Source organism: Paenibacillus glycanilyticus NBRC 16618 (assembly GCF_004000805.1).
GTDB lineage: Bacteria > Bacillota > Bacilli > Paenibacillales > Paenibacillaceae > Pristimantibacillus > Pristimantibacillus glycanilyticus.
Genome location: NZ_BILY01000006.1, coordinates 171,565 through 229,235 on the forward strand (window position 1 = coordinate 171,565; position 57,671 = coordinate 229,235).

Here is a 57,671-nt window from a genome sequence, read left to right on the forward strand (position 1 = left end):
TCATTGGGCGGTTTTTGTTCGTATCAAGCCGTCATTTAAAACATCGGTATAAGGTATCTCGCAATGAAATACAGCACCCCGAAAGTAATGATTACATAAGCAAGGTATTTGATAAAGGTTGCTGCCACACGGCTCGGGTCATGCCTTTTCTCGATATGGCGTTCTTCATAATCATGTTGTTGAACGGACATTCGAATCACCGCCTCAATTTTTTGTAACTTCTATTATGTGTTTACCCTAGGCGGCAGGAGATTAAACAAGTGATAAAAGTTAACAAGTACGATATACCCCGTCCGAACGTTCGACACATCCTTCCATTATGATTAGCTAAATAAAATACCATGCAGAAATGGGGAAGAAATGTGAAGAACCGGATTTGGATTGTTTTGAGCGTTACGCTGCTGCTTTCCGCATGCAGTAACAATGAAGGTACGAAAGGCAGGGCGACGGATGCTCCTGCAAGTCCAACATCCGCACAGCAGCCGACTGGCAGCAAGACGGACACGGACCCTGTCAAGCTAACGTTTGCCACTTATTTCCTAAGCGATCAGATGAAAACCGCAGTCAAGAAATACGAATCGCTTCATCCGAACGTCGAGGTCGAGCTCCGAACGACGCTCCCCTACGGCAAGGATTTGGACGAAGTAACGGCTCTGCAGGAGAAATACATCACCACGATGAACACGGAGATTCTGGCCGGCAAGGGTCCGGATCTCATGGAGCTCGATATCCTGCCGCAGGAGTCGTATACCGGCAAGAAGCTGCTTCTGGATCTGGACGAGCTCATCGAATCGACGCCCTCGTTCAACAAGGAAAACTACTTCATGAATATATTGGACAACGCCAAGCTTGATGGCGGGCTGTACGGCATACCGCTATACTTTTCGCTGGACGCCCTGCAGGGGGATGCGGCTGCTATTGGCAAGACAGGCGTGGCAATTGACGACAGCAACTGGTCCTGGGAGGACTTTATCGCAACGGCCAAGCAATTGAAGCAAAAGGGGAACGCGGACGCCGTGTTCTACAGTTCGCAATCTTACATGTTAAGCGAGCTGACAACCGAGAATTTCGCGCAAATGGTCAAGCTGCAGAAGGGGAAGAAAAGCTTCGACGCGGCTTTATTCATCAGCTACATGAACCAGATCAAACAGATGAATGAAGAAGGCATTCTCTTTGACATCATCAAGGATGGGGGAGGGAGAGAATCCTTTTCAAAAGGCGATCTGCATACTTACTTCTACGATACCCGCATTGAGTCATTCGAAAATTATGTATATAACGCGTCGATAGAGGGGGTGCCAACTCTCTACACGAAACCTCATCCGCACGAGAATGGCCCGGGCGGCTATTTCACAACGCTTGGGACGGTAGGCATTAACGCGAATTCCGCTCATCAGCAAGCAGCTTGGGATTTGCTTCAATTCCTGATGGAAGACGAAGCCGCGTCAGCTTCCTCTTCGACGGTTATTCGAGGCTTCCCGATTAATCAGAAGGCCTATGATTTGCAGGCGCAAAAGCTGGCGCAAGCAGGCAAGCTAACAACGGAAGGGAAAGAAGAGATTACCGTTAGCAAAGATAGGCTGAACTCGCTGAAGAGTGCGCTTTCTGGCGCCGTTCATTGGAACTACGCCCCATCAAACTTGGACTTGGAACAGATGATTTACAAAGAATCGGAGTTTTTCTTCAGCGGCCAGAAATCGGCTGAGTCAGTTGCGAAGCTTGTGCAGAATAAAGTGAATTTAATGCTTAACGAGTAGCAATTCAAATGGCTGTGTAATTCGGTGAGGAGAGCCTGCAATAGGAGACAGCCGGTCTTATGATAAGACCGGCTGTCCCTCAGCCTCACCCTCTGCCGCTGAACCGTTTGATCGCTTCCTCGGTTACCGGCGCGAAGAGGTTAATCAGGTTGCCGTCGGGATCGCGGAACAGCGCGGCACGGTTGCCCCACGGCATCGTGGTTGGTTCCGTTACCCATTGGCCGACGAACGGCTTCAGGCGCTCGTATTCGGCATCAACGTCGTCGACGCGAAGCTCGATAATGACCGAGCGATTATTGGCGGCTACTGCGGAACCGGCGCCGAACAGCTGCACCGTCTGCGAATGTCCGATCGCCAGCGTAAAAGGCGGCGTAACGAATTCCGCAAAGACGGGCGCGGGACGTTCGGCCGAAACGCCCATGACTCTTTCATAAAACTCGACTAGACGATCCAAGTCGTCGGTAATGATGCGTATGGAAGCAAAATTCATGTTTGATCATCCTTTCTGATTTCGAGTATAAAAAAACGCTACTGACAACTGTATGTCAGTAGCGTTTTTTTCTTAATTACAAGAGCGTATTCAAGCAGACAGCTCCGATTTCGCGCACGCGAATCTTGAATAGCTCCGTGCCCGTCGTGCGTGCGATAAGTTCGCGGTATTCGTCTACCGCCGCATGCGGCAGAACGGCTAGAATAACGCCTGCGAAGCCGCCGCCGTGCACACGGCAGGCACCGTCTCCCAACTGCTCGATGAAACGCTCAGTAATGGCGAGCGTAATTGCTATGCCTTGCTCGCGGGACACCGATTCCTGGTAAATGTTCTGCAGCCATTTCCAAGAGGAATTGCCCGAGGCGGTAATATGCTTCAGCACGTTTTGCCACTCGCCTGACTTAATGGCCTCTACTTGCTTCCCGACACGGTCGTTTTCATCCAGGAAATGCAGCGCCCGCAGCACTGCCCGATCCCCGGCGGTTTCGCGGAGCTCCGCTAGACGTCCGTAGATCATCTCTGCCGTCAAATCGCGGCATACCTCTACGCCGAAGGCTTGCGCCACCGCCCGCATTTCGTTCGGAATGGAAGCATAGTCCTTGGTCAGGTCGGCATGGTTACCGCCGGTGCCGACGATGACAAGACTGTAGCCTGCTGCTTCAAAGGTACCCGGAATTCGCTCGATCCGAGGCTGTGCCGGCTCTTTAAAGTCGATGGTAATCATACCGCCGTACGAGCAGGCCATCTGGTCAAGCATCCCCGACGGCTTGTTCCAATACAGATTCTCGGCATGCTTGCCGATCCGCGACATCATAACCGCGTCGAGCTCTCCGTTGTTATACAGCGTGCTTAGAATCTGGCAGACCAGAACCTCGAAAGAGGCGGAGGAGCTGAGTCCCGACGCCGGAAGAACGTTACTGCTGACGCTGGCATTAAATCCTCCGATTCGGTACCCGTGCTGCCGGAAACCGTGTGCGATACCGCGGATTAAAGCAGCTGTCCCGCCTTCGCCTTCCTGAGGTTCCAGATTATCCAGATGGATAACGGAAATGCCCGGATAACCTTCGGATATAACGGAAATGACCCCGGTATCCACGGCTGCCGCTGCCGCGATCGTATCTAACTGAATACTAGCCGCCAGCACCTTTCCATGGTTATGGTCCGTATGATTGCCGCCTATCTCTGTACGGCCCGGCGCACTGAAGTACTTCAAGGACTCCGTGATGCCGAATTGCGTGCCGTATCCTTCCATGCATTTCCGGTATCTGTCGATCTGCTGCTCCCGCTCTTCGCTGCCGTACATCTGCTCCAGCAGCTGCTTTGCCTGAGCCGAATAAAAAAGCTGTTCGAATTGTTCGTTCATCTTGAAAGTTCCTCCTGGTCCTGACGGTTTGAATAGAAGCTATCATGTCCATTGTATCGGATTGCAGCGTTTACAGAAAGGCGGAACATGGACGCGAAGGATTAAACCGACAACAGCTAAATAACGATTACCCCCTGAAACCACGCATTTGCGCGGTTTTTTTGTTAGGCATGTGCCCGATTATTAGTGACAAGGTATTTTGTTTATAAAAGTACCTTGACAGTCACAGTAGTATGCCTTATTATGCAGATATGGAGGTGATTACATGAGCGAGAACAAAATCACATCCGACCTGCTGAGAGGACATACGGATACGATGGTTTTAAGGCTCTTGTCCGAAGCTGACCGTTACGGTTACGAGATTGTGAAGCTGATTGCCGAACGTTCGGAAGGCGAGTATGAACTAAAGGAAGCCACCATGTACTCGAGCTTCCGGAGGCTGGAGGCCGACGGCGACATCGAGTGGTACTGGGGCGATGAATCGCAGGGCGGACGTCGCAAATATTTTAGAATTACCGAAAAGGGCAAGGAGACTTATACCCGCAACAAAAGCAATTGGGAGTATGCGAAACGCGTGTTAGAAAACCTATTATAAGGAGAGATTTGACATGACAAATCCGAAATTGAACGATTATCTGAACAGCGTGTTTACCCCATACGACGGGGTGAAAAGCGTTACCGAATTGAAGGCCGACCTGCTTTCCGATTTGCAAGAGCGCTACAACGAGCTCAAAGCGGAGGGCAAGGACGATGAAACGGCGTTTAAGACGACAATCGAGAGCATTGGCGACATCGAGCAAACGATTCTGGAGGTCGCCAACCTCTCCCGCTCGCTGGAGCGTCAAGTGATCACCAACTTTAACGGCAGCAGCCTGGCGGACAGCGACTTTGCCGGCGTTAAAGCACATAAGGGACAATTCAAAGGCAGCGCGCTGCAAGGCTCCGATTTCTCCGGTGCCGATCTGACCGGCAGCTCGTTCAAGAGCAGCGACGTACGCCAAGCGAATTTTGACGGAGCGAACCTGACGGACTGCAGCTTCATCGCGCTGGATCTGACGAATGCCAGCTTCAACAAGTCGACCCTTGTGCGCACCAACTTCAGTAAATCGGGGCTGGACGGAGTCAAATTTACGGGGGCGAAGCTGACCGACGTTACGTTAACGCTGACGGATCTTAGAAAAACGAAATTCGAAGGCTGTTTATTTGACGGGGTTGATTTCAAATACTCCGATCTGACAAAGCAATGCTTTGACGGACAGACGTTTATCGGCGTCAAGTTTGAAAAAGCGGCTTTAACCGAAGCTTCGTTCAAAGGCGCTACGTTTAAAAACGTCTCGTTCCAGCCTGGTTTTACGTTGACGAAGAAGTACTATCGCATGATCAAAACCGTTAACTTCGACGGCGCAACCATGGATAAATTAACCTTCGCGCACCTCAAAGGCATGGATGCCGATTTGTCGAAAGTGACCGTTGTTTAAATAGGCGATTTACCAAGCAAGAATGGCTTCACATACTTTTTTAAGGAGGTTACCCCATGCAAACCAAGTCTATTCAAGTAAAAGGTCTGCGGAAATCCTACAAGCATCTCGAAGTATTGAAGGGTGTGGATTTCGAGGTAGAGCAGGGCAGCATCTTCGCTCTTCTCGGATCTAACGGGGCAGGGAAGACAACGGTAGTGAAAATTCTCACCACGCTGCTCGCGCCGGACGGAGGAACCGCAGCCATTAACGGATTTGATGTCTCGTCGCAGCAGGATGAGGTGCGTCAGGCGATCAGCTTGACCGGACAGTTCGCCGCCGTGGATGAAATCCTGACCGGCCGCGAGAACTTGATTATGATCGCCAAGCTGCGATATCTCAAAAATCCCCGCCAGGTCGCGGAAGACATGTTGAAGCGTTTCGGATTAACGGAAGCTGCGGACCGCAGAGCATCCACTTACTCCGGAGGGATGCGCCGCCGGCTCGACATCGCGCTTAGCCTAGTCGGCAAACCAAAGATCATTTTTCTGGATGAGCCAACGACGGGACTTGATCCCGAAGCCCGCATCGAGGTGTGGAAGGTCGTCAAGGAGCTGGCGGACGGCGGAACGACAGTCCTGCTGACTACGCAGTATTTGGAGGAGGCGGAGCAGTTGGCCGACCGGATTGCCATTCTTCACGAAGGCCGGATTATTGCCAGCGGCACGCTATCGGATTTGAAAAAGCTGTATCCTGCGACAAAGGTAGAGTATATCGAGAAACAACCGTCGTTAGAGGAAATCTTCCTCTCGATTATCGGCAAAAAGGAGGCTATGTAAATGGAAACGGCTAAGAAGCATTTTTTCATCGACATTAGCGTTATGCTTGGGCGTTCCATGCGCCACATTTTCCGCAGTATGGATACCATCATTACGGTGACCATTACGCCAATCGCCATGATGCTGCTGTTCGTGTACGTATTTGGCGGCGCCATAAAAACCGGAACGGATAACTACGTGAATTACCTGCTTCCAGGCATCCTCTTGATGGCGATTGCCAGCGGCATAGCTTACACGGCATTCCGGTTGTTCACCGATGTCCAGAAGGGGATATTCCAGCGGTTTCACACGATGCCGATATCGCGTTCCGCCTTGCTCTGGGGGCATGTCTTAACATCGCTCGTATCCAATGCTATCTCGGTGGCTGTCATCATTCTAGTCGCGTTAATCATGGGCTTTCGCTCGTCCGCGGGAGTGCTGCCATGGCTTGCCGTAGCCGGTATCCTCGCTCTGTTTACGCTAGCTTTAACTTGGGTCGCCGCGATAGCCGGATTATCGGCAAAAACGGTTGACGGTGCCAGCGCCTTTTCCTATCCTCTCATCTTCCTGCCCTTTATCAGTTCGGCATTTGTGCCTACCGAATCGATGCCAACCGTCGTTCGCGTGTTTGCCGAAAACCAGCCAGTGACCTCCATCGTAGAATCCATCCGTGCTTTGCTTGCAGGCCAGCCTTTACACAACGACATTTGGATCGCTCTTGCCTGGTGTGTCGGAATTATGCTCGTAGCTTATGTTTTCGCAATGAGGGTGTACAAAAAGAAGGTGTAACCGTCTATACAAAAAAAGCAAAAAGGCAGGATGGGGTGAAGCACCCTGATCCTGCCTTTTATTCTTTTTTAAATAGCTTATTGGACTAAGCTCTCCAAGTCCGGCTGCAATTTATTCCGCAGAATGTACAGCATGATCGCTCCGACGAGGAACGCGACGGTATCCGCAATGACAAGCGACCAGACGACTCCGTGGAAGCCGTTCATTTGATTGGCGATATAGAGAACGGGAATTAACGTAACTCCTTGAATGATGGACATAATAAATGCGGCGGTTCCTTGCGCTGTTGCTTGGAAGATCCCCGTAAACAACGTGGTCATTCCGGTGATGAACAAGGATAAGAAGGTTACATGCAAAATGTAACTGCCCATTTCGATCAACTGCGGATCGTTCGTAAACAAACCAATCAAATGGTCGGAAATCAGATAGACGATAATGCCGAACAAGACGGCTAACGACACGATCGTTTTGATCGTAAATCCGATCGTTTCCTTCATGCGCGATTTATTCGCCGTGAAGGTAAAAGCAATAAGCGGCACGACGCCTTCGCATAAGCCCATCAGAATGAATTCGGGAAACTGCAATAAACGGGATGAAATGCCGTAAGCCGCTACGGACTGATCTCCGTACTCGACCAGATAGTGGTTAAAGATAAGCGACATGGCGCCCAGAAAAATACTCATAATAAAAACGGGAACCCCGATTTTGAATACATTGCCCATATATCTCTTTGGTAGCCTTGAACCATTTCATGGAGATCGTTAGGAATTGGCTCTTTTTCCCCATATGGAAAGCAAAAAACACACACGCAACCAAGTTCGAAACGACCGTGGCAGACGCAACGCCGATCACGTCCCAATGGAATACGAAGACGACCAAAGCATCCAGAATAATATTGACGACAACGCTTAGAATCATACCGGTCATCGACGTGATAGCCGCGCCCTCCGAGCGTACGATGTTCTCCAGCGTGAAGAATAAGACAACGATTGGCGAACCGATAAGCATAATCGTGACATAGTCCTTGGTGAATCCGAAGGATTCGGGCGTTGCCCCGAGGCCATGGACGATAGGATCGATTAACGGGAGGCCAACCGCAATCACGATAAGACCAAGCACTAAACTGCTGTAGAACGCGAAGGAAGAGACATGCTTGACATCATCATATCGTTTCTCTCCCAGCAAACGGGAGATGAAGGTGCCGCTGCCCATGCCGATCAAGTTGCCCAGCGCCATTATAATCGCGAATAAGGGCAAGGTTAACGCAAGCGCGGTTAACATGGCGGTATTGTTAAACGTACCGAGGAAGTAGGCATTCAAGATGGAGTAGATTACACTCATCGATGTGCCCAGCATCATCGGTATGGCGAAGTGAGCTACGGCTTTTGCGACCGGTGCTTTTTCAAAGTAATGGAGGTTTTGCGCATCCATCTGGATCACTTCTTTCTTTATGTTTTGTGTTTACCTAACGGTGTTAGATTGAACCTTACAGTGTTAGATGATATCATGAACGTATTAACCTGTAAAGAACAAACTTACACTGTTAGATAAAAGGACGGATACGGATGAATAAGAAGCAGAAGCAGCCTCAGATTTCGGAGGATAAGATACTGGATGCCTCATGGGAGCTTTTGGGGGAGGATGGGATCGAGAAGTTTAGCATGAGGCGGTTGGCCGACCGGCTTGGCATTCAGGCTCCTTCTCTGTACTGGTACTTCAAGAGCAAGCAGAATCTTTATCAGCGTCTGGCCAACCAGGTATCGAAAATGATTTTGGAGGAGTTCCGCTCCGAAGGGGACTGGAAGGAGCAGCTGGCAGGCCTTGCGGTTACGGTACGGATTGTGCTCCGCCGTTACCCTTGTTCGACGCAGCTTATGATGATGACGCTGCCCCACGAGCCGGACATCATCCGGTTCACCAACCGCATGCTGCTCTGCGTGGAATCGACGCCGCTTGACCAAGAGCAGAAATTACAGGCTATTCTTACGGTTATGAACTATGTTTTCTACTTCGTTCTGGACGATTACGAGCATCAGCGCAATGTCTCCGCTATTCTTAAGGAGCAGGGAGAGATGCCAAGCGGGGAGATGCTTCATCTTCTCGACTCGATGAGCGAGGCGGATGCGGGACTGTTCCGGAGGATGTTCAAAACCGGACTGTTCGAGTTAATGGGGACGGACGGAGCGTTTGAGTTCGGATTGAAGCTGATTCTGTCGGGAATTGAGCAGGTAATTAAAGAACAGGAGACGGCGCATTAAAGAGGACGGATGGACAGCCTGCCGCAGCGGCAGGCTGTTTTTCGATTGACCCCATGCAGATTTTCTTGAAAAAAGGGCGTAAGCCTGCTTGCTTTTATTCGATATTTAGAATATTATCTAAATATCGAATAGTTACTTCGGGAGGAGTGAGTAAATCTTGAATGATGCTTTCAAGGCGTTGTCCGATCCGACAAGACGGCAGATTCTTCAAATGCTGAGGGAACAGGATCTGTCCGCCGGACAAATCGCCGACCATTTTAATATTTCCAAGCCAAGCATTTCCCATCATTTGAATTTGCTGAAGCAAGCCAAGCTGGTGACCGAAGAACGACAGGGACAAAACCGGGTGTACTCGCTGAACATGACCGTTGTGCAGGAAGCAATGGGCTGGTTCCTCGGCATACTCGGAACGAAAGGGGACTGAACGTAAAATGAACGAAACAACGAATCAGACCATACGCTGGGGCAAGCAGGACTGGATTTTGCTCATCGTTAATGCCGTTATTTTCGGTATCGTGTTTTTTGTATTCAACCATCAGCTGCCGGATGTCGTTGGCAGTCACTACAATGTCAAGGGCGAGCAGGACGGCACAATGGCCAAATCTAACATGTGGCTCTTGTACGCGGGTATCGGCATCGTGCTTCCAGTGTTTCTATCGGTAGTACGAAATGTCGATCCTCGCCGTCAGAACTATGCCCGGTTCAGCGAGTACTACACGCTGATGCGGTGGACGATCAGCCTGTTTATTCACGGGGTGTTCGTGCTGATGATGCTGCAAAATCTCGATTATGATCTGCCTTTCGTCAATATCGTGTTTGGCGGCCTCGGCATTATGTGGATGATCATCGGCAACCGAATGGGGCAGCTTCGCAGCAATTTCTTTATGGGAATCCGGACGCCGTGGACGATCACGGATGAGAATAACTGGCGCAGCACGCATCGGCTGGGCGGAAGGTTATGGTTTATTGCGGGGATCCTGATGCTACTAGGAGCATGCCTGCTATCGGCCAAGTGGCTCATTGCGGTTCTAATCGTCAGCATGATACTAAGCGTCGTTATCCCGTATCTGTACTCTTATCTGTTGTATGCGGGATCGAAAAAGAAATCGTAAATAAGGGAAATTTAAAAGGCAGCTGCCGGGTGATGAATCCGATAGCTGCCTTTATTCGTTTGCTGCATTTGCTGCTTAAGAGACCCCGTACGTAATTTTCCGAACAAGTGAATCCACCTTCTCCGACATCGCTTCATCGTTAATCTGGGCAAGCACGTCTGGCTTGAATAGCTGCTGCTTCTTGATCTGGTAGTAATCCCAAATAGCGCCCCGAAGCGTGAGATTGTGTCTCATCAAATAATGCGGATCGAGCAGCTTCTGGAACATAAGCTCGTCTTGCAGGATGATAAGCATCGCATTCAAATCGTTCATATACCCTTCGGCCATGCCCCGTTCGTAGAACGCCCGAAGCCGCCCGTTGCGGTCACTGATCGATACTTCGATCGAGGCCAGCAGCTGCGGATAGATTTCGCGCAAATCCTGGAAAAAGGGCTCCGTGCCGTAGTTCGCAATAATAAGCGTCTGCGAGAAGGTGGACTGAAAGCCCTTGATATAAGCCTCGGGGCTTCCTTCCATCAGCTTTGCTTCATCGCAAACTACATACTTAATGTAAAGGTCTGTCAGCCGCTCAATGATCTCGTCGCGGGAAGGAAAATATTTATATAATGTCGCTTTGGACAGATCCATCGCCTTGGCGATGTCATCCATGCGAAGTCCCTGAAAGCCGTTTGACTTTATGGGATGCAACAGCTTGGCGACATATTTGTTTTTGGTCGTTTCATCGGTATATCTGCAGCTTTGCGTTTCACCCGTTGTATCCATAAAGGTTCCAACCTCTCTTCCTATGTAAGAGTATACACGATTATGCCGGATAATGAAATGAACGAAATAGTCAAACTAAACTAATTTTATGTAAATGAGTTTACTTTGGCTACTTTTTGCAGTATGATCATTTCTACAGTAGGCCATTTGGCCATAAGAGATAGGAGAAGAGGAACAAATGAATACATCATCCAGCCAGAATATCCGGTTCTGGCCGATTATGATTGCCATATTTTTTGGCGCCTTCCTGAGTATTCTCGGGATCAGCACCATTAATGTCGCGCTTACGATCTTTATGCAGGATTTCCACTCGGACCTAAGCACGGTGCAGTGGACCTTGACGGGCTTTATGCTTTCCTTGGGAACGATCGCGCCGTTGTCGGGTTATTTGGGGGATAAATTCGGCTACAAGAACGTCTATCTGTATGCCATGATCGGGTTTGTTATTTTCTCCTTATTGTGCGGCTTTTCCTGGAATGCCGGTTCGCTGATTGCCTTCCGGATTATCCAAGGCATCTTTACGGGGCTTGTTATGCCTGCGACCATGACCATTATTTTTCAGATCATTCCGAAGGAAAAACAACCGTTTGCCGTTAGTATCTGGGGCTTGTCCGGCATGCTTGCGCCGGCATTTGGCCCTACGCTCAGCGGCTGGCTCATTCAGCAGTTCGACTGGCGCTGGATTTTCTTCATGAACGTGCCAATCGGCATCGTGGCGATCCTGTTTATTATCGCGATGATTCCGGATGTTAGAATCGGAACGGCTAAGGTTCTGGATAAGCTTGGCCTTACAACCGTTGTGCTCAGCAGCGTAGCGCTGCTGCTTGCCCTGAGCGAAGGGCGGCAATGGGGCTGGGATTCCGCAAAGGTGCTTGGCTTGTTTGGTCTCGGAGCGGTTATGCTGGTGCTCTTTATCTGGCATGAGCTTAGAACGCAGAATCCGTTGCTTAACCTGAGAGTGTTCGGCAACTACCGCTTCTCGATTACGCTGGTAGCCAACACGATTATTACGATCAGCCTGTATTCAGGCACCCTGCTTGTTCCGTTATTCCTGCAAAACGTGCAGCAAATCACGCCGATGGACACGGGGCTTATTCTGCTGCCGTCGTCTCTTGTCATGGCGCTGGCGATGCCGATTGCCGGCAAGCTGTATCCGCGCGTCGGAGCCAAGTGGATGACGATCGGCGGGCTTGTGCTTATTATTCTCGGCAGCTATGAGATGACTCATCTGCATACGGACAGCTCGCATTTTTACGTCATTTTCTGGATGGCGGTCCGTAACCTTGGCGTATCGTTTGCCGCTGCCGCAACAAGCACGGCCGGCATGGAAGAAATTCCGCCGCAAATGGTGGGGCATGCCTCCTCGGTAACCAACTGGGTGCGTAACGTAGGCGGCTCCTTTGCAATCGCCTTGTTCACGTCGCTGCTCGCTTCCCATACCATTACGCATGTGTCCGATCTGACGCAAGCCGGCACGGAAAACGCAAAGGTCATTCCGCTGTTCGCCTTTACGCTTAGCGTAAATGACGTCTTTACGATTGCGACTTACATCGCGGTTATCGCGATTCCGTTCACCCTTATCATCCGCAAACAAGCGAAACGTTCCAAAAACGCTGCAGCCGCAGCTTAATGAAAAAGCATCATGGCCATTAAGGCTGTGATGCTTTTTTTGCATCTAAGGAATTTTCCGCGATGTATTGACAGTGTAAAATCCCCATGCTACTCTTATACCACAGTTAATCAATAGGAATTAACGAAATTAATAAAACGTCCCACCGTTCTAACGGAGGCATTCTCTTATTTTATATGAGGATGCCTCTTTTTTATTTTAGGGGAAAGTGGTGATCAAGATGAGCAGTCAAGCTGCGGCGGCAGGGAAAACGCCGGGCAAGCTGACGTTAACGGGGCTTGCGCTTGTATTTCCGGTTACGCTGCTGGTCATATGGCAGGTGCTTGGGCATTACGGCTATATTTCGGAGCTGCTGTTCCCGACTCCTTATACGATTGCGGAGGCCGGCGTTTCCTTGGCATCGTCAGGCGACCTATGGTCGAATATCCAGATTAGCGTGACGAGGGCTTTGCTTGGTTTCGCGCTTGGCGGCTCGCTGGCCTTGCTGTTTGGCCTTGCGGTTGGCTTGTTCCGACGAACGGAAAAGCTGCTTGATCCCACGATTCAGATGATCCGGATGATCCCAAGCCTTGCCGTTGTGCCGCTGTTTATTTTATGGTTCGGCATTGGCGAGGAATCTAAAGTGCTGCTGATTGCCAAAAGCGCCTTTTTCCCGCTGTACATCAATACGTTTCTCGGAATCCGCAATGTGGACAATAAGCTGTTCGAAGTGGCAAGAGTACTGGGCTTCAGCCGCTTTAAGCAGATTACAAGGCTGATCCTGCCGGCGGCTCTTCCTAATATTATCCTGGGCGCACGCTTGTCGATCGGGTTATCCTGGCTAGGCCTCGTCGTTGCGGAGCTGATTGCTTCAACCTCCGGAATTGGTTACATGATGTCGGATGCCCGGCAGTTTGCGGATACCCCGGTGGTCTTCGTAGGAATCTTTATTTTCGCCGCTCTTGGGCTGTTCACCGACACGCTGCTCGCCTTGATCGAGCGCCGGCTGCTCAGATGGAAGGACCGTTACAACGGCTAGAAGGGAGGCAAGGAAATCATGAGCAATTCACTTGACGCGATTGTTTCTCCTCAAGCGGCACCGGAAGCGGGGCTGGCCGGAGGGGAGAGAACCGCTGAAAAAGGAGCTGCAAAGCGTAAGCGGCGCTGGTCAACCAAGCTTGCGGCAGCCGTCCTGAAAGACATCGCGATAGGGGCGGCGATTCCGGCCGCGCTTCTTGCTTTGTGGCAGATCGCTGCTTCGGCCGGGTATATCTCGCCTATGTTTATGCCGTCGCCGGCTTCGATTCTTCAAGCATTTGGGACGCTGGCCACCTCGGAAAATCTTCTCCATCATCTGCTCGTCAGCATGGGGCGGGCCGGACTAGGCTTCCTGATCGGAGGGGCAGCGGGACTCCTGTTCGGCTTATTGACAGGGCTGTTCCGGAAAGCCCAATACCTGCTTGATCCAAGCATTCAAGTGTTACGGCTTGTCCCGCATCTCGCCATTGCTCCGCTTATTATCCTGTGGTTTGGCTTCGGGGAAACGTCCAAAATCGCCATTATCGTATCCGGCTCGTTTTTCCCGCTCTATATCAACACGTTCCTCGGCATCCGCAATGTGGACAATAAGCTGTTCGAAGTGTCGCGCATTCTGGGCTTCAGTCCGCTCAAGCGGCTGACCCGGCTGATCCTTCCGGCTGCGCTTCCCGATATTCTGATCGGGGTGCGGATCTCTCTTGCGGTATCCTGGATTGGGCTTGTCGTTGCGGAGCTGATTGGCTCCCGGTCCGGCATTGGCTTCCTTATCAATGAGGCCAAACAGAACTCGGAAACCTCCGTTATTTTCGTTGGCATTATTATATTCGCGGTAATCGGCAAGCTCATTGATTCCGTTATGAAGAGCGTTGAGATTCGCTGGCTGAACTGGCGCGACAGCTATAAGGGCTAATGCTTAAACGGCATTCCCGCGCTGTTGTCGCCGGAGCGGCTGTTACTCGAAAAAAAGTCGAAATATTCAATTAATTATTCGAGGGGGAAAAACGAAATGTCGATAGTAATGCCAAACGGTGCTATTCAATTGCAAGCGGATGTTCTTGTCATCGGAGGCGGGCCCGCGGGAACATGGGCGGCCATTACGGCGGCTTCGCAAGGCGCGAAGGTTATTCTGGCTGACAAAGGCTATTGCGGCTCAAGCGGAGCGACGGCACCTTCGGGCACCGGCGTCTGGTATGTGAAGCCGGAGGATCGGCTGCGCGAGGAGGCGAAAGCCAGCCGTTACGAAATGGGCGGCCGGCTTGCCGAGCACCGCTGGATGGACCGGGTGCTTGACCGGACGTACGAGAATATGAACCGGCTTGGCCATGCCGGATATCCTTTTCCGAAGGATGATGACGGCGAGCTTCACAAGCGGGGACTCCAAGGCCCCGAGTATATGCGTCTGATGCGCAAGCTGGTGAAAAAAGCGGGCGTCAAAATTTTGGATCATAGTCCCGCTCTCGAGCTGCTTGTGGACGAACACGGCGTTGGCGGCGCGTCCGGCGTGCAAACGCAAACGGGCGATGCCTGGACCGTGCATGCCGGAGCCGTTGTGATCGCAACCGGCGGCTGCGCGTTCTTAAGCAAGGCGCTTGGCTGCAACGTGCTGACCGGCGACGGTTACTTGCAAGCGGCGGAGACGGGCGCCCAGCTGTCGGGCATGGAATTCTCGAACGCTTATGCGATTAGCCCGACGTTTTCCTCGGTGACGAAAACCGCCTATTACTCCTATGCCTCCTTCTATTATGAGGACGGAACGCCGGTAGAGGGAGCGGGTTCGAAGCGCGGCCGCTCTATTATCGCCCGCAAGCTGCTGGAAGGCCAACAGGTATACGCCAAGCTGGATCTTGCTCCGGAGGAGATCAAGCCGCTGCTGCGGGTGAACCAGACGAACTTCTTCCTTCCGTTCGACCGCCGCGGAATTGATCCGTTCACCGATTTGTTCCCGGTAACGCTGAGGCTGGAAGGCACGGTCCGCGGAACTGGTGGTATCCGCATTACCGACGAGACATGCGCCACTTCGGTGCCTGGCCTCTACGCAGCGGGCGATGCGGCAACACGCGAGCTGATCTGCGGCGGTTTTACCGGCGGAGGCAGTCATAATGCGGCATGGGCGATGTCTTCGGGTTCTTTTGCCGGGGAAGGCGCCGCCGCTTATGCGAAAAAGCTTGGCGAGCATGCGGCGGGCCGCAAGCTGCAGAGTGCTTCCACTTCCGTTATTACAAGCTCGGCTGCAGCGTCTCCGAGGAAGACGGAGGAGATTGTCCGCGCCGTGCAAGAGGAAGTAGCGCCGTACGACCGCAACTTGTTCCGTACGGAGCAAGGGCTGAAGGGCTCGCTGCAGCGGCTTGACGGACTGTGGAAGGATCAGCGGAATCAGGCGGTGGAGCGTTCGGCAGGCGGGGTGAAAGCACGCGAAGCGCAGGCCATGACCGCAACCGCAAGATGGATGTACAATTCCGCGCTTGCCCGGACGGAGACCCGAGGCATGCACAAACGCGAGGATTTCCCAACGCAGGATGCCGGCCAGCATTACCGGCTCATTAGTGGCGGGCTGGATCAAGTGTGGGTGAAGCCGGAAGCCGTCCATGAAGAAGCGCGTACCGAGAAGGAGGTTATTGCACCATGATTGAGGTTGTCAGCGAGAGCCGGTGCGTATCCTGCAATCAATGCGTATCGGTATGCCCGACGAACGTATTCGACCGGGGCGATGACGGGATTCCCGTCATCGCCAGGCAGGACGAATGCCAGACCTGCTTTATGTGCGAGCTGTACTGCCCGGTTGACGCGTTGTACGTTGCGCCGGATTCGGAGCAGCTTATCGGCATTACCGAGCAGGAAGCGGAGCGGCAGGGTCTGCTTGGCGGATACCGGGAGAAGGTCGGCTGGGGCAAAGGCAGGACGCCGGTCGCATCGCATGATTATATGTACCAATTATCGAAGTTTGCAAAGTTTTAACCAACACATACTTCATTACCGAGAGGGGTCTGTTTCAAATGAGCAGAGAAAAACAAAGAGGATTACGCGGACCGGTTAGACTAGCGCTGATCGCGGTGCTGATTATGGCGACGGTATGGCTGCAGGCTTGCGGAGCCAACAATAGCTCGAATGGGAACGCCAAGGACAGCGCCAATGCCGGCGCCAGCGCGTCAACGGGAACGGAGACGGCAGCCGCCGCGGACAAGGACAGCAAAGTGCCGGCCGTTCTCAACTATGGTTACATCGGAAGCAATGATAAGAATCTTCCCGGCGGAGCGGAAGGCTGGGGCTTTTATAAAGGCATCATTCAAGCGGAATTGAAAAAATACGGCATCGAGGAAGTGAAGCTGACGGGTTTCCCGAACGGTCCTGACCAGACGGAATCGCTGATCAGCGGACGTCTTGATTTTGGCGGCTTGGGCGATACTCCGGCCATTATTGCGGCTGCTTCCGGGGCAAAGACTAGACTGATCAATCAAACGACGATTACCAATATCGGTTACCTGATTTCGGGACCAAACGGACCAAAGACGGTCGAAGAGCTGAAGGGCAAGACGATTGCGATTCAAAAGGGCTCCTACATGCACCGTTACGTTGTTGGTCTGCTGAAGCAAGCCGGCGTGACGGACTACAAGCTTGTCCATATGCTTATCCCGGACGCTCAAGCAGCGCTTGCTAAAGGCGACGTGGATGCGATGACCAACACGGGTTATACCGCGCAGAAGCTGCTTGGCCAAGGGTATACGCTGATCGACGATTCCACCAAGCATCCGGAGCTGCATGGCACGGGCGTAACGGTTGTATCGGAGAGCTACCTGAAGAAATTCCCGGATTTCCCTAAAGTGTGGAACGAAGCTCGTCAAAAAGCGCTGGAAGATTTAAAGCAACATGAAGATGAATATTACCAGTTTATTGCTGATCTGAACAAAACGACCGTAGACCTGGCGAAGAAGGTAAGCCCGATCAGCGATATTACAGTTGAGCCGTTCCCGGCGGAAGGGATTACGCGGATTACGGGGACGAAGGACTTCCTTGTAGAGGAAGGGCTGGCGAAAAAGGATTATAAGATCGAGGATTGGGAAGTGAAGTAACCGATTGATCGGATAGGAGAGGAATTGTTATATGGGAAAAGATACGCTGACCGTTCAGTCCTTTACGTTGTATTCAAGCAAGGGCATCCGTTTGCAGGGCGAAGTGAAAACCTTGGATGACGGCAAGCCGCATCCGGTTATTATCGTAAGTCATGGCTTTAGAGGGTATAAGGACTGGGCATTCTGGCCGGATGTGACGAGCCGTTTGGCTGAAGAGGGCTTCTATGCGGTCAGCTACAATTTCTCTCGTATTGCTGCCAGGGAAGACGGCTTGGAGGAAGCGTCGATTGCAGCCGCATCAACCTTCTCCCAGGAGCTTGAAGATTTGGAGACGGTGCTTCGAGCGGTATTGAACGGCGATTTGCCGCAGCCTCAAGCGGCCGACCGGACAAAGGTCGGGCTGCTTGGCCACAGCAGAGCAGGCGGAAGCAGCATCTTGACGGCCAGCGAGAAGCCGGAACAAATAGCGGCATTGGCGGTGTGGAACGGAGGACCTCCCCCATCTCGCCACCTGCCGGCCGGCGAAACGGTGAGCCTGCTGGATCTGACGGTCCAGGAGGATTGGCAGAGGAACGAAGCGCGCTTCAACATTCGCGAAGCTTTTACCGGTCTGCAGCTTCCTGCCTTGATTGTGCAGGGAGATCTGGACCGGGAGCCGCTGCTGGAGCAGCTGCGCTATTTCCAAGAAGAAGCTCCGCATCAGCAATATGTGCGGGTGCAAGGAGCCGACCATACCTTTAATACGGTACATCCGTATGGAGGCGCAAACGCACAGCTGCAAACGGCGTTGCAGGCGACGATTAACTTTTTCGCAGAGAAGCTGCTATAAGTGAGAAAGGCGCTTGAAGAAATTCAAGTGCCTCTTTTCATGGGATAAGGAGGAAGAAAGATGAGTGATTCAGCAGAGCGGCGGCTGACCGCGGATGTGCTTGTGATTGGCGGCGGTCCAGCCGGAGCTTGGGCGGCTTGGAGCGCGGCCGCTAACGGCGCCAAGGTCGTACTGGCAGACAAGGGTTTCCTTGGCAGCAGCGGTGCAACGGCTCCGGGAGGCACGAATCTGCTTTATTTGCCGCCTGACGAAGAAATGAGAAAGCGTGCCGTGGAAGAGCGAATGAAGCAGGGCGGGTATTTGGCGGAGCCGTCATGGATTCACCGGGTGCTTGACCAGGTATATACCAACATGGAGCTGATCGAGCAGTGGGGCTATCCGTTCGTTCGCGACGAGAACGGTACTCCGATGCGGGATCATCTGCACGGTCCGGAATACATGTCGATAATGCGCAAGGTTGTGAAGCGTGCCGGCGTCAAAGTGCTCGACCAGTCGCCGGCTCTCGAGCTGCTGGTTGACGAGTTTGGCGTTGGCGGCGCACGCGGCGTGTCCCGGCAGGATAATCAGACCTGGGAGGTACGCGCGAATGCCGTTGTTATCGCAACGGGCGGCTGCGCTTTTCTAAGCAATGGCCTAGGCTGCAATGTATTGACCGGCGACGGTTACTTAATGGCCGGCGAGCTTGGCGTAGAGCTGTCTGGGATGGAATTTACCCGCAAGTATGCTCCGTCCCCGGCTTTTGGCTCCAATACCCGCTCAAGACTGCTTGGATGGGCAACGTATTACGATCATACCGGTCAAGAAATCGTTGCGGGGCGGCAGGGAGATTTTCTGGCGGAGGCTCTGCTCAAGGGACCCGTGTATGCCATCATGAACAAGGCGGATACGCCGGAGAAGCAGGCCTTCTTAAGAAAATCCCATGCGATCTTCTTCCTGCCGTATGACCGCGCGGGAATTGACGTGTTTAACGAGCCTTTCCCGCTCACGCTGCGTTATGAAGGGACGGTTAGAGGCACGGGCGGCATCCGGATTGTTGGCGATGACTGCAGCACAACGGTAGGAGGATTGTTCGCAGCAGGGGATGCGGCAACTCGCGAGCGTATTACCGGTTCGGCATCCGGCGGAGGCGCCTTTAACGCTTCATGGGCGATCTGTTCGGGAACCTGGGCGGGCAAAGGCGCAGCGGCTTATGCCTTGTCTCACCGGAGCAGCGCGGCGGAACGCGAATTGAAGCCGGCCGGGCGCTACGGGCTTGGCACAGCCCCGGCTTCTTCCGTCGTGTCTTCGCAGGAGCTGATCAAGGATATTCAGAGTCAGGTTCTTCCGCTCGACATTAATTATTTCCGCACCGAACGGGGGCTGAAGCTGGCTTTGCGCCAGCTGGATGAGGTATGGAAGCGGGTGAATGATCAAGCGCCGCAAAATATGCTGGAACAGGTACGGGCCCGCGAGACCGCGGCGATGACGGCAACTGCAAGGTGGATGTATACGGCAGCGTTGTCGCGCAAGGAATCCCGAAGCGGCGGTCTGCATGTGCTGGCGGAATACCCTGGTCAAGACGACGAGCAGCAGTACCGGCTGCTCGTCTCGGGGCTCGAGGAGATTCAAGTAGGGGCGGAGAAGGTGCCTGAATCAGGCAACGACGTGTTGCCAACCGAGGCTGCGGCTGCTCCCGAGGGGGTGCAGGCGGGATGATTGAATTAGTCAGCGAGGAACGGTGTATTTCCTGCAATATCTGCGTGAAGGTATGCCCGACCAATGTATTCGATAAAGGCGAGGACGGCATCCCCGTCATTGCGCGGCAAAGCGACTGTCAGACCTGCTTTATCTGCGAAGTATATTGCCCGGCGGATGCGCTGTATGTCTCGCCCTATGCCGAGCAGACCGTGGAAGTGAACGAACAGGAGCTGGCCGAGCAAGGCGTGCTGGGCAGCTGGCGGGCCATTATCGGCTGGGGGCCGGGACGTACGAGAATTGCGGCGATTGATACAACGCCGTTTATCGACAGGATCCTGCCTCCCCGTACGGTCCGTCCGCAAGGCGTATCGGAAGTTGTTCGGGGCGGAGTCAAACGACCGGAATAAAAGGAATAGAGCAAGTTCCAGGGGAGCCTTGATGCCCTGGAACTTGTTTTTTTTGCTTGGCTGGTTAAAGTCAGGTCCTGTTTGTGTTTGCCCGGTAATGTGCTATGCTATCAACGAAAAATACTGGAATAGGACAGGAGGTTGCTAGGATGTATCATTTGCTCCTGGCTGACGACGATCCGAATATTAGAGCGCTTGTCCGTTTCGTGATGACCCGCGAAGGCTATCAGGTGTTTGAAGCGCAGGATGGGGCCGAGGCGGTGGAGGTCATGCGGCGGGAGCAGATAAACCTTGCCATTATTGATGTCATGATGCCGCGGATAGACGGATTTGAGCTATGCGAGTACATCCGGGAGCGTTATGATATCCCGATTATTATGCTGACGGCCAAGGATCAGCTGTCCGATAAAGAGCAGGGCTATCTAAGGGGAACCGATGATTACGTGACCAAGCCTTTTGAACCGGAGGAGCTGCTGTTCCGGGTTAAAGCGCTGTTCCGCCGTTATAATCAGGTATCCCATGATATCATCCGTATGAACCGCATCACGATTGACCGCAAAAATGTAGAGGTCACCGACGGCCAATCGGTACTGCTGCTGCCGATGAAGGAATTCGAGCTTCTCGCCCAGCTTGCTCAATACCCGGGACGGCTGTTTTCCCGCGAGGAGCTGATTCGACTCGTGTGGGCGGCGGATTTCGAAGGGGATGACCGGACCGTAGACGTGCATATCAAGCGGCTCCGCCAGCGCTTTGCCGATTACGCCGAAGATTTTACCATCCAGACGGTACGGGGGATCGGGTACAAGGTTGAGGTGAAGGGGAAATGAAATCTCTGTACTTCCGGGTTTTTCTGATCACCGTGGCCGTCATACTGGTCAGCAGCGTAATCGGGTTTCTGGTGTCCAACCTTTATTACCATATGAAGCTGAAGTCTTTCAACGATGAGAAGCTGGTGGGGATTGCCCTGCAGATGAAAAGCTTTATCGAGACGGAGCCTGCCGGGATGGAGCGTTATTTGCAAAACGCGGCTTCGCTTGGTTACGAGATTTACTTGACGGACGGTCAAGGAGAAAGTCATTTTTACGGCAGAAGCTTTCGCGAGCAGGATCTCGATCAACGGGCCGTTGCTCTCGTGCTCGGCGGAGAGGTTTACCACGGGGTGGCACAGTTCCCGAACAAACCGTTTATTACCGGGTTTTTCGATAACCGGCTAAGCAATACGGTAGGCGTGCTTGTGCAGTCTTCGGGGAAAAGTTATGCCTTGTTCATGCGGCCGGACGTTCTATTGCAATTTGGCGAGCTTCGCACCTTTTTTGCCCTGGTCGGCTTGTATACGGTACTCATCAGCATTCTCTTGTTCCTGATCAGTACCCGCTATTTGGTCAAGCCGATTACAAGGCTAACGGAGGCGACCAAGCGTATCGCGCAAGGCAATTACAACCTTCGTCTGCCCACGAGAAGACGCGATGAAATCGGTCAGCTTGCCGAACATTTCATGACGATGAGCAAGGAGCTCGAGCGCGTGGATCAGACCCGCCAGCAGTTCGTCTCGAATGTGTCGCATGAAATTCAATCGCCGCTTACTTCGATTCAGGGGTTTGCCGCCGTGTTAAGGGAGCAAGAGCTTCCGAGCGAGGAACGCAGGCATTACGCCGATATTATCGAAGCGGAAAGCCGCCATCTCTCTATTCTCAGCAAGCAGCTGCTGCTTCTTTCTTCGCTTGAGCAGGGCGAAGAGGCTTTGAACAAAAAGCATTTTTCCCTCTATAAACACATTCGCCAAGCCGTTCAAGTTCTGCAGTGGCAGCTGGAGGAGAAGGATTTGCTGCTTAAGCTGTCCGTTCCCGATTCGATTACGCTTTATGGCGATGAAGTGCTGCTGCAGCAGGTGTGGATGAATCTGCTTGGCAATGCCATCAACTATATTCCGCCCGGGAGAAGCATCGAGGTTTACGCGGAAAAGACATTGTCCCATATCGTTGTGTCGGTCTCGGATACAGGGGACGGCATTCCGCCCGAGCATCTTCCTTTTCTTTTTGACCGGTTTTACCGGGTTGACCGTGCACGCGAGCGGACTTCGGGGCGGACGGGCCTTGGACTAGCTATCGTGAAAAAGATCGTGCAGCTGCACGGCGGGGAAATCGAAGCCGCAAGCTCGCCCGGAGCGGGCACTAGTATTACCGTTAGACTTCCCAATTTGTAATGATTCGTTCACGCGCCGTTCATTTTCGCTTCCTACACTTGAGCTATCAAAGGGAGGGAAGCAACATGTATTTGGCTATACGGGAAATGAGGTTTTCAAAGGTCCGCTATACGCTTATCGCAACGATTATGCTGCTGGTCTCTTTTCTGGTCCTGTTTGTTACGGGACTTGCGCGGGGACTCGCTTACGACAACGCGGCATCGATAGAAAATATGGAAGCTACGCATTTTTTAATGGAGAAGGATTCCAACCACCGGTTTACCCGCTCTCAGGTTGGAGCGGAGGCTCTTGAACAGGCCAAGTCAATCGCCGGCGAGAACAACGCGCAGCCGCTTGGCGTTCGGATGACTACGGTAACCTTGGAAGAGTATAAGCTTGATGTGACGCTGCTTGCCGTGGAGCCGGAAGGCTGGCTTACGCCGCCGGCCGCCCAGGGGAGTTCTCTTGAAGAAGCCGGTGTTGGTTCCGTGCTTGTCGACAGCAAGTTAAAGGACTCGGGAGTGCGCATCGGTTCAACGCTCGTTGATCAGGCCTCCGGCATGAAATGGACGGTTGCCGGGTTTGTTGACCGGGAATCATTCAGTCATTCCCCCGCCGTATTTCTAAGCGAGCATGACTGGAGGCAGCTTCAGCAGGTGGCGGCGGCTAGGAGCGGAATGCCAACCGACACCACCTACAGTGCCATAGCGGTTAAGGCCGGCAAGCAGCAGGCCGAGCGCCTTGCCGCAGCCTTGCCGGATAACGAAATCGTGACGAAATCGGAAGCAGTCTCGGCCATCCCCGGCTATAAGGAAGAGCAGGGTTCGTTAATGATGATGATTGTGTTCCTATTTGTCATTTCGGCTTTTGTCCTGGCGGTATTCTTTTATGTCATTACGATTCAAAAGAGCAGCCAATTCGGTATTCTGAAGGCGATCGGTACACGCGCCTCTTACCTTGCCGGCAGCGTGGCTTTGCAGGTGCTGCTCTTATGCCTCGGAAGCTTGACTATCAGCGTGCTACTGGTTCAAGCGTTGGAATCGGTATTGCCTAGCGGCATGCCGTTTCAGCTTCCCGCCTCTACGCTTGCTCTTACAAGCGGAGCTTTTCTGGCCATGTCGCTGGCAGGCTCCCTGCTATCCGTATGGAAAGTGAGCCGAATAAACGCCTTGGATGCGATAGGGAGGACGGCAGCATGAGACATCGGATCGTTTTGCAAAATATAACGCATTCGTTCGAGGATGGCGGCATGCGGCGCGTCGTCCTGGATAATCTGAATGTAAGCGTTGCGGAAGGTGAGCTTGTAGCCGTGATGGGGCCGTCCGGCTCCGGGAAAAGCACGTTCCTTTCCATTGCGGGAGCGCTTCTCGAGCCAACAAGCGGCGATGTGCTGGTTGACGGGCAATCGGTCATCGGCAAAGCTCATCAGGAGCTGTCGGACATGAGGCTTCATAAGCTCGGATTTATTTTTCAAAGCGCTAATCTGATTCCTTATTTGAAAGTGGAGGAGCAGCTGTTATTTGTGGCGAAGCAGGGAGGCGTGGACAAAAAGCAGGCAACGGGCAGGGCGAGGGAGCTGCTTCAGAAGCTGGGCTTGACCCATCGCCGCAGCTCCTATCCGGAGAAGCTGTCCGGGGGAGAGCGCCAGCGCGTCGCAATCGCGAGAGCGCTCATGAATGATCCGGCCGTTCTGCTTGCGGACGAACCAACGGCAAGCCTTGACGCAAGCCGCGGGATGGATGTTGTGCGTATGATCGCGGGCGAGGCTAAGGAGCAGGGCAAAGCCGCTATTATGGTGACTCACGATGAACGGGTTCTTCCGTTATGCGACCGCGTTTTGTATCTGGAGGAAGGGCGTTTGGTTGCGCATTAGTTTATTGTCCGAGTTTATTGTCCTTTTGCTGCGCGCTGACCAAGTGGGCTACGTTGGAATTCATCCAGTAAAATGCGCTGGTTTCGCTTAGGAACATGTGCTACGTTGGAATCTATGCAGGAAAATAGGCTCGTTCCAGAACATTTCGCTTAATTACGGTGATTTTACTGGAGCCAATCCAACGTAGCTAAGGCGCAGTCTCATTTTTGCCTCTTTCTACTGTAGTGAATCCAATGTAGAAAAAGGTAAAGGGCAACCGGACATGGTTGCCTATTTTTATTTGATAGCTTTCGCTGCGCATGAAGGCATGAGGAATAAAGAAGGGAGAGTATACAACCTTTGAGGAATGAAGATAGACGAAAATTTCGCAGGCTGAAGCGAAGAACGGCTAGGAAGGTACGTTGCGTTGGTGCTGATTTTAGCCCTGAAAAAAGCAAAATGATTATAGATGCCATAGTGTCTCATGCTAATGACAATCGGGACAAGCCTAGGATGAAGCTATGTATGGTTAGTAGGGATCAAGGAGTTACTTGGACAGAAGAGTTGATTAATAAGGCTATCACTAACCCCGAAGCATCAACTTTGAAGGCAGGAGACTTGATCAAAGAACGAGGGGGAGAATTTGTGTATGTAGTTGTAGCTAATGAATGTCAAAACAAAATCAACACGCCTTTCCAAGACAATCCTGATTCTCCTTTTTTCCTTCCGGACGGTCACCTATATTGGTCTGCACTGCCATATGAATAATTGAACCTTTTTCGCTGTTGCGCTCGTTCTATTCCATATGGTAATTTCTGAGAATGGGGAGGGCGTGGCGTTAATGCTGAGCAGAGGATTGAAAATAACCGGTATCGTTCTATTTATTTTATTAGCTCTTGCTGGATTAATCGTATGGAAATACGATTTTCCGAAGAAGATAAATCTTACTTATCCTGCAGTGGAGTTCCGGCCGGGAGATCCGTCTACGGTTGATAAAACGACGGTGACGGTAAAAGGAAATTTCACCGGAAGCTGTTCCGTAATCAGAGCTTTACGGGAAAGATTGAGATCGCAAAGTATGACGTGACGAAAGCGAATATGATGCGAACCACTTTTTATGAAGATACAAAGAGTGGTTGGGGAGTTACGGTTTATCTTGATAGCACCCACGATTCAACTACAGGAGCTCTCAAAGCTTGGAATATTGTGCAGTTCAGTTCAATCTGGAAAACAGGCGAATTCGAAAGCTTAAAGCTGCTGCTGTTTGAACCGGTTGGGTCTGCGTCAGGCCAAGGCAAAGACCTCCAAATCCTGGCTCCAGCCACGGATTATGATAGCGCCTTTGCTCTTTCCGAGCAGTATAAAGAGCGGGGTCAATATTAGTCCCATGCCAAAATAGAGCGAAGCTTGCGATTGCCGCTTGGGCATCCCGCGAGCTTCGCTCTTGTGTGTTCCGCGGCTATTTGCTACAATATTAATTGTAGTTTAGTAAATTTATTAACTAAATTTTTAACGAATGAGGCATTTATGGCTACAATTAAACAAATTGCAAGCGAAGCGGGCGTCTCGCCTGCTACGGTATCGCGGGTGCTGAATAACGATTTGTCGCTGAGTGTCAGCGAAGAGACGCGCAGCCGCATCTTTAGTATTGCCGAACAGCTGCAATATAAGCCGGCTCGCCTCAAGCGAATGAAGCAGGATCAGCTGATCTCCACGATTAAGGTTGGCCTCGTCATGTGGTCAACGCTTGAGGATGAGCATAGCGATCCATACTTCGGTGCCATCCGGCGCGGGATTGAAACCCGCTGCGAGGAGCTTGGCATCGGAATCGATAAGGTTATCCGCGGTGTTCTGAAGTCCGAGGTGACACCGCTTACAGAGCTGGACGGGCTTATTGTGGTTGGCTCCGTTGATGAGCAGGAGGTATACCGGCTGTATCCGCATAAGGACAGAGTGATCTTCGTTAATCACGACCAGACCCCGGATGACTGCGATTCCGTCCAGCTTAACTTTGGCCAAGCGATGAAGGAAGTGCTTCGCCATTTGAACGAGCTGGGGCATACGGAGATTGGCTTTATCGGAGGCAGCTCGAATCCTGACCAGCATCGCGAAGACGGACAGCACGAGGATCCCCGGACCAGACTGTTCTCGGAGCTGCAGCAGAAGCGGGGTATTTACAATTCGGAGCTCATTTATTTGGCGGATTGGTCTTCGAATGGCGGGTATGAAGCCATGCTTCGGATGTTAGACGACGGGCACCGGCCGACGGCCTGCTTTGTTGCCAGCGATCCGATGGCGGTTGGGGCGCTTCGCGCCCTTCATGAACGCGGCCTTCGCGTTCCGGAGGATATGGCGGTCATCGGCTTCGACGATATTGAGGTATCCGCCTTCCTTACGCCGCCGCTTACAACCGTACGCGTTCACACCGAGCTGATGGGCCGGACGGCCGTGCAGCTGCTGCTTGAACGAGTAGAAGGAAGAGAAATCACTTCGCATATTACGATTAACACGAAGCTGATCGTTCGGGAGAGCAGCGGAACGAGCAGGTAAATTATTTATTGCATTTATGAGGAGGAACCTAACAATGGCTATTATTTACGATCAAGAAACCCGCGTATTTCATCTGCAATCCAAAAACACAAGCTACGCGTTTCAAATTCTGAAGCAGGGTTATCCCGCTCACATTTATTGGGGCAAGAAGGTAAGAGGCCTGCAGCTTAACCGCCTGCTCCAGATCAAGGAAAGAGCTTCGTTCAGCCCGAATCCGGACCAGAACCAGCTGGATCTGTCGCTTGATGCTTTGCCGCAGGAGTACCCTTCCTATGGAGCAACCGATTTCCGTTCGCCGGCTTACCAAGTGAAGCTGCCTAACGGCTCCACGATTCTGGAATTGACTTACCACTCCCACGAGATTTACAGCGGGAAAAAGAAACTCGACGGCCTGCCGGCTGTTTATGTCGAGTCGGACTCGGAAGCGCAGACGCTTGAGCTGACGCTGAAGGATGACCTGACCGGACTTGAGGCGGTACTGTCCTATACGGTATTCGAGGAGCATGACGCGATTACGCGTTCCGTGAAATTCATTAATAGCGGCGAGATGACGCTTGATCTGCAGCGCGCGCTTAGCATGAGCGTGGATTTCGTCCATGACCGCTTCGAAATGCTGCAATTGTCCGGCGCATGGGCGCGCGAGCGTTACGTGCACAAACGTAAGCTTGAGCCAGGCATGCAATCCGTAGAGAGCCGCCGCGGTTCCTCCAGCCATATGCAAAATCCGTTCCTCGCCTTGCTCAGCGAAGGCGCAACCGAGGATCATGGCGATGTTTACGGCGTTAACCTTGTATACAGCGGCAGCTTTATCGCGGGCGTTGAAGTCGATCAATACCATTCGTCGCGTTTGTTTATCGGCATTAATCCGTTCGACTTCAACTGGAAGCTGGAAGCCGGAGCGCAGTTCCAGACGCCGGAAGCGGTTATGGTGTTCTCGCCTGACGGACTTGGCGGCATGTCCCGCATTTATCATGAGCTGTATCGCACAAGACTGGTTCGCGGGGAATTCCGCGACAAGACCCGTCCTATCCTCGTCAACAACTGGGAAGCGACGTACTTCAACTTCAACGCGGACAAAATCGAAGCGATCGCTACGGCGGGCAAAGAGCTGGGCATCGAAATGTTTGTACTCGACGACGGCTGGTTCGGCAAACGCAATAACGATACAACGTCCCTTGGCGACTGGTTTGTAGACAAGAACAAGCTGCCGAACGGACTCGAGGATCTGGTTGCCCGGGTAAAACGTCTCGATATGCAATTTGGCTTGTGGTTCGAGCCGGAGATGATCTCGCCGGAGAGCGAGCTGTACAAGGCGCATCCGGACTGGTGCCTCCATGTGGAAGGCCGCCGCAGATCGCAGGGCCGCAATCAGCTTATTCTCGACTTCTCCCGCCAGGATGTGAGAGACTACATCGTGAAGACGGTATCGGATATTCTGTCGAGCGCGCCTATCACTTACGTGAAATGGGACATGAACCGCAACATGACGGAGATCGGGTCCGCTCTCCTGCCGGCTGACCGCCAGCGCGAGACGGCTCACCGCTACATGCTGGGACTGTATGAAGTACTCGAGACGATTACATCGTCGTTCCCGCACATTCTGTTCGAGAGCTGCTCGGGCGGCGGCGGACGTTTCGATCCGGGCATGCTGTATTACATGCCGCAGACTTGGACCAGCGATAATACCGATGCGGTATCCCGCCTGAAAATTCAGTACGGCACAAGCATCGTTTATCCGATCAGCACGATGGGCGCCCATGTATCGGCGATTCCTAACCATCAGGTTGGCCGTAAAGCCTCCCTTGAAACTCGCGGCAACGTAGCTTTGTCCGGCAACTTCGGTTACGAGCTGGACCTCACCGTGTTTACGGATGAAGAAAAAGAAGCCGTGAAGAAGCAGGTTGAACTGTACAAAGAGGTTCGTCCTTTGGTGCAATTCGGCGACTTCTACCGTCTGCTTAGCCCGTTTGAGGGTAACGAAACGGCTTGGATGTTTGTCTCCAAAGACAAGAGCGAAGCGTTTGTCGTTTACGTATCCGTTCTTCAAGAGGCTAATCAGAAGCTGGACCGCCTCCGCCTGAAAGGGCTAGATCCGAACTTCGACTATGTACTCGACGGAGAAGAAGGCGCATTCGGCGGCGACGAGCTGATGCATGCCGGCATCCAGGCACCACTCTTCCATGGCGATTATTCGAGCAAGGTATTCCGCTTCCGCGCGGTAAAATAAATAGTAAAAATCCTGAAAGGGCGAAGCTCCTTTCAGGATTTTTTTGTAACGATAAGAAAGGTTAAATTTTACTAGTAAGCATATTTATAGGCCTGAGCTCGAGTACAATAGAAGGAAGAGAATAAGAGCCGAAGGAGGTTATGAGGAAGGTGAACATTCGCATTCGCGGCTATTCGCTTGAACGGATTTTTACCGTAAAAAGCCTTGCAGCCTTGCTGATCGCTTTTATGCTGACACCTTTGCTGCTAACGGTACACGCGATGCTGCAGGAGAGGTATTCCCAGGCTGTCATCGAAGACCGTATATTCTCGCGGAACGGCTACCGGATTGCGGGGCAGCAGCAGTCGGTGAGGCTGGATTTCCGGATTGATCCGGCCTATATTCCGAAGAAGCAAGGCGAAGTGTTCCGACTGCACAAGCTTATCTATAACCGCAATCATACGAAGATCTACCTGGAAACGGTTGCTTGGTACAACCCGCCCCAGAATTCGGATCATATTTATATCGAGTTGAAGTTTGATCCTACTTATCTATACGGCAAAGGCAGCTTTGTAACCGACGCTATCTTTAATAGCGATCATTCCTTCAGCAACGTTTTGTTTATGCCTGACTATTATGCCGATAACGGCATCAAGCTTCCGATAAACGACGGGAACGGCAGAAACAGCGCTTTTATTCCCGTGGAGCAGCTTAAGGATCTTGACGGCGGGTTAACGCTGAAATTCGAAGGATTTAACCTCGTGAAATACGAGCGGGAGTAGGGACAGTCTACCAGTAAACCCTTGAATGAGTATGGAAGGAGAAAGTCGAATGATTATCCAAAGGTTAGAACTCTACACACCTCTTTTGCCGGAGCAAAAGAGCTTTTACACCGGCTTGCTCGGCCTGCCATTAATAGAAGAAACGGAAGATTCCTTCACCGTGAAGGCCGGGCATACGCGATTAACGTTTAAGCAGGCTAATGAAAGCTATGTCTATCATTTTGCCTTTAATATCGAAGAGAATAAGCTGGAGTCGGCGGTTCGCTTTGTGCGTGAACGGACCCGGACGCTAAGCGACGGGCGGGATGAGATTTTCCATTTTGAGGATTGGAATGCACATGCTTGCTATTTCTACGATGCCGCGGGCAATATCGTTGAATTCATCGCGCGTCATAACCTGGCCAGTCAAGCGGAGGGACCGTTCTCGATCCAGAAGGACGTGCAAGGCATCAGCGAGCTGGGCATGCCGGCAGCAGCCGTGCCGGAGGTTGTACGGTATTGCCGGGAGGAGCTCGGTTTAGATCCATGGCGCGGCAACGGCACTAACTTCCAACCAGTCGGAGATGAGCATGGCCTGTTTATCGTAGCCTCCCAGGATCGGTCCTGGTTTCCGACGCAGACGCAAGCGGAGGTTGTGCCATTCTCGGTCACGATAGCGGGATCGCAAGACCGGAGATCCGTAATTCCCGGCTATCCTTATGAGATCATAACCGTAAGCCAATAGAACATAGTCGCATACGTTGGATTTACTCCAGTGAAATGAGATAAAAGGAAAGATATCGGAGACTACGATGGATTCCCTCCAGTAAAAGACTCGGAAATAGGCCCTTATCGTCATTAAGGAGCCTAATATAATGTAGACAATCCAACGTAGATTGAGTTACCGGGCAAAAACGGCCTTTTTACTGTATACAATCCAATGTAGCCTCGGCGGCATGGAGGAAGAGGATATCCCTACAAGATCATCCTCTCAAGCCCGGCAGAAGAATAATATCCGCCCTGTTCCCGGAACAGGGCTTTTTTATGCCTACTCCCTCATTGAAACTGCTTCTTGTATTCGCTTGGCGGAATGCCTACGGTGCTGCGGAAAATCCGGCTGAAGTAGAGCGGGTTATCATAGCCGACAACGGCCGCAATTTCCTTCACATGAAGCGAAGACTCCGACAGCAGCTTTTTCGCTTCGTTGATCCGGATCTCGGTAATATATTTCATCGGCGTCATGCCGGTCACTTCTTTGAACTTGTGAATAAACCGGAATACGCTCAAGGAGCATTCGCCCGCCAGTTCGGAGATGCTTAAGGAATCGCTGTATTTTTCATGGATAAAAGCAATCATCTGATTAATGTCGGGATGCCGTCCCAGGACTCCGGGTTCTTCCGCCGTTTGCAGCCTTCTGCCAAGCAGTGTAAGCATCTCGAGCAGATAAGCGTTAACCAGATGACTGCCGAGCGGCCGATGGCTGTTCAGCTCCTGGATGATTTTTTTGAACAAAGCGGTTACTTCGTCTATCATGCCGACCGTATGAACGGGCTGCTTCAGCAGGCCGAATTGCTGCAGGTAATCATAAGCGCTGTACCCGGTAAAATGAATCCAATAGACCTCCGTGCCATCCTCGGCTTGATAGCTGTAATGCTGCGGCTGCCCCGGCGTATAGACGACCAGGCTGCCGCTTGGAACCTCAATCGTCTCGTTATGGAATCGAAAGCGCCCTTTGCCGCCCGTTATATAGATCAGTTGAAAATCTATCCGCCCATGCTCGCGATTGCGTGCCAGGCTTCTTGTCTGGAGCCTTTGGTAGCCGCACCAATTGACGGCCAGAAATTGCTCTTTATCCTCAATTCCGCGTTCCTGCCAGCTGTGGGCATCACCGGATATACTGATCACAAAGCGTCACTCCCGGAACAACAATTTTGTGTATGTTTACAGCAATTTGATTCATTCTATATTCCCTATTATAGCTCTATAATCTAGGTGAATCGCAATTAAGGGCATGCGAAAGGGGAAAGCGGATGAACAAGGGGCGTATCATTAACCATATAAATCTGAATTGGAAATTTCATAGAGGCGAGGAGCCTCGTGCCTGGTATAAAGGCTTAGACGATTCCAATTGGCGTCAGGTTACTCTTCCTCATGACTGGTCGGTTGAAGAGCCGTTCTCCGAGGAGCATTCCAGCGGAACAGGCTATTTGCCGGGCGGTATCGGCTGGTACAGAAAAGCGATAGCTCTCCCTTCGAATCTTCAAGGCAAGCGCGTCTACATCACTTTTGAAGGCGTTTACAACAATTCGCAAGTATGGTGCAACAGTTATTATATCGGAAAACGGCCTTACGGTTATAGCTCTTTTACTTATGATATAACGGATTTCGTCTCGTTTGGAGACCAGGAAACGATCATCTCGGTAAAGGTTGACCATAAGGATATTGCCGATTCCAGATGGTTTACCGGCTCGGGCATCTATAGGGACGTATTTGTGACGATTACCGATCAGGTTCATATCGATACGTACGGCGTGTTCGTGACAACGCCTGTCGTATCGAAGGAGCAAGCCGAGGTAGCGGTTAAGGTGAAAGTGGCGAACGGTTCTGCCAAGGATGAGCTGGTGGAAATAAAGAATACGATTCTGGATCATGCGGGGCAAGCGGTTCAGACGGTGCATGGCAGCATGGCCCTGCCGGGGAACTCCGCGAAAGATACGGAGCAGACGCTGATTGTTGCAGGTCCAGAGCTTTGGTCGCCGGACAGCCCTTATCTATATACGGTCAGAACGGAGATCCTGAGGGACGGCGAGCTTGTTGATCATGTCGAGACGCCGGCCGGTATCCGCTGGTTCGAATTCGATGCGGCGAACGGCTTCTTCCTTAACGGCGTGAATATGAAAATGAAAGGCGTATGCGTGCATCACGACGCAGGCGCTTTAGGCGCTGCCGTTCCGGCCAAAGTCTGGGTCCGCCGGCTTGAAGCGCTGAAGGAACTGGGCTGCAACGCGATCCGGATGAGCCATAATCCGCCGGCTTCCAATCTGCTGGATCTATGCGATCAAATGGGCTTCCTTGTTATCGACGAGGCGTTTGACGAATGGGAAGGCGTGAAGAACAAATGGTCGACGGGCCATAACGTGTATCCGCCGAAGCATTTAGGCTATTACGAGGACTTCCCGCAATGGGGCGAGATCGACCTGAAGGAAATGGTGCTGCGCGACCGTAACCATCCTTCGATCATCATGTGGAGCATCGGCAATGAAGTGGATTATCCGAATGATCCGTATTGCCACCCCTATTTCGAGACGATGACCGGCAACAACGATGCCAACAAACCGGCTGCGGAGCGTCAATACGATCCGAATAAGCCCAATGCGGAGCGTCTGGCGGTTATCGCAAGGCGGCTTGCGAAGGCGGTTAAGGAATGCGATACGACAAGGCCGGTAACGGCTGCGCTTGCTTTTCCGGAGCTGTCCAACCTGACCGGTTACGCGGAAGCGCTCGATATCGTCGGCTACAACTATAAGGAGCATCTGTACGAGGAGGATCTCCGGAAATTCCCGGACCGGGTCACCTACGGCAGCGAAAACGGCTCGAGCCTGCAGGCTTGGCTGGCGGTTCGGGATAACGATGCGATCAGCGGACAGTTCATCTGGACCGGCATCGATTACTTGGGCGAAGCCAAAGGCTGGCCGGTGCGCGTAGCCGGGGCCGGGTTTATGGACACGGCGGGCTTCAAGAAAACAAGCTATTATTACCGCCAAAGCTTGTGGAGCGGCAAGCCGGTTGTTTTCCTTGCCGCAATCAAGGCGGAGGATTCCGAGAAGGGCTCGAGAAGATGGACCGGCGGCGTGCCGCATTGGAACTGGGAAGCGGGCGAGCAGCTTAAGGTCAGCTGCCATACGAACTGCGAAGAGGTGGAGCTGCTGCTGAACGGCCGGTCGCTTGGCGTGAAGAAGCTGGCGGATGCGCCGGAGCTGTACCTGACTTGGGAGACGGCTTTTGAAGAAGGAACATTGGAAGCGGTGGCGAAAGGAAAAGATGGCGAGACCTATTCCTGCGTCCTTAACACGGTAACCGAGGCGGCTCGGCTGCAGCTGCATGCGGATGCCGCCGAGCTCCAGGCCGACGGGCTGGATATCGCGCATATCGAAATTCAGATTACGGATGGCGAGGGTCGTCCCGTGTATCTGGCCGTGCACCCGATTGCTCTGACGATAGAAGGTCCGGGTGAAATTATCGGGATGGAAAACGGCGATATTCAGGATCTCGAGCCGTTCAGCTCGCGGGTACGCAAAGCCCATCGCGGCAAGCTTCTCGCTTACGTAAGAGCAACAACCGAGGCCGGGGATATTGTTGTCACGGCAGCGGCGGAGGGACTCCAAGCCTCCAAGATAACGATCAAAGCAATCGGCATTACGGAAGCCGTAAACGCGTAAGCAGGCAGGATCACCTACAATTTTATATCCCGGGAGGCTACTCAATAACATGAACGCTTTTAACGGATTAGGTATGGGACTTGGCAATTTGGCGAGAGTTTCGAATGCGATATCGAGATCGATTTCTCCGGAAAATTTTACGGGCGAGAAGGGCAAGGGAGCTATGGCGTCAGAAGGTACGGGAGCTCAAGCGGCACGTGACCTAGGCGTTGGCTGGAAGGTATCCCCTTCGGTCAGCATCGCGGGCCATCAGGAGTTTACGATGGGGGTTATCGACGGGCCGGGCGTCATCCAGAATATTTGGCTGACCTGCTCGCATCAGGTTGTAAGATCGCTTATTTTTAAAATTTATTGGGATGAGGAAGAGGAGCCTTCCGTGTACGTGCCGGTCGGGGACTTCTTCTGCAACGGCTGGGGTGAACGCGCTCTCGTGAACTCGCTTCCGATTTCGGTAAATCCGGCGGGCGGCTTCAACAGCTATTGGGAAATGCCTTTCCGCAAAAAGGCGCGGATCGTCATGCAGAACCTGTCGCATGAATCGACGATTCTATATTATCAGATCAACTACACGCTGACGGACGTTCCGGACGATATGGCGTATTTCCATGCCCAGTGGCGCCGCAGCAATCCTGTTCCGTACAAGGACGTTCATACGATTGTTGACGGCATTAAAGGTAAAGGGCATTACGTCGGCACCTATCTCGCCTGGCAGGTGAACAGCAACAACTGGTGGGGTGAGGGTGAGGTCAAGTTCTATATGGACGGCGACAAGGATTATCCGACAATTTGCAGCACGGGGACGGAGGATTACTTCGGCGGCGCCTGGAACTGGGACATGAACGGACAGTATGTGACGTATTCCACGCCATTCCTCGGGATGCATCAGGCGATTAAAGCCGACGGCTTGTACAAGGCGAATCAGCGCTTTGGCATGTACCGGTTCCATGTAATGGATCCGATCCGCTTCGAGGATGATCTGAAGGTGACGATTCAGGCGCTGGGCTGGCGTTCGCATGGGCGTTATCTGCCGCTTCAGGACGATATCGCATCCGTCGCCTACTGGTATCAGCTGGAGCCGCATGCGGCTCATCCGCCAATGCCGGGAATAGACGATCTCGAAATTATTTAGGCCGTAAAATAATAGGCTGGCCTCGGGTCATTGGACTCCGAGGCCAGCCTTCTCTTTATCTGCAAAAAAACGAATCAATAACCGCTGCCGATGCCTTGATAATAATAGCCGAGCGCGCGCAGCCGCTTAGCGTCCATCATATTGCGCCCGTCAAAGAGGTTGGGCTGCTTAAGGAGCTTCTTCGCCTTTTTCCAATCGAGCTGTCCGAATTCCGGCCATTCCGTGCACAGAATAATCGCATCCGCGCCTTTTAAGGCATCTTCCGCCGAGGCGCAAACCTTCACTGCCTGGTAGGCCGCGTTACCCGGTAAAGACGCAATGGGATCATACAACTGCACGCTCGCTTGCTCGAGCAGCAATTGGTCGATGATCCGTAAAGCCGGCGCTTCGCGAATATCGTCCGTATCCGGCTTGAACGCCAACCCCAGTACCGTAACCGTTTTGTCCGCAAAGCCGCTGAGACGCGACCGCGCCTTGTCGAGCAAATAGGCGTACTGCATGCGGTTAACTTCCGTTACCCCCTCCAGGATACGAAGATTTACATGATGCTTTCTCGAAGTCGTAACGAGTTCCGAGACATCCTTGGGAAAACAGGAACCTCCGTACCCAAGTCCCGCTTGCAGGAAGCTTGGCCCGATCCGGGGATCAAGGCCCATTCCTTCGGCAATCTCCTTTACGTTGACCTCCAGCTCGTCGCAAAGTCTAGCAAGCTCGTTCATATACGATATTTTAGTTGCGAGAAACGAATTGGATGCATATTTGATAAGCTCCGCGGTTCTTGGCGTCGTTACAATCCAAGGGCAGGTAAAAGACCAATACAGCTTTTTAAGCTGCTCCGTTGCCCGCTGGCTGTCGGTACCGATCACGATACGATCGGGATGCAAAGCATCTTCGACGGCCTTGCCTTCCCTCAGAAATTCGGGGTTGGAAGCGACGTCGAAGGGATAGGCCGTTTGCTGCGCAGCTTCTATCCACTTCTTGATCTGCTCTTGCGTTCCGACGGGCACGGTGCTTTTGGTGACAACAAGTTTATAGCCTTTCATCAAACGTCCGATATCCGCGGCGGCTTGCCCAACGTAGCGCAGGTCTGCGCTTCCATCCGGAAGCGATGGCGTCCCGACGCAAAGGAAAATAACGTCGTGCTCTTTAATGGCGGCGGCTTTGTCCGTCGTAAACCGCAACCGGCCGCTTTGCACATGCTTGGCAATCAGGTCTTCAAGCCCGGGCTCGTGAAAATGCAGTTGTCCTTTCTTCAGCCGTTCGATTTTGCCCGCATCGATATCAAGTCCGGTTACCTGCCAGCCGATCTCGGCAAATACCATTGCGGTCGTGGCTCCTACATAGCCCGTACCGATAATCAGAATTTTCAAGGCTCCTTCACCTCTTTATCCATCAGTCCCCCGGCGACAATGGAATGTTCGCCGATAATCACATTTTTAATAGGGAATGGGAGATCTTTTATATGCACCCCATTCAAAATGATGCTGTTCTCGATTTGGCAGTTTTCCAGCCTGGATCCCGCTCCCACCGAAACGTATGGGCCAATCCGGCAATCCTTCAGCACGCAGTCCTTATCGATCGATACCGGCTCTACGATGGTGCAGCGCTCCATCTGGACGGAGTCGTGAACCCGTTTCTGCAAGGCTTCGGCTTCCAGCAGCTTTCGATTGGCCAGCAGCCATCGCTCCTTCGTGCCCACGTCGATATTCAATTGGTCGGTCACACGGTAAGCGACGTCGTAATGCTGCTCGATCAACCACTGAATCGCATCCGTGATTTCGTACTCGCCGCGTTTAGAGGGCTTGATATTGTTCACGGCGCCAAAGATCTCCTTCGTAAACGCGTAACCTCCTATAACCGCTAAATTCGACTTCGGCTTTACCGGTTTCTCTTCCAGGCCTATAATTCGGGAATCCCGGATCTCCGCGATGCCGTAATCCTGCGGGTCCGCAACTTCCGCGAGCAATAAGGACGCTTGTACACCGCCATGCTCGACATCGTACTTCAGATCGGATAACGGAGCGGAAATCAAATTGTCTCCCAGAAGAAGCAGGAACGGCTCGCCCGATAAATAATATTCCGCATTTTTTAGCGCGTTCGCGATTCCTTTGGGCTCATGCTGATAAATGTACGTAATCGCAATGCCAAACGCCTCTCCCTCGCCGAATTGCGCGCGAATGTCGGCTTCTTGGGATGGGTGGATGACGATGCCGATACGATCTATACCAAGCTCCATTAACTTCATGATTGATAATTGCAACAGGGGCGTATTTGTTACGGGTATAAGCGTTTTTGGCCGTTTTTTGGTAAACGGATATAAACGGCTTCCTTTCCCCGCACAGAGAATCAATCCCTTCAACAGCTTCTCACCTCTTTCTATCAACTTCTACTATTCTATTAAAAAGGCTAACATTTGGTATGGGCGTATACTGTACACGGTATAAAGTAGGTGGCTGGTAATGGTGCAAACGCCGTGCCCTGCACAGAAGTCCATTCATATCCTACAAAGAATGCCTATGGGAAGATTGGACCTAAGGAGTTGAGAGACATTTGAGAATTGCTCAAATATCGACGAATACGATTCCTGTACCTCCGAAGGATTACGGGGGCACGCAGCGCGACGTGCATTATTTAACGGAAGAGTTGGTCAACCGGGGGCATGAAGTATTTCTGTTTGCCAAGAAAGGATCAACCTCCAATGCGACTCAAACGTTCGAATACGAGTCGGATGATCCGAAAAAGCAGCTGGACTTTATTATTAAAAACCTCCCGCCAGACGTGGATATCATACACGATCACTACGGCATCGTTGCGAAAGCGAATCCGCCTATTCCGACTATAAGCAACTCCCATTCCAAAGGGATCAAGGGGGACGTGCAGCTTCGGGTATACGTCAGCAAATTCATTCTCCGCAAATACGGGAAACGAAAGGGCTATGCCGTCCATAACGGTATCCGCATGGAGGATTACACCTACACGAAAGACAAGCAAAACTACCTGCTCTTCATGGGAAGATTAATTAAGGAAAAAGGTGTCCACCTTGCCATTAAGGTTGCCAAAAAAACAGGCATGCGGCTCATCATTGCAGGCACGCTGAACGACAAGGCTTATTTCAATGCTAAAATCAAGCCTCATCTCGGCAGCAAAATCAGCTATATCGGCCCCGTCGGCGGAGACCGCAAACGCGAGCTGCTCGCCAACGCAAGCTGCGTCCTGTTCACGTCGACCTGGGATGAACCCTTCGGACTGGTTCTCATCGAATCGCTGGCCAGCGGCACGCCCGTACTAGGCTTCAATAAAGGCGGCGTTGCCGAGGTGCTTAAAGGAATGCCTCAGCTCCTATGCAGAACCACATCCGAGATGGCGATGAAGATTAAGTACCGCAATAAGAGGCTGCCGAAAGCCAGCGAATGCAGACGTTATGCCAGGACCCGCTATTCCGATCAAATCATGACGGATCGCTTCTTAAGTTTGTATGAGAAAATCATCAATAAAAAATTGTATAAAATCAAAAAAAATACATTATGGAACCGGCGTAAAGCCAAGCTGCTGGCTGCGCCGAATGGAGATGATAAGTAAGATGATCACCGTAATCGCGTGTACGATGAGATCCAAATTCATCGATAATGTATTCGATAATTACGATCGGCAGGTTTGGAAGGACAAACAGATGATTATCGTCTTGAATAACGACAAGATGGATATCGAGCTTTACCAGGAGAGGGCCAACCAATACCCGGAGAACGAAGTTAGAGTGATCCAGCTCCCCCAGGAATATAAGCTTGGCAAATGCCTGAACTATGCCATTAATATGGCTCAGGACGGCATCATCGCCAAATTTGACGATGACGATTATTACGGGCCCAAATTTTTGCGTGAAGCCGCGCGTGCCATCAAGAGCGGCAAGGCGTCTATTGTAGGCAAGCATACCTCCTATATTTATTTTGAGGCCTATCGTTCACTGATGGTTTTCCGCAGGGGGGGCGAGAGGAAATACTCGCGCAGCATCAAGGGCGGCACGCTGGTGTTTAAGAAGTCGGTCTGGAAGCGCGTCCCGTTTCCCGAGTTCAAGAAGGTCGGCTCGGATTCCGGCTGGGTGGGGCGGTGCATACGCAGAGGCTTTCGCGTGTATTCCTTGTCGAAGCGGCATTACGTCTGTATAAGGAGAAGGGATTATAAAAGCCACACGCAAAAGAAAAGCACGCGTCTGTACATGTCGCACTGCAGACTTGTTCGCAGGACGAAGCATTTCAGGCGTTACGTAAACTAGAGGCAGCAGACGCGGGGGCCGGGGGATTATCGGCTTGGCGGAAGAGCATTGATTAGGACAGCACGAAAAAGCAGGCGGGAACCCGTCTGCTTTTTCGTGCTCAAACCATCTTTCTTGCCCCTTTATAAACCGTTACCATCCTATGAATTCGGTTTCATACTTTTCAAATAGCCTTCGCAGCCCTTCCGGGCTGCGATCCGGGGCGGCGTGGATGGCTTCGATCAACTCGCTGATCCGGACCGTCATGATTAGAAGGTAACGCGCGGACTCGGCCTTTGGATTCCAGTACGTATGGGCGGCTCCCCGGGGCACCATAACGGCGTCGCCTGCGTTCGCCTCCACCGTCTGGTCGTCAATCCGGAAGGCAAGAGTTCCTTCCAGTACGTACCATGCCTCATCATCCTCGCGATGAATGTGCAGCGGAGCGATTTTCATAGGCTCCGCCCCTTCAGTGCAGCCCTCTGCCGTCCACTCGGCCATAACCAGATTGCCTCCCGTTGTTGACAGTAAATGTCCCGCTAATGGGAAAGCGGTTACTTTTTTCATATTGTCTGCCCCTTTCTAAGGTCGCGCGGCGACACGCCCCGCAGCTGGCGGAACAGCTTCGAGAAGCTGTTAATGCTGCTGCAGCCGATCTCGGCGGCGATGTCCGTGACGCTCATGGCGGTGTTTTTCAGCAAATATTCGGCTCTGTTAATGCGGTTAAGATTCATGTATTGCACAAAGGTCTGGCCCGTAACCTTCTTGAACATGCGGCAGAAGTGGTACGGGCTCATATGGACAAAAGAGGCCGCCTGTTCAACGGTTACGCGCTCGGCCACGTCGGATTCCAGGCGGGTAAGCAGCTCCTTGAACCGGTTGGTTCTCTCGCGGAACGCGTTCATCTCGGTGTCGCTGCGCTGCATGACGGTAAATTCCCGGCTCAGCCAGGTGAAGAGCAGTTGGCAGTAAGAGCGGACGGCCAGCTCATAGCCGCGGGGCTTCCGTTCGAATTCTTCGGCTAGCTGCAGCGTTGTCTTCTTTAACAGCGGGTACCGCGAATCCGTCTGTTCAATGCGGTTCGCAATCATGGACATGCCGTTCGTGTAAGGAGCGACCAGATCAACAATATGAGGTTCTTTCAGGCCTAGTATAGACGGATTAAACACAAGCGCGTATATCGTAAAAGGCTCGTTCGGATTAAGCGAGGATGCCGAATGGAGCTCGCCGCTGTTGACGAACAGCATGTCGCCCGGCTTGGTAGGGAACGGCTGTCCGCCAATCGTGTAGAGAACCTCGCCGCTTTCGACGTAGATGAGTTCAAAATGCTCATGCCAGTGAAGAGGCAAGGAGCACCCGATCCTAAAGGTCGGATGGAACACATTAATCGGCAGAGCCGGATCGGTCATCAGGGTATTTTCCCATAAATCACTTCGCATAGGTACTGCCTCCAGCCATCAGATTAGCAAGATCGGGATAATAAACAACAAGAAGCATTAAGACATTAATCGTCGAACGTTCTATATTGGTTAATGTTATCACACATAGATACCCCAGTGGATATCGGATTGTTGGAGCAAAATGGATTAAATAAAACTGGGAGGTACGGGCAGCGATGGCTCAGATAAAGAAAGACGGATCCATCTCTTTATACGCGCTCGCATGGCCAATCGCTATCGAGTTGATTTTACAGTTTCTGATGGGAACCGTTGATTCCTTAATGGTCAGCCGCTTGGGAGATAATGCGGTGTCGGCGGTAGGCGTATCCAATCAGGTGATGCGTTCCCTGCTTACGATCTTTGTGCTTATTAACGGCGGGGCAGGGATCGTAATCGCGCGCAGATGGGGAGCGGGCGATCCCCATACGGCGAGACGCGCCGCGGCGATGGCGATTAAAGTCGGGCTGATTGGCGGAGTTCTGGTTAGTCTGCTGTTTGCTTTTGGCTCGGGTACTATCGTGCGTCTAATGGGGACGCCTGCCGAGGTGGTGCCGCAAGCAACCACTTATATGGCCTTTATCGGGGGCTGCTCTATCTTGACGCAGCTTAATATGATGCTCACCGTGATGATCCGGAACACCGGCAATACGCGCGGGCCGATGATGATTGCAATCGGAATGAACGTGGTTCACGTGCTGCTGAACTATGTGTTTATTTTTGGGGAGTTCGGATTCCCGCAGATGGGGATAGAAGGGATAGGGATCTCGACGATCATCAGCCGGCTGCTTGCGTGTGCGGTGGGCGTATGGCTCCTGCTTCGCTCGTTCCCAAGCCCGTTTGAGCGGAGCGACTGGCGCGGGTTTGACCGTCCGCTGCTCAAGGAGATGGTTGGCATTGGCCTGCCGAATCTGGGAAATGCGGCATCCTGGGGATATTCGCAGATTGTCACGCTGGCGATCGTCTCGTCGATGGGGGCGGCGCAGCTGGCGGCATTTTCCTACTTCAACATTATCCAGCAGCTACCCTGGCTGATCGGCAATTCCATCGGTATGGCCGTCCAGATTCAATGCGGTCAGCTGTACGGCGGGAAGAGGTACGACGAAGTCTACCGGGCTCCGTACCGCGCTGCCATGATCGGCATGGTGCCAACCTTTGCGCTGGCCGTGCTGCTGTATGCTTTTGGACATGCAACGATCAGCTGGTTTACGTCGGACCAAGAGATAACCGGCATCCTGCTGCCCTTGTTCTTCTGGTGCATGATCTGGCAGCCGATGCGGACATGGACGTATTCCTTCATCCAGTCCTTAACGGCGATTGGCGAAGCTAAGTTTGTGGCCATGAGCAGCATGCTTGGCATGTGGATCTTCGCAACAGGCGGGGCTTATGTGTTTGGCGTAGTGTTCCATATGGGCATTATGGGGGCATTGGTTGGCCTGCTCCTGGATGAACTGTTCCGCGCCATCCTAGTTGGCACGCGCTGGATCCGCCGCCGCAAGCTGCCTCGGCAGCAGGGGGAGTCTGCCTCCGCGGTGCAGACGGTTGGAATAAACTAGATTACGGAAGCCACTCTTGCGGGAGTGGCTTTTTCTTTTGCCGACCGGTAAATCATGCTGATAGTGCACCAACCCTAAAATCCAGCAACCATAACCTGAAATCTAGCGGATATATTACAGGACAGGTTCTTTCATATAATGGTTAATGAGAGGTTAGAGCTAAAAACATAAGAGGAGGATAGTCGATAAAGGCAGCCATGTATGGAGCGAATCCGGTTTCACTAAGGAGGAATACACTGTGGAATTGCGCCAGCTTGAATATTTTATTCAAGTTTGCAAATCTGGGAGCTTCACAAAAGCCAAAGAAGAACTAGGTGTGACCCAGCCTACGCTAAGTCAGCAAATTCGGGTTTTGGAAGGTGAGTACAATATTCAATTGTTCGATCGGGTAAGCAGGGGAGTTGAAGTAACGGAAGCCGGAAAAATCCTTTTGAATAAGGGCAATGCCATAATGAATCTTCTTGAAGAAGCGCGAAATGAAATAGAGGGGCGAAACAATAGTTCCGGAGAAACGATTTCCATTGGATGTTGTCCTGCGGAGATGGAGTATCTAGCCCCTTTCTTCATGAAATTCCATCAAAAGTACCCGAATATTTTATTGAAAATTATGGATGCAGAGGATGCCGAGAAAAAAGTTTTGGAGCAACAGGTAGACTTTGGAATAACGGCCTATCCGGTTTCCGATGATTCGGTTATTTCGACTCATTTGTATAGACAAGAAATGGCGTTATTGGTTCACTCCGAGCATTCTTTGGCCAAGGAGTCTTCCATTCCGTTTCAATCTTTGAAGCAAATGAATTCGATTATGTTTCGGGAACAGAACAAATCGTTAATTGATAGGTATTGTTTCCCTTACGGGTTTGCATTGAAGTCGATTATAGAAACGTCCGCCACTTCGGTAATGATGCATTGGATTCGCCAGGGACTTGGAGCGGCGCTTATGCCAACGTCTTTGCTTGAAAGTCTAAGGGACGATTCTTTGCGTATTGTCAAACTGGAAGGGCATATTCCTTATTGGGATATCTCTCTCTTATACCTTAACTCCGTTAATATGAAATCCACCACGCGCTTATTCATTCAGGAGATGGATTCCTATGTAAGAGAGGATGAGGTGAATCTATTGTGTTCAGGCAATTAGAATGTTTTATTCAAATTTGCAAAGAAGGCAGCTTTACGAAGGCTGCGGATGCTTTATTGATTTCGCAGCCCACTTTAAGCCAACAGATTCGTTTCTTAGAGTCGGAGGTTGGAGCGCCTTTGTTTGAGAGATTTGGCAGAGGGGTAAAGATTACGGCTGACGGACAAATCCTGTACAAAAAAGCTCTTTCCGTGATGAGGCTCATTGAGGAATCCAAAAAAGAAACGCATGAATTGCGTTACGCCCGGGTAAACAAGCTTTCGATAGGCATTTCGCCGACGTACTTTTTTAGATTGGCATCCCGATTTCTGGAATTTCATGAAAAGCACCCCGACATTGCATTGAAATTTTCCAGTGCGGAGAATACGACGCAGCAATTATTGAATGACCGTATCGATATTGGCGTAGCCGATCAATATTACCCAAACAAAGAAATTCAAATGACACACCTGTATAAAGAAGAACAAGCGCTGATCGTTTATGAAGATCATTCATGGGCGGATCGAACCAGCATGTCTTTTCAAGAGCTGGAAGATTTAGAATCTTCCTTGATAGTTGGGGATACGCGTTTGATCGACTACATTCACGCATCCAGTGCCAAGATTTCGAAAAACCTGCTATCCATGTTTGAATCAACCTCTACGGAAATCCTTCTTTCCATGGTACTGCAAAAGATGGGGGTAGCTATTTTACCTGCCTCTATAATGGAAGGTTTCCCTGGCATGCAATTGAAAATGATACGTCTTGTTGGCCCAACGCCCGTTCGCGAGATCAAGCTTGTGTATAAAAAGTATCATTACAATAATCCTTCTGTACAGAAATGCATTGATTTTTTACTGCAATAATCAAATAAAGCGAATGACTAATCATATATAATCAAAGCGAGCCAAGGAAGAAAAATTTCCTTGTTGTGCTCGCTTATTCGACGTTGGAACAGAGGAAATCTGCAAAATAGTAACTCTATCTAGGAATGTAATCTCTTTTATTTGCCAGCAATAACCTTTATACTAGCTGTAAAATAGAGGCTACTGACCAGCATAATTCTACTAATTTTTGGTAGTATATTACAATAACGGTTTATTTAGTTATTTGCTGTGCAGGCAAAGGAGAGTAGTTAATGGGTAAGATGTTTAAATCAGCAACGCTGTTAATAGCTCTGATGATGTGTTGGACGTTAGCGGCTTGTTCCGTTAACACTGGCATTTCGAGCAATGGCATTGCTGAAGATCCCGCGAATTCGAACGCCAATTCTATGGAGGCAGATGCTTCTGATAAGAAGACTTCTCCGGATGAGCCTGCCTGGAAGCTGGACACGACGCCGATTACGTTTGATTGGTATATCAATTTCGATTGGTTCACCAGCAAGTGGGGAGGAAACGCCGTTTCCGATTATATAACGAAAAAGACAGGCGTCAGCTTGAACTTTATCGTGCCTGCCGGCGACGCCGGCGAGAAGCTTAATACGATGATGTCGGCAAGATCGCTCCCTGATTTCATTACGCTAGGCTGGTACGAGGATGCCGTTCAGAAAATGATCAATGGTGATATGGTGCTTCCGTTGAACGAGCTGGCGGATCAATACGATCCTTATTTTTTTAAGGTTGCGGATCCCGCAAAGCTTAGCTGGTACACACAGTCTAACGGCAAGGTGTACGGTTACCCGAATGCATCCTCATCCCCTGCCGATTATGAAAAATACGGTCAGCTTTTTACCTCTAATCAGACCTTTGTAGTCAGGAAAGACTTGTATGAAGCACTCGGGAAGCCGGATATGAGCACGCCGGAAGGGTTTCTCGGAGCGCTAAGGGCTGCGAAGGAGAAGTTCCCCGAGGTGGACGGCCAGCCGCTCATTCCAATCGGTCTGCATGAGTTTACGGAAACCGGCAACTATTCGCTGGACGAGTATCTACAGAATTTCCTGGCGATCCCGAAGCAGAAAGACGGTAAGCTGTATGATCGCCGCAGCGATCCAACGTATCTGAAATGGTTGAAGGTGTTCCGTCAAGCGAATGAGGACGGGCTAATGCCGACGGATGTCTATATTGATGAAAAGCGGCTGGAAAAGGATGAGAAAATATCGCAAGGCCGCTATTTCGCCATGCTCTATCAATGGTCCGATTTTACGGAGATTAACCAAAAGTTATATCAGAAGGACCCCAATAAAGTATATATCGCGATTGATGGTCCTGCGAATGACGCACATGATGCGCCTACACTTGCGGGCAACGGCATCTCCGGATGGACGGTGACGCTCATCTCGAAGAACGTCAAGGATAAAAAGCGGGCAATTGCCTTCCTCAGCTATTTGCTCAGCGAAGAGGGAAACAAGGATCTGTACTTAGGAGAAAAAGGCGTTACTTACGATACGATAGACGGCAAGGATCAATTCTTGCCGGCGGTGATGCATCTGCTCAACACCGACCGCCAAGCGTTTGATAAAAAATATGGCGGTTCTTATATGTACTGGATGCTGATGGATACAAACATGAATCTAGCATGGATGACGGGGATGAATGCAGAGCCGGCCAAGCAAATTGCCGATTGGACGAGAGGCAAGACGATCAGCATGTCCGAGTTCGACAATCTGGATCCGGACCCGACGACGAAGGAAGGGATTGCGGAAGGCGAACAAACGCGGCTCTGGGCCGAGACGCTGCCGAAGCTGCTGATGGCGGGATCGGATGCCGAATTCGATCAACTGTACTCCGGATTCATGAACACCATTACCAAGGATCCCGAGTATGGGGCTATTATGGCTATCCGGCAAGCAGCCTATGAACGGAATGTACAGAAGCTGAAGTCGTCTTTCAAGCAATAGTTCTTTTAGAAGCAGCAGGATGTGAAACCGGAGATGGGATATTCTTTAATACGCTTGTTAATGGGGGTACGCGCATTCACGTTAAAACTATCGCTTCAAGTCAAACTGATTCTGTCGTTTGTGTTCGTCATCCTCATACCTGTTATTCTATTCTCCTGGTATACGCTAAATGAAGAGTCTGCCAAGGCGATGGAAGAATTGACGAAGAATAACGAGAACGTGCTCGCGGTCGAGAAGATAAACATTGAGAATAATATAGAGCTGATGGGATGGACCGGTCAGCTGGCATTGTCTAATCGGGAAATGAACAATTATCTGCAAATCGAACAAACGCAGAGTGCAGCGTATGTTCTTCATATTAAGAAAGACGTGGTCAACAACTTTCAATATTTTCTATTCAATAATCCAAGAATTGCGAATGTCCGTTTGTTCACGGACAACCTTTACGTGAACGAGATCTGGCCAGTCATTCTACAGGAATCACGTATTCGGGATAAGTCTTGGCATGATGATGTAATGAAGCAGAGCGGTTTGCCGTGGTGGGAAATACAGGAGAGCGTAGTCCTCACCGACTTGCCTTCCGAACCATCCCCCAGTGAGCCCTTCATGACATACTTGCAGGAATTCAAGTATGCGGACAACAGAGCGCATAACGGGATTTTAGAGATATCCATGAAGCTGTCGGATTTCTTCACTCAAACGTTCAGCAGCGTGCAGGACAGTAACTCCCAGCTGATCGTAGCAGCGAGGAACGGACAGGTATACAGCTTGAAGACTTCCCCCTTGTTCAAGCAGCATAGCGCGGAGCAATTAATGAACAGGGTGAAACTGACTAGTAACACAAATTACGAGACGGTTCAGTTCGAGGTAGGCGGGCAGTCCTACCTGGCCTTTCAGATCTACATTCCATCGGTCGACGTACACTTGGTCAATATGGTTAGTCTTGCGGACACGATGGAGGGCATTAATCATTCGAGGATTCGTTATCTTGTACTCATTTCGTTACTGGTGGCCTTTCTCGTTGTGCTGTCTTACTTCATGCAGGCGTTTATTTTGCGCAGGCTTAAGGTGTTAAGAGAATCGATGCAACAGGTAAGAAGCGGTAACTTCAACGTCGAGCTGCCGCCAATGACCGGCAGCGATGAGGTAGGGGAGCTCGGCTTTCATTACCGCGAGCTTATTCTGAAGATTAACGAGCTCATCCAAGAGCAGGCAGCTAGACAGGCGGCGGGTAAAGAAGCTGAGCTTAAGGCGCTAAAAAATCAGATAGATTCCCACTTCCTTTACAATACGCTGGAAAATGTCAAGATGCTGGCGGAGATTGAAGGGCAGTACCTTATATCGGACATCATGACCTCGCTAGGCGGAATGATGAGGTATTCCATGGAATGGAAACAGGATCACGTCATGCTCAGTGACGAGATTAAGCAGGTTCAGCATTATATATCCGTCATGAATATCCGTTATGATGGACGACTTGATCTCCGTCTGTCGATTGCACAGGAATGCCTCACGCAGGAATCGCTCAAAATGTCACTCCAGCCCGTAGTCGAGAATGCAATCAAGCACGGGATGAGCCGCATGCATTCCAGTGACGGAAATCTTGTCGTTGCTATCTCTGCAACCAAGCGTGGCCGAGCTTGCGTCATAGAGATCACGGACAGCGGCTGCGGCATACCGGAAGAGATGCTCGGTTTATTGAATCAAATGCTGCGAATGGAAGAGTCCGCTTACCAGGATGTCCGGCAGCAAGTTGTTCGGAAGGATAACGAGGATAGCAACGGAATCGGTCTGCGTAATGTGGATCAACGCTTGGTGATGAGTTATGGGCCGGAATACGGGATTCAGATCGAAAGCCAGGAAGGAAGCTATACGCGCATAATCATGACTTTACCGTATAGAGTCATGGGAGGAGGAGTGGACATCGATGATTAGGTTGCTGATCGTCGACGACGAGAAAATCATCCGGAGGGGTCTGCAATCGGTAATCGAGAGGCAGTTTCCTGATCGGTTCAACTACCGATTTGCCGAGAATGGACAAGAAGCGCTGGAGCTTTTAATCCGAGAGCCTGCGGATATTTTGATAACCGATATCCGAATGCCCATTATGGATGGAATCGAACTTCTTGAGCATCTGCAAGATCACCCGGTCAAACCCGAGGTTGTATTGCTGTCGGGGTATAATGATTTCGCATACGCGCAGAAAGGGATCCGCTATGCTGTGAAGGATTATCTCGTAAAGCCGGTGGTTCGGGAAGAATTGTTTGCCGCTTTGGAGCGATTGATACGGGAGATAAGGGCAAGAGAAGAGCAAGCAGACAGGACGGGCGAGAATGCCAGCCTTTTGGCTGCCGAGCTGGTTACCCTGCATTTGACCCAGATGGATGCGGACGATGCGTTGACACCAAATAAGCTTCAGCAGGCGGGCTTAGAGTGGCTGGATGCAGGATATACGCTGGGGTTGATTTTGCGGCGCAATGGAGGATTACAGGCTGGCAGTACGGATGCTGCTTCATTCAGGAATCAAATTGCGGAGCTGTTACAGGGGCATGCGGATTGGCTGCTCACGCGTGACGGAAAAGGCGGAACGATGATGCTCGCGCGCGATCCGGTACTGTTCCGCCGGTTGGCAGAACAATGGAGGCGGCATGCATACGGGTCGCAGCTAAGAATTGCAACAAGCGATTCCGTTCAAGGGATCGGGCAGATAAGATGGGCATACAGCCAAGCGAAGCAAACGTTGAAGTACGGTATTCTGCTTTCAGAGCGCGATGTGCTGGACCATACGATTTTAAGCGAACGCAATGAGAAGTATGCCGTACCTGTTGAGTTGATTCAGCGAATATTGAATCTCCTTGGGATGGGGAGAGGCGATGAAATCAAACAGCTTCTTAATCAAATCCTCGACGTCAGCATTATTAGCAGCTGCGAGATCGGGTATCTGGAGCGGATTAGCCAGCTGTTCAACGAAGAGCTGTTCGACAAGCTGTACAGCATCTACGGATATAAGGTGCTCGATCAATTAAGGACGTATGCCAACGTGGGCCACATCGGGAACTTCGACCGCTTCGGAGATTATTGCACAGCCGTCGGACAGCTTATCGATAGTCTTGATCGGTTCATCCAAAATCGGAGAGAGCAAGCGCCAACGGAACAAAATACGATGCAAAAGGTTCTTCATTACTTGCAGACGCATTATGCCGACGATTTGAACATGGCGGTCGTGTCCAACCATTTCTCCCTCAATTACTCGTATTTCAGTTATGCCTTCCAGGAATACAGCGGCGAGAGCTTCTCCAATTATGTTCGCCGGTTAAGGCTGGACAAGGCGAAGGAGCTTCTGGTGCATTCCGATTTGAAGGTATACGAAATCAGCGATCAGGTTGGCTTTGAGAACGTGAAGCATTTTACGAGAATATTCAAAGAAACCGAAGGCATCACGGCGCTGGAATTCCGTAGCCAGCGAAGGCTTTTTGAAACCCAAGCATAACTATACGAATGACCCACAAGAGGGTATTGTTCTCGGACAACATCCTTCTTATGGGTCATTTTTTATTTATTTGGCATTAAGGAAGTGAATCAAAGCCGTATTAAATTCCTCGGGATGGGTCGCGTTCAGACCATGCGGCCCGCCTTCAATGACGACGAGCTGACTGCCCGCAACCGCTTCGTGGGAAAGCTGACCGCTTACCTCAAGCGCCACGATGGCATCGGAATCGCCATGGATAACGAGCAATGGGATATCGAATTTAGCCAAATCGCCGCGGAAATCCGTCCGGCCGAAGGCATCCGTGCAATCCAGCGTTCCCTTAGGCGAAGCAAACGAAGCAATATCAACGTTGTAAGCACGGAAGGACTCGCTCACGAGATCGGTTCTATCCCCTGCTTTGAAGAAATTATGGGTGAAGCCGTCAAGGAAGGCGACACGGTCTTTCTTCAGGCCGTCTTGGAAGCTCTGAATGGCGGCTTCATCCAGACCGCCTTCCGGATGCTCGTCAGATTTATAAAAGAACGGCGGAACCGCTGCGGCGAGCACGGCTTTTCTGACGCGGCTTGATCCGTAAGTGCCTACATAACGGGCAACCTCTCCGCCGCCCATCGAAAACCCGACCAGCGTTACATCCTTAAGGTCTAAATGCTCAATCAGCTTATGGAGATCGGCCGCAAAGGTATCATAATCGTAGCCGTTCCACGGCTGGGAGGATTGTCCGAATCCGCGGCGGTCATAGGTAATCACGCGGTAACCCGCTTCGATAAGCGCTGGAACTTGATTTTCCCACGAGCGTCCGCTCAGTGGCCAGCCATGGATCAAAACGACAGGTTTTCCTGCGCCAAGATCTTCAAAATACAATTCAATGGGTTGTCCGTTTTCTGTTCCGACTGTTAATTTAGCCATGCTTCAGCCTTCACTCCTCTAATATTTGTTTCTCTATTTTCCACTCCCGTTTAAGCCGGTTCCGCTTGGGAATAGATTTATCCCCCGTGGCCGCCAAACATCGCTTGCGCATAAACAAGACCCGCGCCATAAGCTCCGCTGTGCTCCTTAGCGACCGACAGAACGGCGTCATAGGTTTCTTGGCGCGCCCAATCGCGTTGGTATTCAAGCAGAACAGACAGCCAGGTTACCGGAATGGCTCCTGCTTGAATCATGCGTTGAACAGCCATGTCGTGCGCTTCCGTTGTTGTCCCGCCGGAAGCATCCGTTACAATGTATACTTCATATCCGTCTTTGATGGCTGCAATTGTAGGGAAAGCCAGACAAACTTCCGTCCAAAGCGCCGCGATGATCAGCTTTTTACGGCCCGTTTTCTTCACCGCCGCTAAGAAGTTTTCGTCCTCCCAGGAGTTCATGGATGTTCGGTCAATCGGCTTATGATCCGGGAATACCTCTTGAATTTGCGGGTGAAGCGGGCCTGAAAAGGATTCCGCTGCTACGGTCGTAAGAATGATCGGTGCATTAAACACTTTAGCTGTCTTGGCCAATCCAACCGTATTGTTAATGATGGTCTGGCGGTCGGCGCTTTGAACGCCAAAGAGCATTTGAGGCTGATGGTCTACAAGAATGATTGCAGAATTGTCAGCCGTAAGTAAATCCGTCTTCCCGTTAAACATACTAAGATCCCTGCCTTTTCCGAATAGTATTACAACAGTCCCAATAAATTGGAAATCGCGCTGCATGTACTCAGTCTATTGAAATACAACCATGCGAACAATCTTCAGTTTTCTATATATTTCATAGATAAAAACTATATATATCAAAAGTTCTATAAAGTATTTGCATAAATAATTCCTATGATTGTTATAGAGAAAGCCTTATTGCTAGTAAAAATGTTGACTTTTAGACTTATAAATAGAACGCATCCAGTAAGAAGATGAAAAAGGAGGGAATGAATATGGGGGAAATGAGCTTGGGGTCTATGGTACTAGCTCTAGCTGCGGGTGTCGTAATTGGCGTTATTTTTCAATCGCTTAAAATCCCTTCGCCTGCACCGCCTTTTTTAGGGCTGCTTGGTCTCGCCGGCATGTTTTTGGGCCAGCGGCTGATACCTTGGATCCAGCATTTGATGAACAGCAAATAAAATGATGGAAAAGGAGAACGGAATCATGTCTAAGAAAACGATAGATTGTGAAGCCAGCTTAGTCATTCATAATGCCAATATTGTAACGATGGACGATTCAAATCCTACAGCAACGGCAGTTGCCGTGAAGGACGGCCAATTCGTGGCAGTGGGGGATGATGCCGAAATCATGAAATACGCCGGATCCTCCACGAAGGTTGTTAACGCAAACAAACGCATGTTAATACCGGGCTTGAACGACTCCCATATTCATCTCATTCGCGGCGGTCTCAACTATAATCTTGAACTTCGTTGGGATGGCGTTCCATCCGTAGCGGATGCGCTGCGCATGCTGAAAAAGCAGGTTGATCGTACGCCGGCTCCTCATTGGGTGCGTGTCGTTGGGGGATGGACGGAGTTCCAATTTATTGAACGCCGGATGCCGACCCTGGATGAAATCAATCGAATTGCCCCGGACACCCCCGTGTTTATTCTCAATCTTTACCGTCAAGCTTTTCTGAATAAAGCCGCCTTGCGAGTAATCGGATATACAAAAGATACGCCAAATCCACCGGGTGGAGAAATCCAAAGGGATAGCAAGGGCAACCCTACGGGAATGCTTATCGCCAGGCCCAATGCCACTATTTTGTATGCTACGTTAGCCAAAGGGCCTAAGCTTTCCTACGAGGATCAATTGAATTCAACCCGGCTCTTTATGAGGGAACTGAATCGATTCGGAGTGACGAGCGTGATTGACGCCGGCGGCGGTTTTCAGAACTATCCCGATGACTATCAGGTATTCGATGAGCTTGATAAACGCGAAGAGATCACGGTACGCACGGCCTATAATCTATTCACGCAGAATCCCAAGAATGAGTTGAGTGATTTTAAAGCTTGGACCGCTTCATCGCAGCCGTACACGGGCAGCTCTTACTATCGCCATAACGGAGCCGGCGAAATGCTCGTTTATAGCGCGGCAGACTTTGAAGATTTCGTAGAGCCTCGCCCGGAGCTGCCTGCCGTACTTGAAGATGAACTATTCGATGTCTCCCGGCATCTCGTTGAGCAACGCTGGCCGTTTCGTCTTCATGCCACGTACGGAGAGTCGATCTCCCGTTTTCTTGATGTATTCGAGCGCGTGAATAAAGAGGTGCCGTTCAAAGACTTGCGCTGGATTCTCGATCATGCCGAAACGATCAAAGAGAAGGATTTGGAGCGGGTAGTGGAATTAGGCGGCTCAATCGCGGTTCAAAGCCGAATGGCTTTTCAAGGCGAGTATTTCGTCGAAAGATACGGGGCTGAAGCGGCGGAAAATGCTCCTCCGATCACCAAGATGCTTAAGCACGGATTACGCGTTGGCGTTGGGACGGATGCGACGAGGGTGGCGAGTTACAATCCGTGGGTTGCCTTATACTGGCTGGTAACAGGCAAGACGTTGGGCGGGCTCAGCCTGTATCCTGAATCCAACCGCGTAGAAAGGCATGAAGCGCTCCGCATGTATACGTCGGGGAATGCTTGGTTCTCCAAAGAGGAGGACGTAAAAGGACAAATCAAAGAGGGTCATTATGCTGATTTTTCGATTCTTTCCGATAATTTCTTGCTTGTCTCCGAAGAAGCCATTAAAAAAATAGAATCGGTCTTTACGGTTGTAGGAGGCAAAATTGTCTACGGCACGAAGGAGTTTGAGTCTTTGTCGCCTCCGGCTCCCAAAGCGAGTCCGGACTGGTCTCCTCATAATGTCTTTGGCGGTTATTACAAGGAATCGGAATACGGAGGCGGATCGGGCATTCATGCCCCTAAACAGGTCCATCTTCATCATAAATGCAATCATCATCACGGAAGCGGCTTCTGCGACCTCGATTGCTTTGTATTCTAACCTTTCTGCTTGCTTGATTCACGAACAACAATAAAAATGCTCCCCTTGCAGATAAACGCTGCATGGGGAGCATTTTTGTTGTTTCATTTAACCTCTTAATGAGACTTAACGTTAGTTTGGTTGAGCGAATTGGTCTGTGTCTTGCTTTCCTTTTTCTCTAAGCGAATAAAGAGCGGGACAACCGTACTGATCAGAAGCAATCCGGCTAACACCTCGAAAGTAGACCTATGACCTTGGGTATCGATTAAATAAATGGAGATGATAGGGCCAAGCGAGGCACCGATGAAAAGCATAAACATATGGAAAGAAAGAGCGCTGGCTCTTAGCTCTCCGGCTAAAGTGCCTATTAAGGATATTAAGGCGGGAAGGGCCATCGCAATGCCGGCAGTAAATATAATACTCGTCGGGATTAATAATGCGAGGTTCTCCGAAACGCCAACCAAGCCGAGACCAATACCGGCCATAATTAATCCGCACCATAGAACAGTTTTAACGCCAAACTTAGCAACTAGCTTTCCGTCAAACGGAGAGATGAACATGCCAATGATGCCGGCTGCGCGAATCCATAAAATTTCCTGGTGGCTCAGACCGAAGTGAGAGCTGCTTAGATAACTTCCGAGCGTAGAGAAATAACCGACGAGCGCAATAAAGAGGGTTGAGGAAATGATGTAACAGAAGGGCAGGCTTTTTTTCTTGAAAATACCGCCGATGCGCTTAAGAGGAGTGAACCAATTGCCCTCCGGCTTCTGCGTTATATCTTTGGGTATACCTGATGCAATCAAAAAAAACGAAACAGCATACACGATGCCGAGGATGTAAAACACATATTTCCAGCTTAGTGCCATTTCGACGGTGCTGCTATAGATCTGTCCAACGATGCTGGCCATTAAAAAAGCGGTGCTTATAAAACCAAGAATCGTTACCTTTTTCTTAGCCGGGAACATCTCCATAGCGTAGGCTAACACGGCAGGCGGAAACATGGATGCTGCCAATCCCTGAATCGCTCTTAACACAATAAGCCAATGAATCTCGTGAACGGTTCCTATAAAAGGGGTTGATGCCGTAAGCAGGCATAACCCGGCAATCATCATTTTTTTTCGTCCGTAACGATCGGAAAGCCCGCCAAACAGGAGTCCTCCGCCCGCAAAAGCAAAAGAAAAGGCGCTTCCCGCCCAAGCCGCGTCGGAAGACGACACCTGGAATACGTCCTCGAATACGGAGAGCAGAGGTATCGTTAAATATAAAGCGGAGACGACAATCAATGAGCACCAGAATAAAATTAGAGTCGTTAAACGATAATGCGGTTTAATAGGCTTTACGGTGTTAATCAAATGTGTTCCTCCCTCTCGGTTTCCTTAACATGCATAAATACGTTGACCGCAAAAACAAGAATTCCGGCTCCGGCAACGGATTCGCCTATACGCTTTATAGTCGACAGCCACTCTTGATCATAACCGTTTGCCATAAAGGATAGCGAAATCAACATGATTGGCAAGCCTGTACCCTGCAGCCAGAAGTGCCATTTAGCCAGCGGGGACTTTGCGGCCTTGGGGAAACGCAGATAAGTAAATCCGCAAAGGGCCAAGGTTGCCCATCCGAAAAGATTGGCGTGGGCGTGAACGCTGGTCAACGCAAAGTTCAAAGTTGTACCCATGTAGATTCCAATGCCAATACCGAGAACAATGTAGATAACAGCCATTTTTAAAAAACGTACTCCCATTCGAATTCTCCTTTTATATTATTTGTAACATAATCGTATAAATAGAGCTTCATCCGATCAATATCGATCTATCTATGCTTCGTATAGCATTTTCTTATAATAAGAAATCCGCATATACAATAAGTTTATGCTTGTGTTATATTGACATTTGGAATTTAATGCTAAATTGTAAAGGAGATATTTATGATGTCTGAAAAGCTTATGGCCGCGTTAAACACTCAGATAGCGAACTGGAGTCTTCTGTTCACCAAGCTCCATAACTATCATTGGTATGTTAAAGGTCCGCAGTTCTTCACTTTGCATCTAAAGTTTGAAGAACTATACACGGAGGCCGCGCTGCATGTGGACAATCTGGCCGAGCGGCTGCTGGCATTGGGCGGCAGTCCCGTAGCGACTCTGCATGGAGTTCTCGAAATCGCAACGGTTAAGGATGCGGCGGGTAATGAGAGCGCTACGGAAATGGTCCGCACGATTGCAGCTGATTTCGAAACGATTGTTAATGAGCTTAAAGAAGGGATGAGCATCGCTAATCATGAAGGCGATGAGACAACCGGAGATATGCTGCTAGCCATTCATTACTCGCTCGAAAAGCACGTATGGATGCTGAAATCATTTTTAGGCTAGGTTATTCGGGCCGAAGATATAGTAAATTCGCTATGCCGATATAGAGAAAACGGAATGGTTCGCGGGAGCTCTTTTCTCTATGATTTATTAATAGTATGTTCGGTTACTAGCATGATCGACAAACCTAACAGAAGGAGTCTGGGAGAAATGGGGAATATCACAATGAAAACGGCAGGCATCCATCATATTACATGTTTCGTGAAGGATGTTCAGAGAAACGTAGATTTTTATGCTGGGGTCCTAGGGCTTCGTCTTGTGAAAAAAACGATTAACTTTGACGCGCCCGAAGTTTACCATTTGTACTTCGGCAATGAAAAAGGCAGCCCCGGAACCATTATCACGTTCTTCCCATACGAATTTTCTCATAAGGGCCGAATTGGCGGAGGGCAAGTAGGTACAACAACATACGTAGTGCCGCCAGGCGCACTTGAATATTGGAGAGCGCGTCTCTCTGCGTTTGATATTTCCTTCACGGAAAGCACCCGCTTCTCCGAAACCTATATCGAATTTCTGGATGCTGATGGTCTGCAGTTAGAGATAGTTGAAAGAGAAGACGGCGATCTCAATACTTGGTCATTTGGGGGTATCCGGGCGGATAAGGCTATCAAAGGGTTTGGAGGCGCGGTGCTGTACAGCACGGCATCCGTAGATACGATTAAAGTTCTTGAGGACGTTTTGGGTCTTGAAAAGGTAGGGCAAGAAGGAGGCTTCATTCGCTATAAGGCGGAAGGGGAGCTAGGTAACCTGATCGACGTGAATGCGGAGCCGATGGATGCGGGAATCCCCGGTGCAGGCACGGTTCACCATATCGCTTGGAGAGCCAGGGATTTCGAAGAGCATGAGGCTTGGAGAAGCCATGTGGAAAGCAGCGGCTTCCATCCTACGCCGGTTATCAACCGCCAGTATTTCCATGCCATCTATTTTCGCGAACATGGCGGCATTTTGTTTGAAATCGCGACTGATCCTCCGGGTTTCGCAAATGATGAGCATGAGGATCATCTGGGCGAGACGTTAATGCTGCCGTTGTGGTTTGAAAACAGCCGTGCGGAAATAGAAAAGAACCTGCCGCCTATTCAAGTGCAGGAGCTCGATCCAAGCAAGAAATGAACCTATTTTTCTTCATGATAAGGGGAAGATACCATGA

55 protein-coding genes and 1 pseudogene (1 of these 56 running past the window's edge) are annotated in these 57,671 nt (G+C 51.0%); 42 read left to right on the forward strand and 14 right to left on the reverse strand.

What is annotated here, in order from left to right; all coding sequences use genetic code 11:
- Positions 1-35: 35 nt before the first annotated feature.
- Positions 36-191: a hypothetical protein gene (locus PGL01S_RS30770; RefSeq protein WP_164775394.1), complete on the reverse strand. Its 156-nt coding sequence runs from the start codon at positions 189-191 to the stop codon at positions 36-38.
- Positions 192-362: 171 nt separating this feature from the next.
- Here PGL01S_RS30770 and PGL01S_RS06605 point away from each other — a divergent pair, with 171 nt between their 5' ends.
- A complete protein-coding gene (locus tag PGL01S_RS06605) occupies positions 363-1,757 on the forward strand; it encodes an ABC transporter substrate-binding protein (protein ID WP_164775395.1) in 1,395 nt (464 codons plus the stop codon).
- Between the two features lie 85 nt (positions 1,758-1,842).
- On the opposite strand, the gene PGL01S_RS06610 is transcribed toward PGL01S_RS06605, so the two are convergent.
- Both PGL01S_RS06610 and PGL01S_RS06615 read right to left on the reverse strand, forming a co-directional pair.
- On the reverse strand, positions 1,843-2,247 hold the full coding sequence (locus PGL01S_RS06610; protein ID WP_127492706.1) for a VOC family protein: 405 nt from the start codon (positions 2,245-2,247) through the stop codon (positions 1,843-1,845).
- Positions 2,248-2,323: 76 nt separating this feature from the next.
- Positions 2,324-3,610, reverse strand: coding sequence for a galactokinase (locus PGL01S_RS06615; RefSeq protein WP_127492708.1), 1,287 nt, complete (start codon positions 3,608-3,610; stop codon positions 2,324-2,326).
- Positions 3,611-3,875: 265 nt separating this feature from the next.
- Here PGL01S_RS06615 and PGL01S_RS06620 point away from each other — a divergent pair, with 265 nt between their 5' ends.
- Genes PGL01S_RS06620 through PGL01S_RS06635 form a run of 4 tightly spaced genes read left to right on the forward strand, consistent with a single transcriptional unit; the run spans position 3,876 to position 6,674 of the window.
- Positions 3,876-4,205 carry a PadR family transcriptional regulator gene (locus PGL01S_RS06620; protein WP_127492710.1) on the forward strand — a complete coding sequence of 110 codons (330 nt, stop codon included), beginning with the start codon at positions 3,876-3,878 and terminating at the stop codon, positions 4,203-4,205.
- A 13-nt stretch (positions 4,206-4,218) separates the two neighbouring features.
- Entirely contained in the window at positions 4,219-5,088 is an 870-nt protein-coding gene (locus PGL01S_RS06625) for a pentapeptide repeat-containing protein (protein WP_127492712.1), read from the forward strand.
- A 56-nt stretch (positions 5,089-5,144) separates the two neighbouring features.
- A complete protein-coding gene (locus PGL01S_RS06630) occupies positions 5,145-5,906 on the forward strand; it encodes an ABC transporter ATP-binding protein (RefSeq protein WP_127492714.1) in 762 nt (253 codons plus the stop codon).
- Complete coding sequence (locus PGL01S_RS06635; RefSeq protein WP_127492716.1) at positions 5,907-6,674, forward strand: ABC transporter permease; 768 nt, start codon at positions 5,907-5,909, stop codon at positions 6,672-6,674.
- A gap of 77 nt (positions 6,675-6,751) precedes the next feature.
- Here the strand turns inward: PGL01S_RS06635 and PGL01S_RS06640 are convergent.
- Positions 6,752-8,105 (reverse strand): annotated as a pseudogene (locus PGL01S_RS06640) (MATE family efflux transporter).
- Positions 8,106-8,239: 134 nt separating this feature from the next.
- Between PGL01S_RS06640 and PGL01S_RS06645 the strand changes: the two are divergent.
- The 3 genes from PGL01S_RS06645 to PGL01S_RS06655 all read left to right on the forward strand — a co-directional run bounded on the left by PGL01S_RS06645 (position 8,240) and on the right by PGL01S_RS06655 (position 10,044).
- Complete coding sequence (locus tag PGL01S_RS06645; protein WP_127492718.1) at positions 8,240-8,932, forward strand: TetR/AcrR family transcriptional regulator; 693 nt, start codon at positions 8,240-8,242, stop codon at positions 8,930-8,932.
- Between the two features lie 157 nt (positions 8,933-9,089).
- Entirely contained in the window at positions 9,090-9,356 is a 267-nt protein-coding gene (locus PGL01S_RS06650) for an autorepressor SdpR family transcription factor (protein WP_015847019.1), read from the forward strand.
- 7 nt (positions 9,357-9,363) lie between these two features.
- Complete coding sequence (locus PGL01S_RS06655) at positions 9,364-10,044, forward strand: SdpI family protein (RefSeq protein ID WP_127492720.1); 681 nt, start codon at positions 9,364-9,366, stop codon at positions 10,042-10,044.
- Positions 10,045-10,119: 75 nt separating this feature from the next.
- On the opposite strand, the gene PGL01S_RS06660 is transcribed toward PGL01S_RS06655, so the two are convergent.
- On the reverse strand, positions 10,120-10,806 hold the full coding sequence (locus PGL01S_RS06660; protein WP_127492723.1) for a TetR/AcrR family transcriptional regulator: 687 nt from the start codon (positions 10,804-10,806) through the stop codon (positions 10,120-10,122).
- A 178-nt stretch (positions 10,807-10,984) separates the two neighbouring features.
- Here PGL01S_RS06660 and PGL01S_RS06665 point away from each other — a divergent pair, with 178 nt between their 5' ends.
- From PGL01S_RS06665 to PGL01S_RS06755, 19 genes are all read left to right on the forward strand, one after another.
- Positions 10,985-12,436 (forward strand): MDR family MFS transporter, encoded by a 1,452-nt coding sequence (locus PGL01S_RS06665; RefSeq protein ID WP_127492725.1) that lies wholly within the window; start codon positions 10,985-10,987, stop codon positions 12,434-12,436.
- A 220-nt stretch (positions 12,437-12,656) separates the two neighbouring features.
- Positions 12,657-13,454 carry an ABC transporter permease gene (locus tag PGL01S_RS06670; RefSeq protein ID WP_127492727.1) on the forward strand — a complete coding sequence of 266 codons (798 nt, stop codon included), beginning with the start codon at positions 12,657-12,659 and terminating at the stop codon, positions 13,452-13,454.
- An 18-nt stretch (positions 13,455-13,472) separates the two neighbouring features.
- A complete protein-coding gene (locus tag PGL01S_RS06675) occupies positions 13,473-14,363 on the forward strand; it encodes an ABC transporter permease (protein WP_127492729.1) in 891 nt (296 codons plus the stop codon).
- 96 nt (positions 14,364-14,459) lie between these two features.
- Entirely contained in the window at positions 14,460-16,079 is a 1,620-nt protein-coding gene (locus tag PGL01S_RS06680; protein WP_127492731.1) for an FAD-dependent oxidoreductase, read from the forward strand.
- Positions 16,076-16,408: a 4Fe-4S dicluster domain-containing protein gene (locus tag PGL01S_RS06685; protein WP_127492734.1), complete on the forward strand. Its 333-nt coding sequence runs from the start codon at positions 16,076-16,078 to the stop codon at positions 16,406-16,408. The genes PGL01S_RS06680 and PGL01S_RS06685 overlap by 4 nt, the downstream gene beginning before the upstream one ends.
- Before the next feature lie 38 nt (positions 16,409-16,446).
- Positions 16,447-17,520 (forward strand): ABC transporter substrate-binding protein, encoded by a 1,074-nt coding sequence (locus PGL01S_RS06690; RefSeq protein ID WP_127492736.1) that lies wholly within the window; start codon positions 16,447-16,449, stop codon positions 17,518-17,520.
- A 31-nt stretch (positions 17,521-17,551) separates the two neighbouring features.
- Positions 17,552-18,349: an alpha/beta hydrolase family protein gene (locus PGL01S_RS06695; protein WP_127492738.1), complete on the forward strand. Its 798-nt coding sequence runs from the start codon at positions 17,552-17,554 to the stop codon at positions 18,347-18,349.
- 60 nt (positions 18,350-18,409) lie between these two features.
- Positions 18,410-20,044 (forward strand): FAD-dependent oxidoreductase, encoded by a 1,635-nt coding sequence (locus tag PGL01S_RS06700; RefSeq protein WP_127492740.1) that lies wholly within the window; start codon positions 18,410-18,412, stop codon positions 20,042-20,044.
- The gene (locus PGL01S_RS06705) at positions 20,041-20,433 is read left to right on the forward strand and encodes a 4Fe-4S dicluster domain-containing protein (RefSeq protein WP_127492742.1); all 393 of its coding nucleotides are present in this window, start codon (positions 20,041-20,043) and stop codon (positions 20,431-20,433) included. The genes PGL01S_RS06700 and PGL01S_RS06705 overlap by 4 nt, the downstream gene beginning before the upstream one ends.
- Before the next feature lie 149 nt (positions 20,434-20,582).
- Complete coding sequence (locus PGL01S_RS06710; RefSeq protein ID WP_127492744.1) at positions 20,583-21,260, forward strand: response regulator transcription factor; 678 nt, start codon at positions 20,583-20,585, stop codon at positions 21,258-21,260.
- Positions 21,257-22,636 (forward strand): sensor histidine kinase, encoded by a 1,380-nt coding sequence (locus PGL01S_RS06715; protein WP_127492746.1) that lies wholly within the window; start codon positions 21,257-21,259, stop codon positions 22,634-22,636. The genes PGL01S_RS06710 and PGL01S_RS06715 overlap by 4 nt, the downstream gene beginning before the upstream one ends.
- 65 nt (positions 22,637-22,701) lie before the next feature.
- Positions 22,702-23,814, forward strand: coding sequence for an ABC transporter permease (locus PGL01S_RS06720; RefSeq protein ID WP_127492748.1), 1,113 nt, complete (start codon positions 22,702-22,704; stop codon positions 23,812-23,814).
- Positions 23,811-24,488 (forward strand): ABC transporter ATP-binding protein, encoded by a 678-nt coding sequence (locus tag PGL01S_RS06725; RefSeq protein ID WP_127492750.1) that lies wholly within the window; start codon positions 23,811-23,813, stop codon positions 24,486-24,488. The genes PGL01S_RS06720 and PGL01S_RS06725 overlap by 4 nt, the downstream gene beginning before the upstream one ends.
- 339 nt (positions 24,489-24,827) lie before the next feature.
- The gene (locus PGL01S_RS06730; RefSeq protein WP_127492752.1) at positions 24,828-25,235 is read left to right on the forward strand and encodes a hypothetical protein; all 408 of its coding nucleotides are present in this window, start codon (positions 24,828-24,830) and stop codon (positions 25,233-25,235) included.
- A 315-nt stretch (positions 25,236-25,550) separates the two neighbouring features.
- Positions 25,551-25,850 (forward strand): hypothetical protein, encoded by a 300-nt coding sequence (locus tag PGL01S_RS06735; protein ID WP_127492754.1) that lies wholly within the window; start codon positions 25,551-25,553, stop codon positions 25,848-25,850.
- 144 nt (positions 25,851-25,994) lie between these two features.
- Positions 25,995-27,017: a LacI family DNA-binding transcriptional regulator gene (locus tag PGL01S_RS06740; RefSeq protein ID WP_127492756.1), complete on the forward strand. Its 1,023-nt coding sequence runs from the start codon at positions 25,995-25,997 to the stop codon at positions 27,015-27,017.
- Positions 27,018-27,051: 34 nt separating this feature from the next.
- A complete protein-coding gene (locus tag PGL01S_RS06745; protein WP_127492758.1) occupies positions 27,052-29,244 on the forward strand; it encodes an alpha-galactosidase in 2,193 nt (730 codons plus the stop codon).
- Positions 29,245-29,393: 149 nt separating this feature from the next.
- The gene (locus tag PGL01S_RS06750; protein ID WP_127492760.1) at positions 29,394-30,005 is read left to right on the forward strand and encodes a hypothetical protein; all 612 of its coding nucleotides are present in this window, start codon (positions 29,394-29,396) and stop codon (positions 30,003-30,005) included.
- A gap of 49 nt (positions 30,006-30,054) precedes the next feature.
- Positions 30,055-30,729: a VOC family protein gene (locus PGL01S_RS06755; protein ID WP_164775396.1), complete on the forward strand. Its 675-nt coding sequence runs from the start codon at positions 30,055-30,057 to the stop codon at positions 30,727-30,729.
- 311 nt (positions 30,730-31,040) lie between these two features.
- On the opposite strand, the gene PGL01S_RS06760 is transcribed toward PGL01S_RS06755, so the two are convergent.
- Positions 31,041-31,889, reverse strand: a complete 849-nt coding sequence (locus tag PGL01S_RS06760) for a helix-turn-helix domain-containing protein (protein ID WP_127492764.1) — start codon at positions 31,887-31,889, stop codon at positions 31,041-31,043.
- Between the two features lie 125 nt (positions 31,890-32,014).
- Here PGL01S_RS06760 and PGL01S_RS06765 point away from each other — a divergent pair, with 125 nt between their 5' ends.
- Both PGL01S_RS06765 and PGL01S_RS06770 read left to right on the forward strand, forming a co-directional pair.
- Positions 32,015-34,423 (forward strand): glycoside hydrolase family 2 TIM barrel-domain containing protein, encoded by a 2,409-nt coding sequence (locus PGL01S_RS06765; protein ID WP_127492766.1) that lies wholly within the window; start codon positions 32,015-32,017, stop codon positions 34,421-34,423.
- A gap of 49 nt (positions 34,424-34,472) precedes the next feature.
- On the forward strand, positions 34,473-35,552 hold the full coding sequence (locus PGL01S_RS06770) for a glycoside hydrolase family 172 protein (protein ID WP_127492768.1): 1,080 nt from the start codon (positions 34,473-34,475) through the stop codon (positions 35,550-35,552).
- A gap of 74 nt (positions 35,553-35,626) precedes the next feature.
- Here the strand turns inward: PGL01S_RS06770 and PGL01S_RS06775 are convergent, their stop codons facing one another.
- Together PGL01S_RS06775 and PGL01S_RS06780 are read right to left on the reverse strand one after the other, a co-directional pair.
- Complete coding sequence (locus PGL01S_RS06775) at positions 35,627-36,922, reverse strand: UDP-glucose dehydrogenase family protein (protein ID WP_127492770.1); 1,296 nt, start codon at positions 36,920-36,922, stop codon at positions 35,627-35,629.
- The gene (locus PGL01S_RS06780; RefSeq protein WP_127492772.1) at positions 36,919-37,935 is read right to left on the reverse strand and encodes a sugar phosphate nucleotidyltransferase; all 1,017 of its coding nucleotides are present in this window, start codon (positions 37,933-37,935) and stop codon (positions 36,919-36,921) included. Before PGL01S_RS06780 ends, PGL01S_RS06775 begins: the two co-directional genes overlap by 4 nt.
- A 167-nt stretch (positions 37,936-38,102) precedes the next feature.
- Here PGL01S_RS06780 and PGL01S_RS06785 point away from each other — a divergent pair, with 167 nt between their 5' ends.
- Both PGL01S_RS06785 and PGL01S_RS06790 read left to right on the forward strand, forming a co-directional pair.
- Entirely contained in the window at positions 38,103-39,131 is a 1,029-nt protein-coding gene (locus tag PGL01S_RS06785; RefSeq protein WP_127492774.1) for a glycosyltransferase family 4 protein, read from the forward strand.
- 1 nt (position 39,132) lies between these two features.
- On the forward strand, positions 39,133-39,822 hold the full coding sequence (locus PGL01S_RS06790) for a glycosyltransferase family 2 protein (RefSeq protein ID WP_164775398.1): 690 nt from the start codon (positions 39,133-39,135) through the stop codon (positions 39,820-39,822).
- 132 nt (positions 39,823-39,954) lie between these two features.
- Here PGL01S_RS06790 and PGL01S_RS06795 read toward each other — a convergent pair whose 3' ends face one another.
- Entirely contained in the window at positions 39,955-40,368 is a 414-nt protein-coding gene (locus PGL01S_RS06795) for a cupin domain-containing protein (protein ID WP_127492778.1), read from the reverse strand.
- A complete protein-coding gene (locus tag PGL01S_RS06800) occupies positions 40,365-41,240 on the reverse strand; it encodes an AraC family transcriptional regulator (RefSeq protein WP_127492780.1) in 876 nt (291 codons plus the stop codon). Before PGL01S_RS06800 ends, PGL01S_RS06795 begins: the two co-directional genes overlap by 4 nt.
- 176 nt (positions 41,241-41,416) lie before the next feature.
- Between PGL01S_RS06800 and PGL01S_RS06805 the strand changes: the two genes are divergently transcribed.
- The 6 genes from PGL01S_RS06805 to PGL01S_RS06830 all read left to right on the forward strand — a co-directional run bounded on the left by PGL01S_RS06805 (position 41,417) and on the right by PGL01S_RS06830 (position 50,239).
- On the forward strand, positions 41,417-42,793 hold the full coding sequence (locus PGL01S_RS06805; RefSeq protein WP_127492782.1) for an MATE family efflux transporter: 1,377 nt from the start codon (positions 41,417-41,419) through the stop codon (positions 42,791-42,793).
- Positions 42,794-43,031: 238 nt separating this feature from the next.
- Entirely contained in the window at positions 43,032-43,931 is a 900-nt protein-coding gene (locus PGL01S_RS06810) for a LysR family transcriptional regulator (protein WP_127492785.1), read from the forward strand.
- Positions 43,916-44,776, forward strand: a complete 861-nt coding sequence (locus PGL01S_RS06815; RefSeq protein ID WP_127492787.1) for a LysR family transcriptional regulator — start codon at positions 43,916-43,918, stop codon at positions 44,774-44,776. The genes PGL01S_RS06810 and PGL01S_RS06815 overlap by 16 nt, the downstream gene beginning before the upstream one ends.
- Before the next feature lie 272 nt (positions 44,777-45,048).
- A complete protein-coding gene (locus tag PGL01S_RS06820; RefSeq protein ID WP_244935527.1) occupies positions 45,049-46,749 on the forward strand; it encodes a type 2 periplasmic-binding domain-containing protein in 1,701 nt (566 codons plus the stop codon).
- Positions 46,750-46,782: 33 nt separating this feature from the next.
- On the forward strand, positions 46,783-48,684 hold the full coding sequence (locus tag PGL01S_RS06825) for a sensor histidine kinase (protein WP_127492790.1): 1,902 nt from the start codon (positions 46,783-46,785) through the stop codon (positions 48,682-48,684).
- Positions 48,677-50,239 (forward strand): response regulator, encoded by a 1,563-nt coding sequence (locus PGL01S_RS06830; protein ID WP_127492792.1) that lies wholly within the window; start codon positions 48,677-48,679, stop codon positions 50,237-50,239. The genes PGL01S_RS06825 and PGL01S_RS06830 overlap by 8 nt, the downstream gene beginning before the upstream one ends.
- 66 nt (positions 50,240-50,305) lie before the next feature.
- Here PGL01S_RS06830 and PGL01S_RS06835 read toward each other — a convergent pair whose 3' ends face one another.
- Positions 50,306-51,145, reverse strand: coding sequence for an alpha/beta fold hydrolase (locus tag PGL01S_RS06835; RefSeq protein ID WP_127492794.1), 840 nt, complete (start codon positions 51,143-51,145; stop codon positions 50,306-50,308).
- Between the two features lie 77 nt (positions 51,146-51,222).
- Positions 51,223-51,861, reverse strand: coding sequence for a hydrolase (locus PGL01S_RS06840; protein WP_127492796.1), 639 nt, complete (start codon positions 51,859-51,861; stop codon positions 51,223-51,225).
- Between the two features lie 281 nt (positions 51,862-52,142).
- Here PGL01S_RS06840 and PGL01S_RS06845 point away from each other — a divergent pair, with 281 nt between their 5' ends.
- Positions 52,143-52,328, forward strand: a complete 186-nt coding sequence (locus PGL01S_RS06845; RefSeq protein WP_244935528.1) for a XapX domain-containing protein — start codon at positions 52,143-52,145, stop codon at positions 52,326-52,328.
- Positions 52,329-52,353: 25 nt separating this feature from the next.
- A complete protein-coding gene (locus tag PGL01S_RS06850; protein ID WP_127492798.1) occupies positions 52,354-54,183 on the forward strand; it encodes an amidohydrolase in 1,830 nt (609 codons plus the stop codon).
- A 95-nt stretch (positions 54,184-54,278) separates the two neighbouring features.
- Here PGL01S_RS06850 and PGL01S_RS06855 read toward each other — a convergent pair whose 3' ends face one another.
- Positions 54,279-55,514: an MFS transporter gene (locus PGL01S_RS06855; RefSeq protein ID WP_127492800.1), complete on the reverse strand. Its 1,236-nt coding sequence runs from the start codon at positions 55,512-55,514 to the stop codon at positions 54,279-54,281.
- Positions 55,511-55,903, reverse strand: a complete 393-nt coding sequence (locus PGL01S_RS06860) for a hypothetical protein (protein WP_127492803.1) — start codon at positions 55,901-55,903, stop codon at positions 55,511-55,513. Before PGL01S_RS06860 ends, PGL01S_RS06855 begins: the two co-directional genes overlap by 4 nt.
- Before the next feature lie 186 nt (positions 55,904-56,089).
- On the opposite strand from PGL01S_RS06860, the gene PGL01S_RS06865 reads away from it, so the two are divergent.
- The 3 genes from PGL01S_RS06865 to PGL01S_RS06875 form a co-directional block, all read left to right on the forward strand.
- On the forward strand, positions 56,090-56,527 hold the full coding sequence (locus PGL01S_RS06865) for a Dps family protein (protein ID WP_127492805.1): 438 nt from the start codon (positions 56,090-56,092) through the stop codon (positions 56,525-56,527).
- A gap of 156 nt (positions 56,528-56,683) precedes the next feature.
- On the forward strand, positions 56,684-57,634 hold the full coding sequence (locus tag PGL01S_RS06870) for a ring-cleaving dioxygenase (RefSeq protein ID WP_127492855.1): 951 nt from the start codon (positions 56,684-56,686) through the stop codon (positions 57,632-57,634).
- Positions 57,635-57,667: 33 nt separating this feature from the next.
- Positions 57,668-57,671: the start of a type I glyceraldehyde-3-phosphate dehydrogenase gene (locus PGL01S_RS06875; protein WP_127492807.1), read on the forward strand. Its footprint extends 995 nt past the window's final position; 4 of the gene's 999 nt are visible here — the first part of the coding sequence; its start codon is at positions 57,668-57,670; the stop codon falls past the right edge of the window.

Bases quoted from the DNA above. Each gene is read 5' to 3' on its own strand.
- PGL01S_RS30770 (WP_164775394.1), bottom strand. From the start codon at position 191: ATGTCCGTTCAACAACATGATTATGAAGAACGCCATATCGAGAAAAGG.
- PGL01S_RS06610 (WP_127492706.1), bottom strand. From the start codon at position 2,247: ATGAATTTTGCTTCCATACGCATCATTACCGACGACTTGGATCGTCTA.
- PGL01S_RS06615 (WP_127492708.1), bottom strand. From the start codon at position 3,610: ATGAACGAACAATTCGAACAGCTTTTTTATTCGGCTCAGGCAAAGCAG.
- PGL01S_RS06620 (WP_127492710.1), top strand. From the start codon at position 3,876: ATGAGCGAGAACAAAATCACATCCGACCTGCTGAGAGGACATACGGAT.
- PGL01S_RS06625 (WP_127492712.1), top strand. From the start codon at position 4,219: ATGACAAATCCGAAATTGAACGATTATCTGAACAGCGTGTTTACCCCA.
- PGL01S_RS06630 (WP_127492714.1), top strand. From the start codon at position 5,145: ATGCAAACCAAGTCTATTCAAGTAAAAGGTCTGCGGAAATCCTACAAG.
- PGL01S_RS06635 (WP_127492716.1), top strand. From the start codon at position 5,907: ATGGAAACGGCTAAGAAGCATTTTTTCATCGACATTAGCGTTATGCTT.
- PGL01S_RS06645 (WP_127492718.1), top strand. From the start codon at position 8,240: ATGAATAAGAAGCAGAAGCAGCCTCAGATTTCGGAGGATAAGATACTG.
- PGL01S_RS06655 (WP_127492720.1), top strand. From the start codon at position 9,364: ATGAACGAAACAACGAATCAGACCATACGCTGGGGCAAGCAGGACTGG.
- PGL01S_RS06660 (WP_127492723.1), bottom strand. From the start codon at position 10,806: ATGGATACAACGGGTGAAACGCAAAGCTGCAGATATACCGATGAAACG.
- PGL01S_RS06665 (WP_127492725.1), top strand. From the start codon at position 10,985: ATGAATACATCATCCAGCCAGAATATCCGGTTCTGGCCGATTATGATT.
- PGL01S_RS06670 (WP_127492727.1), top strand. From the start codon at position 12,657: ATGAGCAGTCAAGCTGCGGCGGCAGGGAAAACGCCGGGCAAGCTGACG.
- PGL01S_RS06675 (WP_127492729.1), top strand. From the start codon at position 13,473: ATGAGCAATTCACTTGACGCGATTGTTTCTCCTCAAGCGGCACCGGAA.
- PGL01S_RS06680 (WP_127492731.1), top strand. From the start codon at position 14,460: ATGTCGATAGTAATGCCAAACGGTGCTATTCAATTGCAAGCGGATGTT.
- PGL01S_RS06685 (WP_127492734.1), top strand. From the start codon at position 16,076: ATGATTGAGGTTGTCAGCGAGAGCCGGTGCGTATCCTGCAATCAATGC.
- PGL01S_RS06690 (WP_127492736.1), top strand. From the start codon at position 16,447: ATGAGCAGAGAAAAACAAAGAGGATTACGCGGACCGGTTAGACTAGCG.
- PGL01S_RS06695 (WP_127492738.1), top strand. From the start codon at position 17,552: ATGGGAAAAGATACGCTGACCGTTCAGTCCTTTACGTTGTATTCAAGC.
- PGL01S_RS06700 (WP_127492740.1), top strand. From the start codon at position 18,410: ATGAGTGATTCAGCAGAGCGGCGGCTGACCGCGGATGTGCTTGTGATT.
- PGL01S_RS06705 (WP_127492742.1), top strand. From the start codon at position 20,041: ATGATTGAATTAGTCAGCGAGGAACGGTGTATTTCCTGCAATATCTGC.
- PGL01S_RS06710 (WP_127492744.1), top strand. From the start codon at position 20,583: ATGTATCATTTGCTCCTGGCTGACGACGATCCGAATATTAGAGCGCTT.
- PGL01S_RS06715 (WP_127492746.1), top strand. From the start codon at position 21,257: ATGAAATCTCTGTACTTCCGGGTTTTTCTGATCACCGTGGCCGTCATA.
- PGL01S_RS06720 (WP_127492748.1), top strand. From the start codon at position 22,702: ATGTATTTGGCTATACGGGAAATGAGGTTTTCAAAGGTCCGCTATACG.
- PGL01S_RS06725 (WP_127492750.1), top strand. From the start codon at position 23,811: ATGAGACATCGGATCGTTTTGCAAAATATAACGCATTCGTTCGAGGAT.
- PGL01S_RS06740 (WP_127492756.1), top strand. From the start codon at position 25,995: ATGGCTACAATTAAACAAATTGCAAGCGAAGCGGGCGTCTCGCCTGCT.
- PGL01S_RS06745 (WP_127492758.1), top strand. From the start codon at position 27,052: ATGGCTATTATTTACGATCAAGAAACCCGCGTATTTCATCTGCAATCC.
- PGL01S_RS06755 (WP_164775396.1), top strand. From the start codon at position 30,055: ATGATTATCCAAAGGTTAGAACTCTACACACCTCTTTTGCCGGAGCAA.
- PGL01S_RS06765 (WP_127492766.1), top strand. From the start codon at position 32,015: ATGAACAAGGGGCGTATCATTAACCATATAAATCTGAATTGGAAATTT.
- PGL01S_RS06770 (WP_127492768.1), top strand. From the start codon at position 34,473: ATGAACGCTTTTAACGGATTAGGTATGGGACTTGGCAATTTGGCGAGA.
- PGL01S_RS06790 (WP_164775398.1), top strand. From the start codon at position 39,133: ATGATCACCGTAATCGCGTGTACGATGAGATCCAAATTCATCGATAAT.
- PGL01S_RS06795 (WP_127492778.1), bottom strand. From the start codon at position 40,368: ATGAAAAAAGTAACCGCTTTCCCATTAGCGGGACATTTACTGTCAACA.
- PGL01S_RS06800 (WP_127492780.1), bottom strand. From the start codon at position 41,240: ATGCGAAGTGATTTATGGGAAAATACCCTGATGACCGATCCGGCTCTG.
- PGL01S_RS06805 (WP_127492782.1), top strand. From the start codon at position 41,417: ATGGCTCAGATAAAGAAAGACGGATCCATCTCTTTATACGCGCTCGCA.
- PGL01S_RS06820 (WP_244935527.1), top strand. From the start codon at position 45,049: ATGGGTAAGATGTTTAAATCAGCAACGCTGTTAATAGCTCTGATGATG.
- PGL01S_RS06825 (WP_127492790.1), top strand. From the start codon at position 46,783: ATGGGATATTCTTTAATACGCTTGTTAATGGGGGTACGCGCATTCACG.
- PGL01S_RS06830 (WP_127492792.1), top strand. From the start codon at position 48,677: ATGATTAGGTTGCTGATCGTCGACGACGAGAAAATCATCCGGAGGGGT.
- PGL01S_RS06835 (WP_127492794.1), bottom strand. From the start codon at position 51,145: ATGGCTAAATTAACAGTCGGAACAGAAAACGGACAACCCATTGAATTG.
- PGL01S_RS06840 (WP_127492796.1), bottom strand. From the start codon at position 51,861: ATGTTTAACGGGAAGACGGATTTACTTACGGCTGACAATTCTGCAATC.
- PGL01S_RS06845 (WP_244935528.1), top strand. From the start codon at position 52,143: ATGGGGGAAATGAGCTTGGGGTCTATGGTACTAGCTCTAGCTGCGGGT.
- PGL01S_RS06850 (WP_127492798.1), top strand. From the start codon at position 52,354: ATGTCTAAGAAAACGATAGATTGTGAAGCCAGCTTAGTCATTCATAAT.
- PGL01S_RS06860 (WP_127492803.1), bottom strand. From the start codon at position 55,903: ATGGGAGTACGTTTTTTAAAAATGGCTGTTATCTACATTGTTCTCGGT.
- PGL01S_RS06865 (WP_127492805.1), top strand. From the start codon at position 56,090: ATGTCTGAAAAGCTTATGGCCGCGTTAAACACTCAGATAGCGAACTGG.